The following is a 55,034-nucleotide window of genomic DNA, read 5'->3' on the forward strand; positions in this document are numbered from 1 at the left end:
CCGGTCTGGACCTTACGCACCCCCTCCACCAGATTAATCGCCGGCGCGGGTTTTAATACGTGCAGCCGCATCAGGTCGGGGGGGGGGGGGGGGGGGGGGCCCCGCGCCCCCCCCGGCAGCGAGGAGGTGGTGGTGGCCAGCACCGCGCCGGGCCTGCACACCTTGTCCAGGGCCGCGAACAGCTGCCGCTTGACGTCCAGGTCCTCGGCCACCGCCTCGACCGCCAGATCGACGTCGGCGAAGGCGTCGTAGGTGCCGGCCGGGGTGATCCGGTCCAGGGTCTGCGCGGCTGCCTCGGCGGTCAGCCGGCCCTTGTCGACGGAGCGGGACAGCGACTTGCCGATGCGGGCCTTCGCGGCCTGCGCCTTCTCCTCGCTGCGGGCGGCCAGGACGACGTCGTAGCCCGCCTTGGCGAACACCTCGGCGATGCCCGAGGCCATCGTGCCGGAGCCGGCGACCCCGACCGAGCCCACCGTACGGCCGGGGATCCCGGTGCCCCCGGCGGCGGGCGTCAGGGCGTCCGGCACGACCGTCGCGCTGCCCGGCGCCTCGTAGGTGTAGAAGCCGCGGCCGGACTTGCGGCCGGTCAGGCCCGCCTCGCTGAGCTGCCTGAGGATCGGCGCGGGGGCGTGCAGCCGGTCGTGGGACGCGGCGTACATGGCCTCCAGGACCGTGCGCGCGGTGTCGATGCCGATCAGGTCGAGCAGGGCCAGCGGGCCCATCGGCAGGCCGCAGCCCAGCCGCATCGCGGCGTCGATGTCCTCGCGGGAGGCGTACCGCGCCTCGTACATCGCGGCGGCCTGGTTGAGGTAGCCGAACAGCAGCCCGTCCGCGACGAATCCGGGCCGGTCGCCGACCGCGACGGGCTCCTTGCCCAGGTCGTGGGCGAGGTCGGTGACGGCGGCGACGGCGGCCGGCGCGGTCAGCACCGAGGAGACGACCTCCACCAGCTTCATCGCCGGCGCCGGGTTGAAGAAGTGCAGCCCGAGCACCCGCTCGGGGTGCGCCGAGTCGGCGGCGAGCCGGGTGACGGACAGCGCGTTGGTCCCGGTCGCCAGGATCGCCTCGGGCCGCACGATCCCGTCCAGCTCCCGGAAGATCTGCTGCTTGATCTCGTACGACTCCGGCGCCACCTCGATGACGAGGTCGGCGTCGGCCGCCGCGCGCAGGTCGGTGGAGGTGCGGACCCGGGCGAGGGCGTCCGCGCGCTCCTGCTCGGTCAGCCGGCCGCGCCCCACGGCACGGGCGGTGGAGGCCTCCAGCGCGGCGACGGACCGAGCCGCCTGGGCCTCGCTGATGTCGACGCCGATCACGTCGCGGCCGGCCTTGGCGAGGACCTCGGTGATGCCGGTGCCCATGGTGCCGAGGCCGACGACGGCGATCGTCCGCAGCGGGGACGGGGAGGCGGGGGACAGGGGAGTGGCCATCGCGGGACTCCAGAAATGAGGGTGACGACTGGGAATGCGCCCGGGTGCGCCGAGGGACCTCCGGGGGGAGGCCTGGACGCACCGGGTGCGGAAAGGAGTGCGGGTGTTGCCGGGCTACTGGCGCACACGCCCGGGACCGTCGCTGCGGGCGTGCACACGTCCGAGGAACGGTGAGACCGACCGGCCCTGTCCCGAGGCCGGGTCGTACAGGTACAGGGTGTACCGAACCGACTGCTCCTGGACGGCTGCGTCACCAGGCCGTCGCAAGCAGGGGCGCGAGTGGGTAACTCGCTCGTATGAGCTTAACCGGTGGGTAACGAGCGCGCCAGCCCCTGTGACTGTGACGTAGCTCCCCGGGACCGGGGGCGGTTCCGGTCTCACATCCCGTCGTCGGTGCCGTCCTTGCGGCGGATGTGCAGGTAGACGGTGACGCAGACACCGATGCCCGCCACGCCGACCGATGCCAGCCCTACGTACACGCCGGCCAGGACGGGCCGGTCGGAGACCTGCCCGATGGCGAGGCCGATGGCGCAGAGGCAGCCGGCGACCAGTGCGTAGATGGTGGCCTTGAGGGTGCGAAGGCGGCGGCGCAGCCGTCGGGCGGCGGCGTGGTCGCGTCCGGCGGCGGCCCCGCCCGGGGCCGGGGGCTGCGGTGGGGTCTTCTGTTCCGGAGGGATGCCGTGGGTCGCCATCGTCGTGCGCTTTCTGCTCGGGGGGTCGGGTGCTGCGCCGGATGCCGCCGCTCCGGAACGTGACGGCCGGAGGAGCGGCGGCTCGTGCGGGGCGTCAGCCGGCTAGCGCCTCGGCGCTGTCCAGCGGCGCGACGATGGTCCGGCCGCCACGGGCGGGCGGGCTGGTCGTGGCCTCCTTTCGGCGTGTTCGGGCGGGCGGCCGGGCGTGGTGGGCGGGCTGCTCACCCGCCGCCGCGACGTCCACGAGGGGGTGTGCCCCCGGGCCGCTTTTGGGGCGGCCGCACTTCCCGCGGAGCGCCTCGGACAGGAAGCACACGCGGGTGACCGCTTCGTGGGGCAGATGGCGCAGGGAGAGCAGGGCGCGTCGCGCGAGGGAGCCGTCGTGGGTGGCGGCGTCGAAGTACAGCGGTGACGCCCACGGGGCCTCCTCGGGCTCGCCCCCCTCGGCCCTGCGCTGGATCTCGGCCTCCACGTCCGCGAAGTACCGCGCGTCGTTCTCCAGCCACTCCCCGGGAGTGGGCGGTGCGGCATGGTCGACCAGACGCGCCGTGCGGCGATCCGACGTCGGACGGATCATTCCTTCTCCTTCCTTCTTTCGATCTCTACGTCGAAGAAGTCCGTCTGGAGCTCCTCCACGGAGACGCCGGCGGTCGTCAGGGTGCCGCGGGCCCGGCTCATGAGCTTGCTGGTCCATCCCTCGGAGAAGCCCAGTACCTCGGCGGTCCTGGCGTTGCTCCAGCCCAGGGAGGCGATGAGCCGGTAGACCGCTCGCTCCGTCCGCGGCAGGGCGTCGACCTCGACCAGCCACGGCCGGAACTCGTCGTCGACCTCGAGGAGTCGGAAGCCGTACAGGGACACGAGGGGCACGATGTGCACCTCGGACAGGCCCGTACGGCTCTCGAAGTCCTTCCGGTGCCCGGCCGCGAGGCGCATGGTCTCGTCCATCAGCCGCTCGTAGGCCTCCTCCTCGCGGACGTCGGCCGGCAGGACGGGCAGGATCCTGGTGAAGGACTCCAGGGTGAAGGCCGTGACGTTGCAGCGGGGGTCGTCGTAGGCCTCGAACGTGTCGAACCGCACCTTGTGGAACAGACCGCGCATCAGTTCCCCCCGGCGGGACGGATCGAGGGGTCGGGTAGGACTCATAGCTCAGGGCCCTTCGGACAAACGGTGGCGCGCGCCGGCGCCTCGGTGCAGGAGCGCATCCGCTCCGCATCGACGGGTCACATCATCGGGGGAGTGGTCGACGACCCTTTCCTGTCGGTTCCAGGGCCCGTCTGACGGCTCATTACTTATCAGTAGCAACGCTCTTTGATCGTTCTCGGGCAGGCCGCCGCCCACGGCCGCGGACATCCAGGGGTGCGTCAACGGCACCGCCCCGCAGGGCGTTGCGGCGCCGTCGCCGCTGTTGAGGGCGACATAGTACTGACGCGCGAGGCGGTACCTTTCCGCCTCGCGAATTCGCACCAGCGAATGATCTGAGTTCGAAAAGGCGCCGAACGTGTCCTGGTGTGACCAGAGTTGTTTCCCGCGGTGGCGTGTCGTGTTTGTGCCGCACGCCATTGCTGCACGTCACTGCTCCGGACGGGAGCGGATGGGAGGCCTCCCACGACGGCCGCGCGGGGTGGGGCGTGCGCAAACCGCCGGCGCTCGCCGGAGGAGGTCCGGTGCGCCGACCGTGCTTCCGTGCGCCTGCGCGCGCCCTGCGGCCCCACCACCTGCCTTACGCTCGGCATCATGGACGAAGAGTGGCGAGCGCTCACGGAGCGCTTACGGCGGGAGTCGGGCGGCACGCCGGAGTACGAGCGGCTGGCGGACACCACCGACCGCGACGAACTGGCGGGCGTGCTCACCGAGTCGGGACGCCCGCTGTGGGCCCGGGAACTGGCCGCGTTCCGGCTCGGGATCACCGGGGACCGGCGCGCCTTCGAGTCGCTCGTCCTGCTCCTCAACCACCGCGACCCGCCGCGCTGCGCGTCCGCCGCCTACGCCCTGGCCCGCCTCGGCGACCCGCGCACCGCCCGCGCCGCGGCCGCCCTCGCCACCAACGAACTGCGCGTCGCCTACGCCCTGCACCCGGTGCGGCTCCTGGTGGAGCTGCGCGCACCCGAGTCCGTGCCCGCGCTCATCACGACTCTGCAGCGACGGCTGCGCCCGCACGACCCCTACCGGCGGGTGGCCCTCGCCTGCGTCGACGGCCTCGGCACCCTCGGCGACGGCCGTGCCCGCCCCGTCCTGAACGAGGCCCTCGCCCACCCGGCCCTCGCGGAGGCGGCCGTCCGGGCGCTGGCGCGGATCCCCCGGCAGCGGTGATGTGGGCGGCGGTGACGTGGGCGGCGGTACGCGCGGGGGTGGATGCGGGCCGCGGCGGGCCGGTCGCGCCCGTGCGGTGGCACCGCGCCCCGACGCGGCGCCGCCCGCCCCTGGAGGATCCGCCCCGCCGGCGGACCGGGGCGCGCGGGCCCGCCTCCCCGCGCGGTGACCGTCAGGCCGTCAGGTGCCGTACGTACCGCACCTCCGGCACGGCGGTCCCCTCCACGTCGAAGGGCTCCTTCGCGCCGTCGGCGTGGAAGCCGGCCCGCTCGTAGAAGCGGCGGGCGCGGACGTTCTCCTCGAGGACCCACAGGTACACGCGCCGATGGCCGCGGAACGCCGTACGCCGCACCGCCTCCGTGAGGAGCGCCCGTCCGGCGCCGGTGCCGACGTGGGCGGGGTCGACGTAGAGCGCGTACAACTCGGCGTCCTCCGTGCGGTCTTCGCCCTCGCGGTAGGGGCCGTGGGCGGCCCAGCCCACCACCGCGCCGGCCCGCTCCGCGACGAGGTTCACCACGCTGCCGTCACCGCCGAGCAGGCCGGCGCGGCGCCGCTCCACGTCCTCGGTCACGCTGAGGGCGTCGAGGTGGGACTGCGGCATCAGGCCCCGGTAGGCGGTCTGCCAGCCGCGGACGCGGATCTCCGCGACGCGGTCGCAGTCGGCGAGCGTCATCTCCCGGACGAGCGCGGCCGCGGGGGAGGCCGGGGAGGCGGTCACTCGGCCACCACCGCGAACGCCTCGATCTCCATCAGGAACTCCGGCCGCACCAGCGCGGCGACCTGGACGGCCGAGGAGGCCGGAAGGCGGTCGTCGGGTATGTGCGCGGCGCGGGCCGCGCGGATGGCCGGCATGTGGGCCATGTCCGTGACGAAGTAGGTGAGTTTGACGACGTCGTCGAAGGTCGCCCCCGCGGCGGCGAGGCAGCGCCGCAGGTTCTCGAAGACCTGGCGGGCCTGGGCCCCGGGATCGCCCGCGCCGACCGGCCTGCCGTCCTCGTCGAGGGGGAGCTGGCCGGAGACGGCCACGAAACGGCCCGTGCCCAGGACGACATGGGTGTACTGGGTGGCCGCGGCGACACCGTCGGGGGCGGGGATCCTGGTCAGCTCGCTCATGCGTCCATGGTGGACCACGGGACTGACAGCGCCCCCGACGGGGTCGCCGGACGGCGCCGGGCTCAGCCGCGGAAGCCGAGCAGCCCGTGCAGGTTCGGGCCGTGGGTCGTCTCCGAGGCCGACTTCGCGTCCAGCGGCTGAGGGTCGGGCAGCGCGGGGCACACCGCGTCGACCCCGCCGGTGCCGCGCGGCACCGTGCCGTCGGTCAGGTACGCTGCCAGGTGCTTGTCCAGGCAGGTGTTCCCGCTCAGCGTGATGCCGTGGTTCCCGCCGCCCTCCTCGACGACGAGGCTCGAACCGCGCAGCAGGGCGTGGACCGTCGCGCCGCCCTCGTACGGGGTGGCCGCGTCGCCCGTCGCCTGGAACAACAGGACCGGCGGCAGTTTGCCGTTGGCGACGTTCACCGGACCCTGCGCGGGGGTCGGCCAGAACGCGCACGGCGCGTTGTACCAGGCGTTGTTCCAGGCCATGAACGGCGCCTTCGCGTACACCGCCCAGTTGTCCGAGCGCCACTGGTCCCAGTCGCGCGGCCAGGAGGCGTCACGGCACTGCACCGACGTGTAGACGCTGTAGCCGTTGTCCCCGGAGGCGTCGACGGCGGCGAAGTTCTCGTACGCCTTCACCAGCGGGCCGGTCTTGTTGTCGTTGACGTACGCGGCGAACGCCTCGGCGAGGTGGGGCCAGTAGCCGTTGTAGTAGGCGCCCGGCAGGAAGGTGTCCTCCAGCTCCGCCGCGCCCACCGTGCCGCCCGCGGGCTTCCGCGCCAGCGCCGCCCGCATCGCGTACCACTTCGCCTCGATCTTCTCGGGGTCGGTGCCGAGCCTGTACGTGGCGTCGTGCTGGGCGATCCACGCCATCAGGGCCCGGTGGCGGTCGTTGAAGGCGTAGTCCTGCGCGAGGTTGTCCTCGTACCACACGCCGGTGGGGTCGACGATCGAGTCGAGGACCAGGCGCCGCACCCGCTGCGGGTAGAGCTTGCCGTAGACCGCGCCCAGGTAGGTGCCGTAGGAGTAGCCGAGGTAGTTGAGTTTCCGCGCGCCGACGGCCCGCCGGATCGCGTCCATGTCGCGTACGGCGCTGAGGGTGTTGATGTGCGGCAGCACGCTCGCGTACTTCCTGCCGCAGGCGGCCGCGAAGGACCGGGCGCGCTGGAGGTTGGCCCGTTCGACGGCCGCGGTGGACGGCACCGGGTCGGGGCGCGCCGGGGCGAAGTGGCCCGGCCCGCAGTCCAGCGCCGGCGTGCTCCTGCCCACCCCGCGCGGGTCGAAGCCGATGACGTCGTACTGGGCCGCCACCGCCCTCGGCAGCGCCGAGGCGACGAACCCGGCGAGCGTCAGCCCGCTGCCGCCGGGCCCGCCGGGGTTGACCAGCAGCGGCCCCTGGTACGTCTTCGCGGTGTGCGGGACCCGGGACAGCGCGAGCGTGATCTGCTTCCCGCCGGGGTCGTCGTGGTCCAGCGGCACCTTCAGGGACGCGCACTCCAGCGTCGGGTGGTCCTTGGTGGCGCACTTCTTCCACGTGAGCTTCGCCGCTCGGGCGGCCTCCGCGGTGTGCGACGGGCTCGCGTCGGCGGGCACGGCGGTGAGCGTCCCGGCCACGACGACGGCGGCACCGCACAGCACGGCTGCGCGTTTGTTCATGGAGTCCTCCCAGGACGGAGGTCGACGGACCGCGTGGGTCACGGCCCTCGGCGCATCGTCCCGGAAAGACAGCCAGGAAGAACCCGTTATCGCCAGACTTGACCCGATTGGGTCGCGGGATGCCCTCGAACGCGCTCAGATCAGCGTGAGTTGGGTCGGCCCGGTCTCGGCGGGCTCCTCCGCCGGCTCGGGCGGCCGGATCCTGCGCGGCATCCCCGCGCGCGTGGGGCCGATCCCGTACTCCTCGGCCAGGTCGTGGACCTGACGGGTGATCCGGCGCTGGTACCACTTCGGCGCGTAGGCGCCGTCCGCGTACAGCCGCTCGTAGCGGCGCACCAGGTGCGGGTGGTGCTGTCCGAGCCACGCCATGAACCACTCGCGGGCGCCGGGCCGCAGATGGAGCACCAGCGGCGTGACGGAGGTGGCCCCGGCCGCCGCGACCGCCCGCACGGTGTCGCGCAGTTGGGCCGGCCGGTCGCCGAGGAAGGGGATCACCGGCGCCATGAGTACTCCGCAGCCCAGGCCGTGCTCGCCGAGGGTCCGTACGACGTCCAGGCGGCGCTCGGGGGCCGGCGTGCCCGGTTCCACGGTGCGCCACAGCTCGGTGTCGGTGAAGCCGACCGACACCGAGACGCCGACGTCCGTCACCTCGGCGGCCTGCCTCAACAGGTCGAGGTCGCGCAGGATCAGGGTGCCCTTCGTCAGGATCGAGAAGGGGTTCGCGTGGTCGCGCAGGGCGGCCAGGATGCCCGGCATCAGCCGGTAGCGGCCCTCCGCGCGCTGGTAGCAGTCGACGTTGGTGCCCATCGCGATGTGCTCGCCGTGCCAGCGGGGCGAGGCCAGCTGGCGGCGCAGCAGCTCCGGCGCGTTCACCTTGACGACGATCTGGGTGTCGAAGCCGATCCCGGTGTCCAGGTCCAGGTAGCCGTGCGTCCTGCGGGCGAAGCAGTACACGCACGCGTGCGTGCAGCCCCGGTAGGGGTTGACGGTCCACTCGAACGGCATGCGGGAGGCGCCCGGCACCCGGTTGAGGATCGAGCGGGCCCGCACCTCGTGGAAGGTGATCCCGCGGAACTCGGGCGTGTCGAAGGTGCGGGTGGTGACCGTGTCCGCGCCGAACAGGGCGGGGTCCGCCGCCCGGTCGTGACGGGACTCCACCGAGAGGTTCTCCCAGCGCATGACGCCTCCTGTGCCGTGCCGCCGCCGCCCGTCGGTAGCGCTGGGCCCACAATAGAACATGTGTTCCCATGATCGTGCGACGGTCGCGCGGCGGTTCTTTTCGATCGGGCGGCGACCGCTTGCGAACCCCGATTTGGGCGGCCGGGGACCGGGGTGGTTGGCTTGGCCCGAACCCGAGGAACCCCGAGCAACACGGACCTGGAGGAACCCCATGGCGCAGGTCGAAGCCACCACCGAGCGGGTCGTCGCGGCGGACCCGGAGAAGGTGTTCGACACGCTCGCCGACTACAGCGGCACGCGCGCGAGGCTGCTGCCCGAGCACTTCAGCGAGTACGAGGTGCGCGAGGGCGGCGACGGCGAGGGCACCCTCGTCCACTGGAAGCTCCAGGCCACCAGCAAGCGCGTCCGCGACTGCCTCCTGGAGGTCACCGAGCCCACCGACGGCGAGCTCGTCGAGAAGGACCGCAACTCCTCCATGGTCACCGTCTGGCGCGTCACCCCGGCCGGCGAGGGCAGGTCCCGGGTCGTCGTCACCACCACCTGGACCGGCGCCGGCGGCATCGGCGGCTTCTTCGAGAAGACCTTCGCCCCCAAGGGCCTCGGCCGCATCTACGACGAGATCCTCGCCAAGCTCGCCACCGAGGTCGAGAAGTGACCCACCCGGGTCGAAGGACCGGCGCCCCCTGATCCTTGCCGCTCCGCACCGGTTCGGGTGGTTCTCCCTCCGGGCCGGCCGGCGCCGTGACCCGTCGCGTCCGCGCCCTGGTCGCCGCTGCACGCGGGAATCGTGCGGCGGATGCGGCGAGGGGAGCGGCAGCCGGCCGGGACCACTCCGGGCCGGGACCACTCCGGTGCGGGGCGGACGGCCCGGCGGGCCGCGGAGCACCCCGGCGGGCCGCGGAGCACCCCGGCGGCACCGCCCCCGCTTCCCCCGGCCCGCCCGCCGCTGGACAAGCCGAGAACCCGCTGCCCCTCGGCGGCGACGCTTTCCCCGGCCCCCGAGCCGCCCCCGGCCGCCGGACCCGGCCCGCGCCGGGTGCGGCTGGTGTTCCGCGGCCTCCTGCTCGCGGCGCCGGAGCAGACGACCGTCGCCACCGCCCTGCCGACGATCGCCGGCGAGCCGCACGGCCTGGACCGGATGTCCTTCACGAGCACCCACCTCCTCACCGCGACGACCGCGCTCCCCGCCCACGGCAGGCCCGGCGACCTCCTCGGCCACAAGGGCGTCTTCCCGTGCGGGATCGGGCAGGCCCGATCGCCGTACCCGCCTTCCGTCGCCGTACCCGCCCCCGTAACCGTCCCCGTCCGTGGCACGGTGCGCCGCCCCGACGGGGCCGCCGTGCCCCGCGCCGCGCTCACCCTCGTCGACGTCGTCGGACGGCAGACCGGACGGGGCGCGAGCGGCGGGGACGGGCGGTACACGCCGGCCACACCGGGTACCGGTGCGTGCGTCCTGGTCGCCGCCGCCGCGGGCGCACCGGCCGCTGGCCCTCTCCGTCACCGTCGGGGAGCGCCCGGTCGGCCTGTCCGGGCCGCCACCGTGCCGCACCTCGCGGGCGGCGCCCGCACCGAGCGTGACCTGCGGCTCGGCCATGGAGAGGGGCCGGAACCGGGGCGGGTGCCACCCGCGCACGCGGAGCTGAAACCAATTCAGGTATTGCCGCCCATCACGACCGGCGTGCGCCGTACGGTGGTGGCTGCGGAACAGATCTTGTGTAGCTCCGGGGAGAAAGGGCCTGGGCCATGGACCGTGGCACCGACAGGGACGCATCCCCCAGCCGCTCGGTCGGCGGCGGCACGGCGACCGGGCCCGCCGACACCGGGCGTGTCCCGCTCGCCGTGGTCGTGGTCGATCGCGACGGCCTCGTCTCGCACTGGAGCACCGGCGCCCGCAGGATCTTCGGCGTCCCCAGGGACGCGGCGATCGGCCAGGCCGCGATCGACCTGCTCCCCGTCTCCGGCGCCCTCCCCGAGGTGGACGAGGACCTCCCGTACGAGGGGTACGCGCCCTACGGCCTCGGACCCGGTCCGGGCAACTCCCGCGACGGCGGGCTCGGTCACCCGGCCGCCGGACGGGCCCGGCTGACCGTGCCAGGCCGCAGCGAGGGGGCGGTCCCCCCGCCCGCGGGGTGGGAGAGGAACCGGGCCGACGTGCTGTGGTGGGCGTACCCGCTCGTCGGTCCGGGCCCTGAGCGGCTGCTGGTGCTGGCCGCCGACGCGGAGGGCCTGCACCGGCACGAGGAGCGGGACCGTGCGACGGTCGAGCGCATCGTGCCCGGTTTCGCGCTGCACACCGACTTCCCCGGCGCCGAGGAACTCGCCCGCAAGCTGCCCGAGATCCTGCCCAGCATGAGCGTCGGCGAGAGCGCCCGCATCGTCGCCCAGGTCCTCGAACTCGGCTACCCCGTACTGGAGTTCAGCCAGAACGACCGGGTTCCCGTCACCCCCGACTGGGGCGTCGCCCGGCGCACCGCGCGCCGAGCCCGCCGCGAACGGGCCGCCCGCGCCTCCGCCGAGGGCCCGCCCCCGGCGGAGGACCCCGACGACGAGGGCGAGGACCTCGAACACGTGGCCGTCCGTGAGCGCCTCGAGTTCCTCAACGAGGTCAGCGGAAAGATCGGCACCTCCCTCGACCTCTCCCGCACCATCGTCGAGGTCAGCCGGGCCGTCGTCCCCCGCTTCACCGACGTGGCCGGCACCTACCTGCGCGAACAGGTCGTCGCCGGCGAGGGATTCCCCGAGGGCGTGCCCGACACCACGACCATGTGGCACCGGGTCGCCGTCGAGCACACCGACGAACCCGGCCGCTGGGACGACGTGATCCCCGTCGGCGAGGCCATGCCCTTCCCGGCGCACACCCCGTTCTTCCAGTGCATGACCACGGGCGAACCGGTCCTCGTGCCGCGCATCAGCGAACGGGCGGGCCACGCCATCGCCTCGCAGTTCGAGAAGCGCGACATCCGGCCCCTGATCACGGGCCGCTCCATGCTCGTCGTCCCGCTCAAGGCCCGCAACGTCGTCCTCGGCTTCATGGTCCTGCTGCGCCACCCCGAGCGCGCCGAGTTCAACGACATGGACCGGGTCACCGGCGCCGAACTCGCCGCCCGCGCGGGCCTCGTACTCGACAACGCGCGCATGTACACCTACCAGGAGTCCGTCGCCGAGACGCTCCAGAGCAGCATGCTGCCGCGGATCCCGCCGCGCATGGCGGGCTGCGACATCGCCACCCGCTACCTGCCGGGCACTCTGCTGGGGCGCGTCGGCGGCGACTGGTTCGACTCCGTCAAGCTGCCCGGCGCCCGTACCGCCCTCGTCGTCGGTGACGTGATGGGTCACGGACTGAACTCGGCCGCGATGATGGGCCAGTTGCGCACCGCCGTGCAGACCATGGCCGCCCTCGACCTGCCGCCCGCGCAGCTCCTGCGCAACCTCGACGACCTCGCCCAGCGCCTCGGCGACACCTACCTCGCCACCTGCCTGTACGCCGTCTACGACCCGATCGCGGGTGACCTCCACCTCGCCAACGCGGGCCACATCCCACCCGTGCTGGTCCGCGCCGGCGACGGCCGCAGCGAACTGCTCGACCTGCCCACGGGCGCGCCGATCGGCGTCGGCGGGGTGCCCTTCGAGGCGGTACGGGTGCCCGTGGAGCCCGGCGACCGGCTGGTGATGTGCACCGACGGCCTCGTCGAGGTGCGCGGCGCGGACATCGGTGTGGGCCTCGCCACCCTGTGCGAGTCCGCCGCCCACCCGGCCGCCTCCATGGACGACGCCTGCGACAGCATCGTCCGCGCGCTCGCCGTGACCTTCTCCGCAGCCGGCCGCGGGAACCGCAAGGACGACGTGGCCCTGCTGATGGCCCGCCTCAACGGCATCGCCCCCGACGACGTCGCCGAGTGGACCTTCCCCCTCGACCCGCTCCAGGTCGGCCGGGCCCGCGCGGTGGTCCGCGAACAGCTCCACGCATGGGGGCTGCCCCGGCTCGTGCACCCGGCCGAGCTGATGGTCGGTGAACTGGTCACCAACGCCGTACGGCACTCACACAGCCGGCCCGTCACCGTGCGCCTGGTCCGCGGCGACACCCTGCTGTGCGAGGTGGACGACGACGACCACGAACTGCCGACCCTGCTGGACGCCGGTCCCGGTGACGAGTTCGGACGCGGACTGCGCGTGGTGAGCGCGCTGGCCCGCGAGTGGGGCACCAGCCGTACGGGCCGCGGCAAGTGCGTCTGGTGCGAACTGACGCCGCCGAGGCGCTGAGCAGGGCGCGCGCCGGCGGGCGTCTCTCGAACGCGGCGTGAAGGAACGCGTGCCGCGCTTGTCCGTACCATCGGGGAGCGATACACCGTACGGGCCCGTCACTTACGGCGGATCGGCGTCGCACCCTGGGGAGTTGGGCATGAGCGTGACGAGTCGGTACCGGGAGGCCTGGGAGGGTTTCTGGCGGGAGGCCCCCGAGGAGCCAGGCGCGGTGTTCTGGGACGCGGACCCCGCGGTGACCGCCGCCCGCCACCTCGCCTTCTTCGAGCCCCGCCTCGTCGACGCCGGACTGCCGTTGATCGACCTCGGCTGCGGCAACGGCACCCAGACCCGTTTCCTCGCCGACCGCTTCCCGCACGTCATCGGCACCGACCTGGCCGCCGCGGCCCTCGACCACGCCCGCCGTGCCGACCCCGCCGGGCAGGCGACGTACCGGCAGCTGGACGCGGCGGAGAAGGGTGAGGCCGAGGCGTTGCACGCCGAACTCGGTGACGCCAACGTCTACATGAGGGGCGTCCTGCACCAGTGCGAGCCCGGCGACCGGCAGCCGCTGGTGGACGGGATCGCCGCGCTGCTCGGCGACCGGGGCCGGGCCTTCCTCGTCGAGCTGTCGGAGGCCGCCCGCCCGGTCCTCGGCACTCTGGTGCAGGGCTCCGACGGTCCGCCCCCGAAGCTCGCGCCGGTCTTCCGGCACGGCATCGCCCCCGGTGAGGTCGCCGACGACGCGGTGCCGGTGTACCTGGGCGCCGCCGGACTCACCGTCCTCGCCTCCGGTGACCTCCCGCTCACCACGACCGAGTTCCTGCCCGAGGGCACCCGGATCGAGCTGCCGTCGAGGTGGTTCCTGGCCGGTCGGGAGATCTGAGCGCGGTCGCGTCGGCAAGCGGCTCCCTTCCCGTCACACGCGGGCGGCCCGCGGTGTCAGGGGGTGGAGGAAGCCCCTGGGCTCCGGGCCCCGGACCCTCATGAGGAGTTGCCGAGAGGTCCACCGCCCACGTCGTCGTCACCGTGCTGGGAGCCGTCATGGCCGGGTCCTCGGCCGCCTTTTGTCCTCCTCGGAGCCGGGTGGACCGTCAAGCCGACGGCCACGGGGCACCGGCGGCCGCCTCGCGGCGTTCGCGCGGAGGTTTCCGCGGGGACATCGGAGCAGGGAACGGTCTTCGGGAGAAGGGCGGGGTACGGGTGCCCCCGGGACCGGGTGCCGCTTCCGCCGTGGAACGGGCGGTTACCGACCGCAAGTGCGCCGACCTCCTCGTCTTCGTGGCCGGCCGCTCCGCCGGGGCGTAACGTGACGGCCCATGAAGATCCTGATCAGCGCTGACATGGAAGGTGCCACCGGTGTCACCTGGCCGGCCGACGTGCTGCCGGGGACGCCGGAGTGGGAGCGGTGCCGCACCCTGTTCACCTCCGACGTCAACGCGGCCGTCGTCGGCTTCTTCCGCGGCGGCGCCGACGAGGTTCTCGTCAACGAGGCCCACTGGACGATGCGCAACCTGCTCCTCGAACGACTCGACGAGCGGGCGCAGATGCTCACCGGGCGGCACAAGGCGCTGTCCATGGTGGAGGGCGTCCAGTACGGCGACGTCGACGGCGTCGCCTTCGTCGGCTACCACGCCGGCGCCGGCATGGAGGGCGTCCTCGCCCACACCTACCTCGCCAACTCCATCACCGGGGTGTGGCTGAACGACGTGCGGGCGAGCGAGGGACTGCTCAACGCGCGGGTCGCCGCCGAGTACGGGGTGCCGGTGGTCCTCGTCACCGGGGACGACGTGGCCTGCGAGGACGCGCTCGGGTACGCGCCCGAGGCGTTGAAGGTGGCGGTCAAGGACCATGTGTCGCGGTACGCGGCCGTCTGCCGGACACCGGCCCGCACCGCCGCCGACATCCGGGCCGCGGCGGCCGAGGCGGCGGCACTGGCGGTGCGGCAGGAACCCGTGTCGGACGGTCCGTTCACCGTCTCGGTGGAGTTCGACGCCGAGCACCTGGCGATGGCCGCGACGGTCGTGCCCGGTGTGGCGCGGATCGGGGAGCGCAGGATCGCCTGCACCAGCGGCACCATGTACGAGGGCATCCGCACGTTCAAGGCGGTCACGACGGTGGTGTCGGCCGCGGTGGAGGAGCAGTATGGCTGACGCGCAGGCGAGGGACGAGGTGGTGCGGTTCACCTCCGACCTCATCCGGATCGACACCACCAACCGGGGCGGCGGGGACTGCCGGGAGCGGCCCGCCGCCGAGTACGTGGCCGAACTGCTCGCGGAGGCGGGTGCCGAGCCGGCGCTCCTGGAGCGCACCCCGGGGCGTACCAACGTCGTCGCCCGCGTCGAGGGCACCGACCCGGCCGCGGACGCGCTGCTCGTCCACGGCCATCTCGACGTCGTGCCCGCCGAGGCCGCCGACTGGAGCGTCCACCCCTTCTCCGGGGAGGTGCGCGACGGCGTCGTGTGGGGGCGCGGCGCGGTCGACATGAAGAACATGGACGCGATGGTCCTCGCCGTCGTCCGGGCCTGGGCACGCCACGGCGTCCGGCCCCGGCGCGACCTCGTCCTCGCCTTCACCGCGGACGAGGAGAGCACCGCCGAGGACGGCTCCGGCTTCCTCGCCGACCGGCACGCCGCCCTGTTCGAGGGGTGCACCGAGGCCATCGGCGAGTCCGGGGCGTACACCTTCCACGACGGGGGCGGACGCCGGATCTATCCCGTCGCGGCGGGGGAACGGGGCACCGCCTGGGTCCGGCTCACCGCGCGGGGGCGGGCCGGGCACGGGTCCAAGGTCAACCGGGAGAACGCGGTGACCCGTCTCGCCGCCGCCATCACGCGGATCGGCGAGCACCGGTGGCCGCTGCGGCTGACGCCGACGGTGCGGGCCGCGCTCACCGAACTCGCCGCGCTCCACGGCCTCGACGGCGGCCTCGACGACGTCGACGGCCTGCTGGAGAAGCTCGGCCCGGCCGCGAAGCTGGTCGAGGCGACCGTCCGCAACAGCGCCAACCCGACCATGCTGGACGCCGGTTACAAGATCAACGTAATTCCGGGGGAGGCCGTCGCGTATGTCGACGGGCGGTATCTGCCGGGCACGGAGGACGAGTTCCGCGCCACCCTCGACGAACTCACCGGCCCCGAGGTGGACTGGGAGTACGAGCACCGCGAAGTCGCCCTCCAGGCGCCGGTGGACTCGCCCACGTTCGCCAGGATGCGGGCCGCCGTCGAGGAGTTCGCGCCCGAGGGGCACGTGGTGCCGTACTGCATGTCCGGCGGCACGGACGCCAAGCAGTTCTCCCGGCTCGGCATCACCGGCTACGGCTTCGCTCCGCTGAGGCTGCCCGAGGGCTTCGACTACCAGGCCCTCTTCCACGGCGTCGACGAACGTGTCCCCGTCGACGCCCTCCACTTCGGTGTCCGGGTCCTCGACCGCTTCCTGCGGACGGCCTAGGCGAACGGGGAAGAACATGCAGATCCTGCCGTACGGTTCCTGGCCGTCGCCCCTCGACGCGCGCCTCGCCGCCGCGCACGACGGGCGGCCCGAGTACGTCGGCTTCGTCGGCGACGAGGTGTGGTGGACGGCGCCCCGGCCCGCCGAGGACGGCCGGCGCACCCTCGTACGGCGGCGCGAGGACGGGCGGGAGGAGTCCGTCCTGCCCGCGCCGTGGAACGTACGCAGCCGGGTCCTCGAGTACGGCGGGCAGCCCTGGGCCGGCGTGCTGCGCGACGGCCGGCCCCTGGTGGTGTTCGCGCACCACGCCGACCAGCGGCTGTACGCGTACGAGCCCGGCGGCGAACCCCGGCCGCTGACCCCCGTCTCGGCGGTGGGCGGCGGACTGCGCTGGGCGGAACCGCAGGTGCTGCTCGGGCGGGGCGAGGTGTGGTGCGTGCTGGAGGAGTTCACCGGAGACGGGCCCACCGACGTGCGCCGCGTGCTCGCCGCCGTACCGCTGGACGGGACGGCCGCGGACGACCGGCAGGCCGTCCGCGAGCTCACCGACGACCGGCGGCGGTTCGTCACCGGGGCGCGCCTCTCGCCGGACGGGCGGCGGGCCGCCTGGCTGGCCTGGGACCGTCCGCGCATGCCCTGGGACGGCACGGAGGTCGTCGTCGCCGAGGTCGCGGCGGACGGGACACTCGGCACGGGCCGCGTCGTGGCCGGTGGGCCGCGGGAGTCGGTGGCCCAGGCCGACTGGTCGACGGACGGCTGTCTGCTGTACACGGGCGACCGTACGGGCTGGTGGAACCTGTACCGCGACCACGAGCCCGTCTGCCCGCGCGAGGAGGAGTTCGCCGGACCCCTGTGGAAGCCGGGCCTGCGCTGGTTCGCCCCGCTGGAGGACGGCCTCGTCGCCGTCGTGCACGGCCGGGGCGCCGCCGCCCTCGGCGTCCTCGACCCGGAGACCGGCGAGGTCGTCGACGTGGCCGGCCCGTGGACCGAGTTCGCGCCCACCCTCGCCGTGCACGGCGAACGCGTGGTCGCCGTCGGCGCGAGCCCGCGCAGCGCCCACGAGGTGGTGGAGCTGGACACGCGGACCGGCCGGGCCCGCGTGATCGGCGCCGCGCACGACGACACCGTGGACCCGGCGTACTACCCCGAACCGCAGACCCGCACCTTCACCGGCCCCGACGGCCGGGAGGTCCACGCGCACGTCTACCCGCCCCACAACCCCGGCTGCGTCGCCCCGGGCGCCGAGCTGCCGCCGTACGTCGTCCGGGCGCACGGCGGGCCCACCGACCGGGCGCCGCTCGTGCTGGACCTGGAGATCGCCTACCTCACCTCCCGCGGCATCGGGGTCGTCGAGGTCGACTACGGCGGGTCGACCGGATACGGACGCGCGTACCGCGACCGGCTGCGCGAGCAGTGGGGTGTGGTCGACGTCGAGGACTGCGCGGCCGTCGCCCTGGCCGTCGCGGACGAGGGCACCGCCGACCGCCGGCGGCTCGCCGTCCGCGGCGCCAGCGCGGGCGGCTGGACCGCCGCCGTCTCCCTCGCCACCACCGACGTCTACGCCTGCGGCACGATCGTCTACCCCGTCCTCGACCCGGCGGCCTGGGCGGCGGGCGGCACCCACGACTTCGAGTCGCGCTACCTCGACACCCTCGTCGGACCGCTCGCCGAGGTACCCGCCCGCTACGCCGACCGCTCACCCGTCGAGCACGCCGACCGGATCACCGTGCCGTTCCTGCTGCTCCAGGGGCTGGACGACGTGATCTGCCCGCCCGCCCAGGCCGAACGCCTGCTGTCCCGCGTCGTGGGACGCCGGGTGCCGCACGCCTACCTGGCCTTCGAGGGGGAGGGGCACGGCTTCCGGCGGGCGGAGACGATGGTGCGTGCCCTGGAGGCCGAGCTCTCCCTGTACGCTCAGGCGTTCGGGCTCCGCCCGCCCGGCATCCCGACCCTGGAGCTCGTGACGTGAACGACCTCGCGCGTCCCGCCCGGCTCGCCCCCGGCGCCCGCGTCGCGGTCGTCGCGCCCAGCGGACCCGTCGTGGAGGAACGGCTCCAGGCCGGCCTCGACGTCCTGCGCGGCTGGGACCTCGACCCGGTGGTCGCCCCCCATGTGCTGGACCGCCACGCCGGGCTGGGCCATCTCGCGGGCACCGACGCGGACCGGGCCGCCGACCTCCAGCGCGCCTGGTGCGACCCGGACGTCGACGCGGTGCTGTGCGCGCGGGGCGGCTACGGCGCCCAGCGCATGGTCGACCTGCTCGACTGGGAGGCGATGCGGGCGGCCGGCCCGAAGGTGTTCGTCGGCTTCAGCGACAGCACCACGCTCCACGAGGCGTTCGCCGTCCGCCTGGGCCTGGTCACGCTGTACGGGCCCGTCGCCGCCGGCGTCGACCTCATCAAGAACGCCCGTGCCCAGGAGCACCTGAAGGCCACCCTGTTCGCCCCGGAGACGGTCCGCACCCTCACCTCCTCCGGCACCGCCCTCGCCCCGGGCCGGGCGCGGGGCGTCACCCTCGGCGGCTGCCTCGCCCTGCTCGCCACCGGCCGCGGCACCCCGCACACCCACCCCGGCGTCCGCGGGGGGCTGCTCCTGCTGGAGGACGTGGGGGAGCAGCCCTACCGCGTCGACCGTGCGCTCACCCAGCTCCTGCGCACCGGCTGGCTCGACGGCGTCGCGGGGATCGCGCTCGGCTTCTGGGACCGGTGCGGTCCCTACGAGGAACTGCGCCCGGTCTTCGCCGACCGGCTCGGCGGGCTCGGTGTGCCCGTGGTCGAGGAACTCGGCTTCGGGCACTGCGACGGCGCGTTGACCGTGCCCTTCGGGGTGAGCGCGGAACTCGACGCCGACGCGGGCACCCTCACCCTCGATGTGCCCGCCCTCGCCTGAGACACGGCTCCGCAGGCGGGGCGGCCGTCGCCGGCGGTGCCTCGCCGAGGCGCCCGCGCCGCCCGCTCCCGGACACGGCGCCGCCGAGCGGGTCGTAGGCTGAAGCGGTGCCGCACAACGCATCACGCTACCTCGCCGAGGGCCCCCGGGTGGGCATACGCCACTTCACCTACGCGGACGGGGCCGAGTTCACCGCGCGGGTCCGCGAGAGCAAGGACCTGCACCACCCGTGGCTGTTCCCGCCGGCCACCGCCCAGGCGTACACCGCGTACGCGGGCCGGCTCATCGAGGACCCGACGAAAGCCGGCTTCCTCGTGTGCACCCTGGACGACGACGCCATCGCCGGGTTCATCAACATCAACAACATCGTCGAGGGCGGCTTCCAGTGCGGTGCGCTGGGCTACGGCGCCTTCGCGCACGCGGCCGGACGCGGGCTGATGCGGGAGGGGCTCGACCTGGTCGTGGGGCACGCCTTCGGGCCGATGCGGCTGCACCGGCTGGAGATCAACGTGCAGCCGCGCAACGCCGCCTCGATCGCGCTGGCCCGCGCCTGCGGGTTCCGCCTGGAGGGCTTCTCCCCGAAGATGATCTACATCGACGGGGACTGGCGGGACCACGAGCGCTGGGCGCTCACCGTCGAGATGCGGACGTCCCGCGCTGCCGGCTGACGCAACCCGTTGGACGGCCGGGCGTACGTCGGCGAGGATGCCCCGCATGCGGAATCTCGTCCTGCTCGACGCCCCCTCCAACCTGGGCCTGCGTCCGCCGGCCCCGGGGACCGTGCCCGGCTGCCACAAGCTCGCCGGCGCCCTGCGCGAGCAGCGGATCCTGCGGCGGCTGGACGCGCGGGAGGGCGGGGTCGTCGTTCCGCCGCGCTACGACCGGGGAGACTGGCGGGAGGGCGACGGCGTCTTCAACGCGGCCGCCCTCGCCTCGTACACCCGCAAGCTCGCCGACCGGATCGAGCGGCACGTCCGCGCCGGCGACTTCCCCGTCGTCCTCGGCGGGGACTGCTCGATCGGGCTCGGCGCCTCGCTCGCCCTGCGCCGCGTCGGCCGGTACGGTCTGGCCGCCGTCGACGCCTCGCCCGACTTCCGGCACCCCGGCAACTCCGACCGGGTCGGCGCGGCGGGCGGCGAGGAGATCGCGCTCGCCACCGGGCGCGGACAGGAGGACCTCACCGACCTCGAGGGGCTGCGGCCCTACCTGCGCGACGAGGACGTGCGGTTCTTCGGCATCCGCGACTACTTCGCGGACGACTGCGCCGAACTCCTCGCCCTGAGGATGCCCGTCGTCACCGTCGGCGAGCTGCGGGCGCGGGGACCTGAGGCGCTCGCCGACGCCACCGCCCAGGCCTTCGCGATCCCCGAACTCGACGGCTTCTGGGTGCACTTCGACGCCGACGTGCTCGACCCCACCGTCATGCCCGCCGTCGACAGCCCCGACCCCGACGGCCTGCTCCCCGACGAACTCGTGGCGCTGCTGAGCCCGTTGCTCGCCTCCCCGCGCTGCGCCGGCCTCAACGTCACCATCTACGACCCCGATCTGGACCCGGAGGGCACGGCGGGCGCCCTCCTCGCCGACATCGTCGTCGCCGCGCTCGGCCGGGCCTGACCGGCACCCGCATCACCCCTGACGGCGGTCGACGTACTCGTACACCGAACCGTCCGGGTGCCGGGCGATCAGGTTGCGGCCCACCGGCGTCGGCACCGGGCCCGCGATCACGTCCGCGCCCAGCTCGGTGAGCGTCTTGTGGGCCTCGTCGACGTCCGTGACGGCGATCGTCGCCGCGACCTTGCGCAGCACCTCCAGCTCGCTCTCCGGCCCGCTCATCAGCAGGAAGCAGCCGACCGCCGCCACCTGCACACCGCCGCGGCCGAACCGCAGCGCCGGGGCGTCGGCCAACCGCTCGTAGAAGGGGACGGCGGCTTCGAGATCGTCGACACAGACACGCAGTGTGGCTCCCAGAATGTCCATGGGAGGAGCCTAGTTGGGGCGGACGGAGAGGGAAGATCCCTTCACCCGATCCCCTCGCCCCCGGCCGCCCGCCCCATGACGGGCCGGGGTGCCTGGCGCCTCGGGCTGGGGTTCGCCCACGACGGGCCGGGTGCCTTGCGTCTCCGGCTCGGACTCGCGTACGGCGGGCCGTGCGCCGGCGCCTCCGGCTCGTGGGCGGCGCACGGTGCACGGTTGGGCGATGGGGCCGGGCCGGGCCCGGGTGGTGACCGGGGCCGGTGACGGCATCGGCGGGGGCGTCGGGCCGTGGCTCCTTGGCCGCGGTCGGTGACCGGGGCGCCTTCCCGGCCCCGGACGCTAACCCATGGCCTTGCGGACGGCCTCCCGGGTGCGGTCGATCACGGTCGGGACGGAGGCCGCCGCCACGTCCCGCGCGGCGGCGTCCGTGCCCGGGTGTGGCCGGGTGGGCGCGAGGGCCTCCGCCGCCCGCACGGCCCGGGCCAGCTCCTCCAGCCTGCCCCGGTCGGCGACCCGGTCGAAGTGCGCGAACTCGTACCGTTCCTCGTTGTCGGCGTGCGCCAGCACGTCCTGGCGCAGGGCCGCGACCAGGTCGAGGAACTCGGGCGCGTCCGGATCCATGCCGTCGAGACGGGCCAGCGCCCGCCCGGCCCGCTCCTCCTCCAGGACCCGGTCCGCGACGACGCGCTCACCGCCCTCGACGGCGCCGCGCGCGAAGGGGTGGACGACCTCCTCCTCGACGGTCTCGTGCACCGTGAGCAGACGGACCAGGTCGTGGAAGGCGCGCCCGCGCTCGTCGCCTCCGGTCCGCACCACCTCGTCGAACAGCTCCCGGATCCGCGTGTGCTGCGCCGTGAGCAGCTCCACGGCGTCGGTTCGCCGGTCCATCCTCTTCTCTTCCCTCGTGCGTCGGTGGACGGGCTCCACGAGTACCCCCGGCCCGCCCGCGTTACCCGACCGTCACGCCGGGTACCCGGCCGCCATGGAGCCCATGGATCACCTGGAGCATCTGGACAGGCATCTGGTCGACGAGCTGGCGCAGGTGGCCCGCGAGACGATCCGTGAGGAGCTGCGCGAGCAGACCCGCAAGCAGCGCCGTACGGCCATGCTGTACGCCGCCTCCGGCGCCCTCGCCCTCTACGCGGGCGCCGCCGTCGCGCTCGCCGTGGGGCTGGCGCTCGACATCGGGCTGCCCGACTGGGCCGCCGCGCTGATCATGGCGGCGATCCTCGGCGTCCTGGCGTACGTGCTGCGCGGTGCCGCCCGGCCGCACCGGCACCCGGCCCACCAAGGGGCCGGTCCGACCGCCGGGCACGGCCGGGTCGTCGGCGGCACGCCGCCCGCCGGCCCGCCCGGCGGCCTCGGCATGCCGTACCCGCCGATGCCCTCCACCGCGCCCGGCGCGGACATGAGGGGTGCGGGCGAGGCGCCGCGGCCCGACGACATCGACCCCGAGACCCCGCACCACCGGGCGTGATGCGGGGTGCGGACGCCTGGGAACCCGACCGCCCGAAAGGGCCGGGCCGTGGTGGTGACCGGGGCCAGCGGCGGCGTCGGCCGGGCCACGGCCTGTGCCTTCGCCGCGCGCGGCGACCGGGTCGCCCTCCTGGCCCGGGGACGCGAGGGCCTCGCCGCGGCGGCGGACGACGTACAGCGCGCCGGCGGTGAGGCGCTCGTCGTCAGCGTCGACATGGCCGACGCCCACGCGGTCGAGGACGCGGCGCAGAAGGTCGCCGACGCCTTCGGCCGGATCGACGTATGGGTCAACAACGCCTTCACCGGCGTGTTCGGGCCGTTCACGGAGATCACCCCCGACGAGTTCCGCCGGGTGACGGAAGTGACCTACCTGGGCTACGTGTCCGGCACCCGCGCCGCCCTGCGGCACATGCTGCCGCGCGACCGCGGCACGATCGTGCAGGTCGGCTCCGCGCTCGCCTACCGCGGGGTGCCGTTGCAGACGGCGTACTGCGGGGCCAAGCACGCCATCCAGGGGTTCAACGAGTCCCTGCGGTGCGAGCTGCTGCACTCCGGCAGCCGGGTGCGCACGACGATGGTGCAGCTGCCCGCCGTCAACACCCCCCAGTTCGACTGGGTGCTGAACCGGATGCCGGGGCGGCCCCGGCCGGTGGCGCCCGTGTACCAGCCGGAGGTGGCCGCGCGGGCGGTCGTCCACGCGGCCGGGCACCCGCGGCGGCGGGAGTACTGGGTGGGCGCGTCGACGGCGGCGACACTGATCGCCAACGCCGTGGCTCCCGGGCTCCTCGACCGCTACCTGGCGCGGACCGCGTTCGACTCGCAGCAGGAAGAGGGGGAAACGGCGGCCGGGAACGGTGGTCCGGGCAACCTGTGGAGCCCCGCCGACGGTCCCCACGGCCACGACCACGGGGCGCACGGACGCTTCGACGAGGAGTCCGTCGCCCGCGACCCGCAGGAGTGGGCCTCCCGCAACCGGGGCCGGGTGGGCGCCGGGCTGCTCGCCGCGGGCGTCGGCGCGGCGGTGACGGCCGGACTGCGCCGCCGGGCCCACGCCTGAGACACCGGCACCTGGCACGACACCGGCCGGACACGGCCGCACGCGTCACCACTCACCACCGGGACCGCCCCGCCCGTCGCACCTTCGGCGACCACGGCGGGGCGGTCCGGCGTCACGGCCGGTGTGGGACGGCCGGTGTCACGGCAGCTGCGGCAGCACCTTCGTCCGGTAGAAGTCGAAGAAGCCTCGCTGGTCCGGGCCGATCTGGTTGACGTAGACCCGGTCGAAGCCGGCGTCGGCGAACGCCTTCAGCGTCGCCACGTGCTCGTCGACGTCGTCGCCGCACACCGTGTTCTCGCTCACCATCTCCTCGGTGACCAGCGGCTGCAGCTGCTCGAAGTGGCTCGGCGTGGGCAGGATCTGGCCCATCTCACCGGGCAGCAGCTGGTTCGACCACAGCCGGTGGACCGTACGGACCGCCTCGTCGCGGTCGAGGCCGTAACAGACCTTCGTGCCGCCGCTGACCAGTTTCGTGCCGCCGCCGCCCTTGCGGAACTGCTCCACCATCGACTCCTCCGGCATCATCGTGATGTAGCCGTCGCCGACGCGGGAGGCGAGCGCCGTCGCCTTGGGGCCGAAGCCGGAGATGTCGATCGGCACCGGCTCCTCGGGGACCGTGTAGAGGCGGGCGTTCTCCACCGTGTAGTGGGTGCCGTGGTGGCTGACCTCCTCGCCGGTGAAGAGCCGGCGCATCACCTGGATGGCCTCCTCCAGCATCTCCAGCCGCACGTGCGCGGGGGGCCAGGCGTCGCCGAGGATGTGTTCGTTGAGGGCCTCGCCCGAGCCGACGCCGAGCCGGAAGCGGCCGTTCGTCATCACCGCGCTCGTCGCGGCGGCCTGCGCCACCACCGCCGGGTGCATCCGGACGGTCGGGCAGGTCACCGCCGTCTCGATGGGCAGCGACACGGCCTCGGACAGCGCGCCGATCACCGACCAGACGAACGGGCTCTGGCCCTGCTCGTCGTTCCACGGGTGGTAGTGGTCGGAGATCCACAGCGCCTGGAATCCCGCCTGTTCGGCCATTCGCGCCTGCTCGATAAGGTCCGCGGGGCCGAACTCCTCGCAGGACAGGAAGTAGCCGTACTCGGCCATGGGGTACCTCCGCTGGTGTGCCGCGGGTGGGGGTAGGTCGCGGTCCGGGTACCCGGCGCGAGGGCGGGAAACCGGCGGCCGCGTGCCCCCGCCCACACCCCGCCGCACGTTTGGCGGCCCTGGCCAGGGGGACGCGGAAACCCTCGTACGCGCAAACGCCCGTACGGCACAGACCGCCGGAGGCGAACCGTGAGTCGACCCCGCATCGTGATCGTCGGAGCCGGTTTCGCCGGGTACCGGACGGCCCGCACCCTGGCGCGGGCGGCCCGGGGCCGGGCCGACATCACCCTGCTGAACCCGACCGACTACTTCCTCTACCTCCCCCTGCTGCCCCAGGTGGCCGCCGGGATCCTCGAACCCCGACGGGTCACCGTCTCTCTCTCCGGCACCCTGCCGGGAGTGCGGCTGGTGCTCGGCGAGGCCGGCCGTATCGACCTCGACGCACGCACCGTCCACTACACCGACCCCGAGGACACACCGGGCACCCTGACCTACGACCGGCTGGTGCTCGCCGCCGGCAGCGTCAACAAGCTGCTGCCCATCCCCGGAGTCGCCGAGCACGCGCACGGCTTCCGAGGCCTGCCCGAGGCGCTCTACCTGCGCGACCACGTCACCCGCCAGGTGGAGCTCGCCGGCACCGCCGACGACGCCGAGGAGTGCGCCGCGCGCTGCACCTTCGTGGTGGTCGGCGCCGGCTACACCGGCACCGAAGTCGCCGCGCACGGGCAGCTGTTCACCGACGCGCTGGTGCGTTCCCACCCGCTGCGCACGGGCATGCGGCCGCGCTGGCTGCTCCTGGACGTCGCCGAGCGTGTCCTGCCCGAGCTGGACGAGCGGCTCTCCCGCACCGCCGACCAGGTGCTGCGCGAGCGGGGCGTCGACGTCCGCATGGGGACCTCCGTGAAGGAGGCCACCCGCGACGGAGTCCTGCTGACCGACGGCGAGTTCGTCGACACCCGCACCCTGGTGTGGTGCGTGGGCGTACGGCCCGATCCGCTCGCCGAGTCCCTCGGACTGCCCCTGGAACGCGGCCGGCTCCTCGTCGAGCCCACACTCCAGGTGCCGGGCCGGCCGGAGGTGTTCGCCTGCGGTGACGCGGCCGCCGTACCGGACCTGGACAAGCCCGGCCAGTACACGCCGATGACCGCGCAGCACGCCTGGCGGCAGGGCAAGGTCGCCGCGCAGAACATCGTGGCCTCGCTGACCGGGGGCACACCGCGGCCCTACCGGCACAAGGACCTGGGCTTCGTCGTGGACCTCGGCGGGGTCAAGGCCGCCGCCAACCCGCTCGGCGTGCCGCTCTCCGGGCTGCCGGCCGGCGCGGTCACCCGCGGCTACCACCTCGCCGCCATGCCCGGCAACCGCGTCCGGGTCGCCGCCGACTGGCTGCTGGACGCCGTACTGCCCCGCCAGGCCGTGCAGTTGGGCCTCGTCCGCTCCTGGTCGGTGCCGCTGGACACGGCGTCGCCGGAGCTGGCGCGGGTGCCGGGCGGACGGGAGCGGCAGCGGCAGACGGCGGGGTCCGCGCCCGAGCCCGACGGGACCGCCGTGGAGAGCGCCGTGGGCGGGGGCGGCGGTGAGGACACGTCCCGGACGATCACGTCGCCGACGCCCGCACCGGTGAAGAGGGAGCCCGCGAAACGCCGGCCGGGGCATGCGGCCGACGGGACCGCCGTGGAGAGCGCCGTGGGCGGGGGCGGCGGTGAGGACACGACCCGGACGATCACGTCGCCGACGCCCGACCCCGTGAAGAGCGAACCCGCGAAACGCCGGCCCGGCCCCGAACGGGGGGAGAACCCACCCGGGTCCGCGCCCGCCGACAACGACTCCACCCCCGAGGAAGGACACCACTGACCCGATGGACACCGCCGAACTCACCGAACTCGGGCGGCAGTTGCGCGTCGACAGCGTCCGCGCCGCCGCCGCCGCCGGCTCCGGGCACCCGACGTCCTCCATGTCCGCCGCGGACCTGATGGCCGTACTGCTGGCCAACCACCTCCGCTACGACTTCGACCGCCCCGCCCACCCCGGCAACGACCGTTTCGTGCTGTCCAAGGGCCACGCCTCCCCGCTGCTGTACGCGGCCTACAAGGCGGCCGGGGCCATCGACGACGAGGAACTGCTCACCTTCCGCAAGCTCGGCAGCCGGCTCGAGGGCCACCCCACCCCGCAGCGGCTGCCCTGGGTCGAGACGGCCACCGGATCGCTCGGGCAGGGGCTGCCGGTGGGCGTCGGCATCGCGCTGGCCGGGAAGCGGCTGGACCGCTCCGCGGCGCGCGTCTGGGTGCTGAGCGGGGACAGCGAGCTCGCCGAGGGCTCGGTGTGGGAGGCCGCCGAGCACGCGGGCCACGAGCACCTGGACAACCTCGTCCTGATCGTCGACGTCAACCGGCTCGGGCAGCGCGGCCCGACCCGGCACGGCCACGACCTCGACGCCTACGCCCGCCGCTTCCAGGCCTTCGGCTGGCACACCGTCGAGATCGACGGCCACGACGTCGACGCCGTCGACCGCGCCTACGGGGAGGCCCTGTCCACCAAGGGCCAGCCCACCGCGATCCTCGCCCGCACCCTCAAGGGCAAGGGCGTCGAGGCCGTCCAGGACCGCGAGGGCCTGCACGGCAAGCCGCTGCCGGACGCCGACGAGGCGATCGAGGAACTCGGCGGGCCCGGCGACCTGCGGGTGGAGGTGCACGAGCCGCCCGCCACCCGCATGCTGCACTCCGTGCCCACCGGCCACCTCGAGCTGCCCCGCTGGGACGAGGGCGACGAGATCGCCACCCGTGACGCGTTCGGCCAGGCGCTGGCCGCCCTCGGTACGGCCCGCGGCGACGTCGTCGCCCTGGACGGCGAGGTCGGCGACTCCACCCGCACCGAGTTCTTCGCCAAGGAGCACCCCGAGCGGTTCTTCGAGTGCTACATCGCCGAGCAGCAGCTCGTCGCCACCTCCGTGGGCCTCTCGACGCGCGGCTGGGTGCCGTACGCCTCCACGTTCGCGGCCTTCCTCACCCGCGCCCACGACTTCGTGCGCATGGCGTCGATCAGCGGGGCCGGCATCAACCTGGTCGGCTCGCACGCCGGGGTGGCCATCGGGCAGGACGGGCCCTCGCAGATGGGCCTGGAGGACCTGGCGATGTTCCGGGCCGTGCACGGTTCCACGGTGCTGTACCCGTGCGACGCGAACCAGACCGCGCGCCTGGTCGCCACCATGGCCGGCTTGGACGGCATCCGCTACCTGCGCACCTCGCGCGGTGACAGCCCGGTGATCTACGGGCCCGACGAGGAGTTCCCGGTGGGGGGCAGCAAGGTGCTGCGCTCCTCCGACGGGGACCGGCTGACGCTCGTCGCGGCCGGCGTCACCGTGCACGAGGCGCTGAAGGCCGCCGACGCCCTCGCCGGCGAGGGCATCCCGGTCCGGGTGATCGACCTGTACTCGGTCAAGCCCGTGGACCGGGCCACCCTGCGGCAGGCCGCCGAGGAGACCGGCTGCCTGGTGACCGTGGAGGACCACCACGAGGAGGGCGGCCTCGGCGACGCCGTCCTGGACGCCTTCATCGACGGGCGGCCCGTGCCCCGCCTGGCGCGTCTGGCCGTGCGCACGATGCCGGGCTCGGCCAGCCCGGCGGAGCAACTGCACGCGGCCGGCATCGACGCCGAGTCGATCGCCGCCTCCGCCCGGCTGCTGGTGGAGACGGCGGTGGTGCCGTGAGCGACGACGCTGTCCGCACGGTCCGCGTCGGACGGCGCAGCGTCGACCTCCACCGTCCGGACAAGGTGCTCTTCCCCGGCGGCGCGGGCCGCGGACCCGCCGCCGGGGACGGCAGGGAGTACGGGGAGTACACGAAGGACGACCTGGTCGCGTACTACCGGGCGGTGGCCCCGTTCATGCTGCCGCACCTGCGCGGCCGGCCGCTGATGCTGGAGCGGCACCCCGACGGCGTCGACGGCCCCCGCTTCATGCAGAAGAACACCCCGGAGCACTACCCGGAGTGGATCACCCGGGTCGAGGTGCCGAAGGAGGACGGGACCGTCCGCCACACCGTGTGCGACGACTCCGCCACCCTCGTGTTCCTCGCCGACCAGGCCTGCCTCACCCTGCACCGCTGGTTGTCGCGGGCCGGCCGGGTGGACCACCCGGATCTGATGATCTTCGACCTCGACCCGGCGGTCGACGACTTCGACACCGTCCGTGAGGCCGCGCGCCGGGTGGGCGAACTGCTCGACGAGGTCGGGCTGCCGTCGGCGCCGATGACGACCGGCTCGCGCGGCCTGCACCTCGTCGTCCCCCTCAACGGGCACCACGACTTCGACGAGGTCCGCGCGTTCGCCCGGGACGCCGCCGAGCTGCTCGCCGCCGAGCACCCCGACCGGCTCACCACGGCCGCCCGCAAGAAGGACCGCGGCGACCGCCTCTACCTCGACGTGCAGCGCAACGCCTACGCCCAGACCGCCGTCGCCCCCTTCACGGTGCGCGCCCTCCCCGGCGCGCCCGTCGCCACGCCCCTCACCTGGGAGCAGCTCGACGACCCCGGCCTCGGCCCCCGCCGCTGGACGATCGCCGACGCCGTCGAGCAGGCCCGCACCCACCCGTGGTCCGGGGTGACCGGCCGCGGCCGCGCCCTCGGCCCCGCGCGACGCCGCCTCGACGCCTTGCGTGGCTGATGCACGTACCGCCGGTACGCAGCCCGTCCGTCCCCGCGGCACAGAACCAGGCGCTCGTGAAGGTTTGGCCAAGGACCTACCGGCCACCCGGAAGAAGAGGTGGCCATGGCGAACACAAACAACACATCACATTCGCAGACTTCACAGAACTCGGACGACAGGGACGACGACGTGGCGGACGACCGGCCGACCCCCATGGAGGTGCTGCGCCAGGCGCGCAGTCAGCTCGCGGAACTGACCGGCATGGCCGCCGAGAGCGTCTCTTCCTTCGAGCAGACGGAGGACGGCTGGTCGCTGGAGATCGAGGTCATGGAGCTCGCCCGGGTGCCCGACACCATGAGTCTCATGGCGAGCTACCAGGTGGAGCTCGACCCGGCAGGGCAGCTCACCGGTTACCGGCGCGTTCGCCGTTACGAACGCGGGAGGGCCGACTCGCACAGGCCCGGCGGCCGTTAGGCCCCGCTCCCGCACCGACATCCGAACACCACACCAGAGATAAGGAGGCGCGGTCGGCATGACCGTTGTCCCGGCACAACAGAGCGGCGGCGGAGGCGGCAGCAGTGGCCTCTACGACGTCCTGGAGCTCGTCCTGGACAGGGGGCTCGTCATCGACGCGTTCGTACGGGTCTCCCTGGTCGGCATCGAGATCCTGAAGATCGACGTCCGGGTCGTCGTCGCCAGCGTCGACACCTATCTCCGCTTCGCCGAGGCGTGCAACCGTCTCGACCTGGAGGCCGGCCCGCGCAAGAGCCCGGGGCTGCCCGACGTGGTCGGTCAGGTCACCGAGTCCGGCGCGCGCGGCAAGTCCAAGGGGGCCCTCTCCGGTGCCGCTGAGACCATCTCCGGCGCCTTCAAGCAGGCCCGCGAGGAGAGCGAGGCCGAGCGGCCGCGCGCCCGCAAGTCGACGTCCGCCCGCAGGAAGGAGGAGCAGGAGTGAGCACGTACGTCTACGGCATCACCGCGCGCTCGCACGCGGCTCTGCCCGAGGGCCTGGCCGGGGTCGGCGAGCCGCCCATGCCGGTGCGCGTGCTGACCGAGGGCGACCTGGCGGTGATCGTCAGTGACGCGCCCGAGAACCTGCGCCCCAAGCGCCGGGACCTGCTCGCCCACCAGACCGTGCTGGCCGAGGCGGGTGCCGAGGGCTGCGTGCTGCCCATGCGGTTCGGCAGCGTCGCCCCCGACGACAAGGCCGTCACGGGGGTGCTCGCCGAGCGTGCCGAGCACTACCAGGAACGCCTGCGGGCCCTCGACGGCAAGGTCGAGTACAACGTCAAGGCCACCCACATCGAAGAGGCCGTGCTGCACCAGGTGATGGCCGAGAGTCCCGAACTGCGGGCCCTCGCCGAGGCCAACCGGCAGGCCGGCGGCGGCACCTACGAGCAGCGGCTGCAGCTCGGCGAGATGGTGGCCTCCGCGGTCAAGGCCCGCGAGGCCCAGGACGCGGCCGAGATCCAGCAGACCCTGGAGCCGCTGGCGGCCGCCGTCAGCGTGGGCCCGGAGTCCACCGGCTGGCTGGCCAACGTGTCGTTCCTGGTGGCGCGGGACTCGGCCGCGGAGTTCGCGAACGTGGTGGAGGAGCTGCGCAAGGACCGGCCGCACCTCGACCTGCGTCTCAACGGTCCGCTGCCGCCGTACAGCTTCGTGGAGCCCGGCCCGGCGCAGCCGGCGGGCACAGCGGGGGAGTAGCACAGGAACACAAGCGACAGGAGCGGGGAGATGGGCCTGATCTCGGAGGTGCTGCTGCTGCCCTTCGCACCGGTGCGCGGCAGCGGGTGGGTGATCGGACAGGTGGTGCGGGAGGCGGAACGTATCTACTACGACCCCGCCACGGTCCGGGCCGAACTCTCCCGGCTCGAAGAGAAGTTGGAAGCCGAAGAGATCACGGAGGAGGAGTTCGACCGGATGGAGGACGAACTCCTCGAGCGGCTGGAGATCGCCACGCGCCGCAGCGCGGGGACGGACGACGGGACGGCACGATGAACCGAGTGGGACTGGGCCTCGCGATCGGGGCCGGGTACGTCCTCGGGCGTACGAAGAAGATGAAGCTGGCGGTCGCCGTCGGCTCGATGGTGGCCGGCAAGCGGTTGAACCTGACTCCGAAGGGCGTGGCCGACCTGGTCTCCCAGCAGCTGCGTGACAACCCGCAGTTCAAGGAGATCGGTGACCAGCTCCGCCAGGACCTGCGGGGCGTCGGCAAGGCAGCTTCCGGCGCCATGGTCGAGCGGCAGATGAGCACGCTCGCCGACCGGCTGCACGGCCGCACCTCGCAGGTCCGCGACCAGCTCCAGGGCGTCGTCCCCGACGTGACGGGCAAGAAGCCGCGGAAGGACGACGAGGCGGACGAGGCGGACGAGGAATACGAGGAGCCGGAGTCCGCGCAGGACGAGGGCGAGGGCGACGAGGGCGCCGACACCGATGAGGGTGCCGGGGCCGGCGAGCGCACCGAGGGCGACGAGGCCGACGAGGGCGACGAGACCGACGAGGGCGAAGAGCGCGCCGAGGCCGACCAGAGCGGCAAGGCCGACCAGAGCGACGAGGAGCCGGCGCCGAAGAGGCCGATGGCCAAGAAGGCGTCCGCGAAGAAGGCCGCCAAGAAGGCCCACAACCGCGGGACGGCCGCCAAGAGGGCCACCGCGGTCAGGAAGACGATGACGAAGACGGCTTCCCGGGCTCGGGGACCGAAGGGAGGCGGTGAGTGATGACCGAGACACTCGGATCGGCGACGTCCGCCGCCGGCAAGGCAACCGGTAAGGCGACCGACAAGGCGACCGGCGGCAACCCGCTCGCCGGACTGGCGCAGAGCGAGGCCGCCGACCGGCTGAAGGCCGAGGTGCAGGAGTACCTCGCCGCCCAGACCCAGCGCATGCTGGTCGGCGTCGGCCGCAAGCTCGGCGAGACCACCGGCAGACTGAACGACATCGCCGAGGGCAAGAGCCCCGGCTTCGCCAAGCTGGCTCTGGACGGCGGCCGCAAGCTGGCCGAGGGCAAGGGCCCGATGCGCACGGCGCTGGAGCTCGGTGCCTCGCGCGCCAAGGACAAGGTCACCGGCGCGTTCAAGAACCTGGGCGGCGGCAAGGGCAAGCGCAAGGGCGGGGCGGGCTCCAAGCCCACCGTCATCATGGAGCAGATCGACGTCGGCGTGTCGCTGCGCACCGCCTACGACCAGTGGACCAAGTACCAGGACTTCAGCACCTTCGCCAAGGGCGTCAAGAGCGCGAGCCGCGCCGACGACACGACCAGCGACTGGCAGATGAAGGTCTTCTGGTCCAACCGCAGCTGGAAGGCGAAGACCACCGAGCAGATACCGGACGACCGGATCTGCTGGTCCTCGGAGGGCGCCAAGGGCACCACGAAGGGCGTCGTCTCCTTCCACCGCCTCGCCGACAACCTCACCCGCGTCCTGCTGGTCATCGAGTACTACCCCACGGGGCTGTTCGAGAAGACCGGCAACATCTGGCGTGCCCAGGGCCGCCGTGCCCGCCTCGACCTGAAGAACTTCGCCCGCTTCATCACCCTCAAGGGAGAGGTGGAGGACGGCTGGCGCGGCGAGATCCGCGACGGCGAGCTCGTCCGCTCCCACGAGGACGCGCTCGCCGAGGAGGAGCGCGAGGAAAAGGAGCGCGCGGAACAGGAGGAGACCCCCTCCGACGAGGAGAGCGAGGACCAGGAGGGCGAGGAGGAAGAGGCCCGCGGTGACGTGACCGCGGAGGACGAGGACGAAGAGGACGAGGAGGACGAGGAGGACGAGGAGGACGAGGACGAGGAGTACGACGAGGAAGCGCCGGAGGCGGAGTACGAGGAGGACGAGGACGAAGAGGACGACGAGGACGAGGGCGAGGTAGAGGGCGAGGAGGCGTACGAGGACGAGGGCGCGTCCGACGACGGGAGCCGGCGATGAGCATGCCGAGCCGGATGCCGGAGCCGTACGGCCAGGGGAGCGGCGCCAATCTCGCCGACATCCTGGAGCGTGTCCTCGACAAGGGCATCGTCATCGCCGGCGACATCCGGATCAATCTGCTCGACATCGAACTGCTCACCATCAAGCTCCGCCTCATCGTCGCGTCGGTCGACAAGGCCAAGGAGATGGGCATCGACTGGTGGGAGGACGACCCGGAGCTGTCCACCCGCGCCCGCCGCGACGAACTCGCGCGTGAGAACGCCGAGTTGCGTGAGCGGCTGGCGCGGCTGGAACAGCTGGAACCCAGTCGTGCCCCCCGCACCCGGGAGGAGTCGCCATGACGGGACTGCGGTACGTGTACGCCGTCTGCCGGCCCTTCAGCACGCCGCTGCAGGCCGAGCTGACCGGCGTGGGCGGCGCGCCCGCGAAGCTGCTGCACCACCACGGCCTGGTCGCCGTCGTCAGTGACGTACCGGCGCGCGACTTCGCCGAGGAGCCGTTGCGGGCGCACCTGGAAGACCTGGACTGGCTCAGCGCGACCGCGCGCGGTCACCAGCAGGTGATCGACGCGCTCACGGTGGTCACGACGCCGCTCCCGCTCCGGCTCGCGACCGTGTTCCGGGACGACAGCGGCGTCCGCGTCATGATCGAGGAGCGCGAGGAGGACTTCCGGCGCACCCTGGACCGGCTGCAGGGGCGCGTGGAGTGGGGTGTGAAGGTGTATGTCGAGGCGGAGGCGGCGGAAGCCGCCCCGTCCGGGGCGGCGGCGAAACCCGCCTCCGGCCGGGACTATCTGCGCCAGCGCCGTATGCGGGCCCGGGCGCACGAGGACACCTGGCAGCGGGCCGAGCGGTTCGCGGGCCGGCTTCACACCCTCCTGGCCGAGCACGCCGACGCCGCCCGGCTCCACCCGCCGCAGAACTCCGCGCTTTCCCGGGCCTCCGGACAGAACGTGCTGAACGCGGCCTATCTGGTGCCCCGCGCGGAATCCGAGGAATTCGTGGAAATAGTCGACCGCACGAAGGGCGAGGAGCCCGGAATGCGTGTGGAACTCACCGGGCCGTGGGCTGCCTATTCCTTCGTGGATCTCGAGTTCTCCGAGACGCCGGAAAGCGCGGAGGAGATCACCGGGGAGAGCGAGAAAGAGATCCGGGAACGGGCCGACGCGCAGGCCGCGGAGGAGGGCGCATGACCGTCGTGGAACGCCGTGAGGTCGCCCTCGTCGACCTGCTCGACCGGCTGCTGGCCGGCGGGGTCGTCATCACGGGCGACCTCACGCTGCGGATCGCGGACGTCGATCTCGTCCGCATCGACCTGAACGCCCTGATCAGTTCCGTGAACGAGAACGTTCCTGCGCCTTGGGGGGAGCGGGCGTGACCACACCGAGCTCACCACGCAACCGTCTCGAACTCGAGCCCGACACCGTCGAGCGCGACCTGGTCAAACTCGTCCTCACCGTCGTGGAGCTGCTGCGCCAGCTCATGGAACGGCAGGCGCTGCGCCGGTTCGACCAGGGCGACCTCAGCGAGGAGCAGGAGGAGCGCATCGGGCTCACCCTGATGCTGCTCGACGACCGCATGACCGAGCTGCGCGAGCGCTACGGACTGCGGCCCGAGGACCTGAACCTGGACCTCGGGCCGCTCGGACCGCTGCTCCCCCGGGAATGACGGCATGACGGAATGGCAATGACAACGGAATGGAAAAGGGGATGGCCGTGTCGGACACCCATGTGGTTCCGATGCCCATCCCCTTTTCGGTGAACATTGCCGGGGGTTAATTCACCACCTGTACCAACGGCCCCTGCCTCCGGCTGCGGTCGTTCCGCGCATCAGGAACCCCAGCAGCCAGATAACGAGGACCGCCAACGCGATCCACCAAAGTACCTCCACCGCGAATCCGGCGCCGAAGAGAAGCAACACCAGAAGCAGTACCAGCAGGATGGGAACCATAGTGTGAACCTCCTGCTTTTCAGGTTTCCGCAATTGTGCGAATCAGGCGTCCTTTCGGCACAGAATCTCTCCGTGCAGGACACTGAACCACCCGTCCTCCCGCTGCCCCCATTCCCGCCAGGCCTCCGCGACGGCCCGCAGTTCGCCCTCGGTGGCGTGCCCGCCCAGGGTGGCGCGCTCGGCGTACGAGGAGGCCACCGTCCGGTCGGCCCACAGGCCGCTCCACCACGCCCGCTCCTCGGGGGTGCTGAAGGTCCAGGTGCTCGAGGTGGCCGCGACCTCGGCGAAGCCCGCCGTCAGCGCCCAGGACTTCAGCCGGCGTCCGGCGTCCGGCTCCCCGCCGTTGGCGCGGGCCACCCGCCGGTACAGGTCCAGCCAGGCGTCCATGCCGGCCGACTCGGGGTACCAGGTCATGGCCGCGTAGTCGGAGTCCCGCACGGCGACGAATCCGCCGGGCCGGGTGACCCGCCGCATCTCGCGCAGCGCCTGCACCGGGTCGCCGACGTGCTGGAGGACCTGGTGGGCGTGGACCACGCAGAAGGTGTCGTCGGGGAAGTCGAGTGCGTGGACGTCGGCGACCGCGAAGTCGACGTTGGTCAGACCGCGCTCGGAGGCGGTGGCCCGCGCCCGGTCCAGGATGCCCGGCGCGTGGTCGACGGCGGTGACGTGCCCGTCGGGGACCAGGGCCGCCAGGTCGGCGGTGATGGTGCCCGGCCCGCAGCCGACGTCCAGGATCTTCATGTGGGGCTTCAGCGAACCGAGCAGGTAGGCGGCTGAGTTGGCGGCGGTCCGCCAGGTGTGCGAGCGCAGCACCGACTCGTGGTGCCCGTGCGTGTAGACGGCGGTCTCCCGTGCTTCCGGCATGGCTCTGCCCCTTCTCGACGGACCGGCCCCCGGGCTCCGGGAGAGCCCGGGGCGATGCGCGTCACCGTACGCGCTCCGCCGAATGGTGAGACAGTTTGTTCTGGCATGTGGACTGACGGTTCGTCATCGACGGGCGGGGCGTCCCTCGGAGCCGAGTCGCAGCGGCCGTCGGAGCCGCTCTGGAGGAACGGTCGGAGAAGAGCCGGCGTGGCCGTCGGCCTCAGCTCAGCGGCCGGTACACCGTCAGCGCCTCGGGGAGCTTCTCCAACGTCACCTCACCCTCGACCTCGGTGACTTCGCCGTCGTGGGCGAGGAGCGTGCCGGGGGCGACGCCCTTCAGGTGGAGTCGGCCGACCTGCACGGCCGCGTGGGCGGGGGAGCGGGTGAGGGGGCCCGCGAAGGCCGCGGCGAGCAGCCGCAGGGCGGGCCTGCGACCCCCGTGCACCACCCGCACGTCCAGGCGGCCGTCGGCCAGGTCGACACGGCGGCCCGGGGCCAGGCCCATGCGGTGGTAGGTGCCGTTGCCGGCGAACAGCAGCCACAAGGGATGGGGCTTCCCCCCGAGTTCGGCCTGGAGCGGGTGCCGGTCGGCGCGCAGCACGCGCAGGGCCGCCACGACCCCGGCGGGCCAGCCGCCGATCCGGCGCGACCAGCGGTCCCGCTCGCGCACCAGCTCCGGATACACCCCCAGGCTGCACGTGTTGAGGAAGACGCCGCGCCGCTCCCCGCAGACGAACCGGCCCACGTCCACCCGCACCGCCTCGCCGTCCCGCACGGCCCGGCCCAGCGCCCGGACGTCCTCCACGCCCAGGTCGTACGCGAAGTGGTTGAGGGTGCCGCCGGGCACGACGGCCAGCGGCAGACCGTGCCGCAGGGCGACCTCGGCGGCCGTGTTCACCGTGCCGTCGCCGCCGCACACCCCGAGGACCCGGGCCCGGCCCGCCGCCTTCTCCAGCTCGGCCGCCACATCGGCGGGTTCGCACTCGACGACCTCGGCGAGGGGCAGCGCGTCGTGCAGCGCCCGGACCCGGTCGGCGGTCCCGGCGGCGGTGTTCACCACGACCACCAGGCCCTCCCCGTCGGGCAGCGCGGGCGCCTCCGCGCGCGGCCGGGCCGGCGGGACGGCCGGGGCACGGGTCGGCACCAGACGCCGTACGGCGAACGCGGCGCCCGCGCCCAGGGCCGCGCCCGCGAGGACGTCGCTCGGGAAGTGGGCCCCCGTGTAGACGCGGGACATCGCCACCGAGAACGCGACCGGCGCCACCACCGCCCCCCACGCCGGCGACTCCAGGGCCACCCCGGTCGCGAAGGCCGCCGCCGACGCGGAGTGGCCCGACGGGAAGGACGTGGTGATGGGCTGCCGCTTGAGCTGCCGGACCAGCGGCACCGGATCGAGCCCCGGCCGCGGGCGGCGCACCGAGCGCTTGCCGAGGGTGTTGATCGTCAGGGAGGCCAGGCTCAGCGAGGCGAGCCCGCGCGCGGCGGCCCGGCGGGCGCGCGGGGTGCGGCTCGCCGCCATCGCGGCCGCCGTGGCGAACCACAGCACGCCGTGGTTCGCGCCACGGCTCAGCCGCGGCAGGACCGGTTCGGCGCCCGGCCAGTGCTGTTCGGCCGCGAACTCGAACAGCCGGCAGTCCAGGGCGAGCAGCCGGTCGCGCAGGGCGTGCCGGCCGGGTTTCGGGACGGTCAGATCGACGTCTGGGCTCATGACCTGCGGGTACCCTGGGGTGGCCGTTTCCTGCGCGGGGACGGCGTGTCGACACCGGAGGGTGACCGTATGCGTCTGATCCTCGTCCGCCACGGCGAGACCCCCACCAACGTGGACTACCTGCTCGACACCGCCGCTCCCGGTCCGGGACTGACCGAGCTCGGCGAGCGGCAGGCGGCCGCGCTGCCCCAGGCCCTCGCCGACGAGGACATCGAGGCCGTCTACGCCTCCACCCTCGTGCGCACCCAGCTGACGGCCGCCCCGCTGGCCGCCGCCCGCGGCCTCGACGTGCACGTCCGCGACGGCATCCGGGAGATCTCCGCGGGCGACCTGGAGATGCTGCCCGGCGACTCCGAGCACGGCGCGCTCTACATGCGCACCGTCTTCGCCTGGGCGGCCGGGGACACGGGGCTGCGCATGCCGGGCGGCGAGAGCGGCAGCGAGTTCCTCGCCCGCTACGACGCCGTGGTCGCCGAGGCCGCCGGCAGCGGCGCCTCCACCGTCGCCCTGGTCAGCCACGGCGCCGCCATCCGCACCTGGTCCGCGGCCCGCGCCCACAACGTCGACATCCCCTTCGCCGCCGCCCACCGCCTCGCCAACACCGGCGCCGTCGTCCTGGAGGGCTCCCCGGCCGACGGCTGGAAGGCGCTGTCCTGGGCGGGCGCCACCGTGACCCCCTCGGGCGAGCCCGGCCCCACCGGAGAACCACTGGGGTGACCCCGTCGCGGAGGGGAACCTCCGCGCCCGTCGATCCGGGCGGAGGGTCGCCGCGGTCTGCGGGCCCGGGTGGCGTGCGGGCCGTGGGCCCGGGTCACCTCCGGTCCGCGGGGGCGGGGCGTCCGGGGCGTGGCCCTGGTCCTTCCGGTCCGCGGGGTGCGTCCGGGCCGTGGCCCCGGGTGGTCTTTTTGACTTTCGGCCAGCGGTTCGGGTGACCGCCGGCCCGCCGCTCCGGATGATCCCCGGCCTGCGGGGATAACGGTTTGCCGCGCTCCGGGGGCGGCCCGCAGAATGCGTCCCCATGGGACATCTGGAAGCCGCGCACCTCGAGTACCACCTCCCCGACGGGAGGGCGTTGCTCGGCGACGTGTCCTTCCGGGTGGGTGAAGGGGCCGCCGTGGCCCTCGTCGGGCCCAACGGCGCCGGCAAGACCACCCTGCTGCGGCTGATCTCCGGCGAGCTGAAGCCGCACGGCGGCACCGTCACGGTCAGCGGCGGGCTCGGCGTGATGCGGCAGTTCGTGGGGTCCGTCCGGGACGAGACGACCGTGCGGGACCTGCTCGTGTCCGTCTCCTCGCCCCGGATCCAGGAGGTCGCGAAGGCCGTCGACGTGGCGGAGCACGCGATCATGACCGTCGACGACGAGGCCGCGCAGCTCGCGTACGCGCAGGCCCTCTCCGACTGGGCCGAGGCGCGCGGGTACGAGGCCGAGACGCTGTGGGACATGTGCACGACGGCCGCGCTCGGCGTGCCGTACGACAAGGCGCAGTTCCGGCTCGTGCGCACCCTCTCCGGCGGTGAGCAGAAGCGGCTCGTGCTGGAGGCGCTGCTGCGCGGCACCGACGAGGTGCTGCTGCTCGACGAGCCCGACAACTACCTCGACGTGCCCGGCAAGCGCTGGCTGGAGGAGCGGCTGAAGGAGACCCGCAAGACGGTCCTCTTCGTCTCCCACGACCGCGAACTCCTCTCCCGCGCGGCGGAGAAGATCGTCTCCGTCGAGCCCGGCCCGGCCGGCGCCGACGCCTGGGTGCACGGCGGCGGCTTCGCCACCTACCACGAGGCGCGCCGCGAACGCTTCGCCCGCTTCGAGGAGCTGCGCCGCCGCTGGGACGAAAAGCACGCCCAGTTGAAGAAACTGGTGCTGAATTTGCGTCAGGCCGCCTCCGTCAGCCACGAGCTGGCGTCCCGCTATCAGGCCGCGCAGACCCGCCTGCGCAAGTTCGAGGAGGCCGGCCCGCCGCCGGAGCCGCCGCGCGAGCAGGACATCACCATGCGCCTGAAGGGCGGCCGCACCGGCGTGAGGGCCGTCACCTGCAAGGCACTCGAGCTGACCGGCCTGATGAAACCCTTCGACCTGGAGGTCTTCTACGGCGAACGCGTCGCCGTCCTCGGCTCCAACGGCTCCGGCAAGTCGCACTTCCTGCGCCTGCTCGCCGGCGACGACGTGGCGCACACGGGGGAGTGGAAGCTCGGCGCGCGGGTGGTCCCCGGGCACTTCGCCCAGACCCACGCCCACCCCGAGCTGCAGGGCCGCACGCTCCTGGACATCCTGTGGCAGGAGCACTCCCAGGACCGGGGCGCGGCCATGTCCCGGCTGCGCCGCTACGAGCTGACCCAGCAGGCCGAGCAGACCTTCGACCGGCTCTCCGGCGGCCAGCAGGCCCGCTTCCAGATCCTGCTGCTGGAGCTGGAGGGTGCCACGGCCCTGCTGCTCGACGAGCCGACCGACAACCTCGACCTGGAGTCCGCCGAAGCGCTCCAGGAGGGCCTGGAGGCCTTCGAGGGCACGGTCCTCGCGGTCACCCACGACCGCTGGTTCGCCCGCTCCTTCGACCGCTACCTGGTCTTCGGCAGCGACGGCCGCGTCCGGGAGACCCCGGAGCCCGTGTGGGACGAGCGCCGCGTGGAGCGGGCCCGGTGACCGCCGGGGCCGGGCCCGGTGACCGCGCGGGCCGGGGCTGATCGCGCCGGCCGGAGGCCGACAGCACGGGCCGGGGGCTGACCGTACGGGGGGCCGGGACGTCCCCAGCCACCGGCCCCGGCCGGGGGAAACGTCACTTCCAGCGCAACAGCGCGCCCAGACCGCCCACCGGGGTCTCCTCGTCGACCGCGGGGACCACGAGGACGGGTGCGTCCGTGGCGACCGCCGAGCGGATCAGCGCGTCGTCCGCGCGGGCCGCCCACGAATGCTGCTCGCCGAGTGCCTTCAGCTCCGTACGGCGCACGGCCAGCTGGTCGGGGTCCTCGCCGATCCACACCTCGCGGTGTGTGTCCGGCCCGTCGGCGCGGATCAGCAGCTCGTCGATCCGGTGCTCCCGGGCCGCCTCGACCAGCGCGGGCACGCCCTCCACGGCCCCGGCGCGCCCCTCGGCGTCCGGCGTGCGGGCGGCCAGGAACCGCTCCAGCTCCGCCTCCGCCCGTCGGCGGGCGTGCTCGGCGCGGGCCGCCTCCACGTCCTCGTCCAGCAGCCGGCTGCCGGCTCCGTGCGAGGCCTCCACCACGCGGTCCCGCAGCCGCTGGGGCAACCGCTCGTGCACGGCCCGCCGCTCCCGGTCGTCACCGACCAGGATCAGCAGGTCGGCCCGGGTCTCCTCCTGGCAGGCGGCGAGCGCGTCGGCGACCTCCGCCGCGTTGTGCTCCCAGGTGTTCTCCACCTTCAGCTGGAAGTGCCGCTCCGACCAGTCGACGCTCGACGTGCGGTGGACGGGATACTGCCGACCGGTGACGGAGCCCGCGTCCTCCCGGCCCAGCCGCCCGCTGCGCAGCTCGAAGTCCGCGCCCCTGCGGTCGACGTACGCCACCACGCACACCGGGTCCTGGCCTGCCAGCTCCAGCAGCGGCGTGACCCGCGGCAGCGGCGCCCACTCGGCCGTGTCGCCCTGCGGGGGCCGGGCCAGCGGCGGGTCGAGCACGACCTCGCCGGCGCGGGCGAACAAGGCCCGCCCGTGGGGTTCGGAGGAGTGCCGCAACTCCTCGATCGCGTTCTCCACGGCCCGGCAGGTGGCCTCGTCCGCACCCTGGTCGGCCAACCGGCGCGCCATCGCCGACGCCGTCAGGTGCCGTTCGTGGGGGTGTTCTCCGTGTGCCGCGAGGTGTCGACGTACACGGAGGCCCAAGGGCCGGATTGTTCGTACAGTGGATGCAGGAAAGCGAGATCCATGGCTCCCTCCGGATGCCGCTCGAGGGTCGGTGCTTCTCAGGCGGGTACCCGACCCCCATGGACGAACACGACAAGTGGGGTACGACGATGACCGGAGTCGACCCGGACCGGCTGGACGACCAGCAGCTCATGAAGGAGCTGGAGACGATCCACCGGACGCGCCACGACACCCTGCTGTACGGCTCGAACGACGCGCTGCGCGCCCACAACGACCGCATGGCCCAACTGGAGGGCGAGTACCTGCGGCGCAACCCGCGCCGCTCCGTCGCGCCGGGCCGAACCCGTGAGGGCGCCCGGGACCGCGATGCCGCCGAGGACGGCGGCAGGACCCCCGGCGGCACCCCGGTCGGCAAGTGGGGCCCGGGCAGGACGGGCGGCCCCGGCGGGGCCTGAGCCCACCGGGGCCGTGCGGGGGAGCGGACGGGACGGTCCTCGGACCGTCCCGGGTCAACGGTCCTCGAAGGACGGTCCCGAAGAAGGACGTTCCTCGAAGGACCGTCCCGGGTCGGTGACGTGCCGGCGAAGCCTCTGGCGGGAAGACCGGCCCCGGTGACCCGGTGGCGGTGACACCGGCCCCGGTGACCCGGTGGCGGTGACACCGGTGACGCCGGGTGAACACGGCGCGGGACGCGCACGGTTCGAAGCGGCCGTACGTGTCCCGCGTCCGCGCGTGCGCCACACGCTTCCCGTGGCCCGCCCACCCGTCAGGCCCGTGGGCCACCCGTCAGGCGGCTTCCGCGGCGAACACCTCGAGGAACGTCTCGCAGAAGGCTTTCAGATCGTCCGGCTTGCGGCTGGTCACCAGCTTGTTGGGCCCGTGGTCACAGACCTTGACCTGCTCGTCGACCCAGGTGCCGCCCGCGTTGCGGACGTCGGTCCGCAGGCTCGGCCACGAGGTCAGCTCCCGGCCGCGGACGACGTCCGCCTCGACCAGCGTCCAGGGGGCGTGGCAGATCGCGGCGACCGGGCGGCCCTGTTCGAAGAAGTCCTTGACGAAGGCCACCGCCTTCTCGTCGGTGCGCAGGAAGTCAGGGTTGGCGACGCCGCCCGGCAGGACCAGCCCGCCGAAGGACTCCGCGGGCACCTCGCCGACGACCTCGTCCACCATGAACGTGTCGCCCTTGTCGAGGTGGTTGAAGGCCTGGACCTCACCCGGCTTCGTCGACACCAGGACGGGCTCGTGGCCGGCGTCCACCGCCGCCTGCCAGGGATCGGTCAGCTCCACCTGCTCGACGCCCTCGGGTGCCGTCAGAAACGCGATGCGCATGATCGTTCAACGTCCTTTCGTGGCACGCCAGTGGGCCTCGTCGCCCCCGGCACGCTGCTTCTTCCTTGCCTTGGCCGCACGCCGGCGGCGCAGCAGCTCCTCGCCGTCGGGGCAGGAGCACGCACGTGCCGGCCCGCGGTGTCCTCGATCCGGGTGCGCCGGTGCACGGCCCGGTCGGCGACCCCGGGCACGAACCAGCCGGGCAGCGGTCCGCACGGCAGGCGGCGGGGTCGTCGCCTCGCCCACGTCGACGGTGACGCCGGCCGCGACGATCCCGCCGACCTGCTCGCGGCCCGTCATCCGCCGCCCCTGACCAGCGTCTCCGCCAGCTCCTGCACATTGGTGTAGCGCGTCTTGTGCGGCAGCCGCCGCACCGCCTCCACGAGGGCGTCCGGCGCGTTCTTGCGGCGCAGGATCCGGGCGAGCTCCTCCGCGCCCGCGGGGAAGGAACTGCGGCCCAGGATCCGGGCCAGCTCCAGCCGCACGGTCGCCAGCGACGCCCGGGAGGTGCCCGGCACCACGGGCCCGCCCCAGATCTCCGGGTCGTCCTCGGCGGACGGCTCGGGGTCGTGCCACTCCTCGGACCGCGTGGGGTGCCCGGACCTCAGCAGCCCCTGCAGTTCGTGCTTCATCTCGTCGTCCCGGTGGACACTCAGCCGGTCACTGCCTCGCTGCATGTCTCCCTCCAGATCTTCGGGGTCGGCCCACCGCGTACCCGTGGGGCGGGAGCCGACACGGGATACCTCTCGTCGATGTCCGCGTCGGACGGGGGCTCCTTCCGCCGGGTCCCGGCCATCGGACGGGGGGCTCCTCGCGCCGGAACCCGGCCATCGGACGGGCCTTCCAGCCGGTTCCCGCCTCGGGCGGGGGCTCCCTTCCGCCGATGGCCGGTGGCGCGGACCGGTGGCGCGGACCGGGCTACTTCCTCTCCCGGCCCGGCAGGAACTCCTGCACCTTCGCCATGAACCCCTGCTTGATCACGGAGCCCCGGTCGGCGTCGCCCCTGAGGATCGACGCCGCCGTCGCCTCCATCTGCTCCCAGGTCGCGTGCGGCGGGATCGGCGGGACGGCCGGGTCGGTGAGGAACTCCACGACCGCGGGCCCGTCCGCCTCCAGCGCCGTACGCCAGCCCGCCTCGACGTCCTCCGGCTTCTCCACGCGCACCCCGGTCAGGCCCAGGGAGCGGGCGAACGCCGCGTACTGCACGTCCGGCAGCTGCTGCGAGGGCAGGAACGACGGGGCGCCCCCCATGGCCCGCATCTCCCAGGTGACCTGGTTGAGATCGTGGTTGTTCCACACGGCGACCACCAGCCGCGGATCCAGCCAGCGGTCCTTGTACTTCGCCGCGGTGATCAGCTCCGCCAGCCCGTTCATCTGCATCGCCCCGTCCCCGACCAGCGCGATCACCGGCCGGTTCGGGTGGGCGAACTTCGCGCCGATCGCGTACGGCACCCCGCAGCCCATCGTCGCCAGTGTCCCCGACAGGGAACCGCGCATACCCGGCCGCATGGTCAGATGCCGCGCGTACCAGTTCGCCACCGACCCCGAGTCGGAGGTGACGATCGCGTTCTCGGGCAGCAGCGGGTCCAGGGTCCGGGCGACGTACTCCGGGTTGATCGGGTCGGCGGACACCTCCGCCCGCCGCTCCATCACCTCGCGCCAGTGCCGTACGTTGTCGCACACCGTCTCGAACCACTCGCGGCCGCGTTCCTCGCCCGACGTCAGCATCGGGATCAGCCGCCGCAGCGTCTCGCGCGCGTCACCGACCAGGTTCACCTCGTACGGGTAGCGCATCCCGACCATGTGCGGATCGAGGTCGATCTGCACGCCCCGCGCCTGGTCGAACTCCGGCAGGAACTGCGTGTACGGGAACGAGGAACCGATCGTCAGCAGGGTGTCGCAGTCGCGCATCAGCTCGTAGGACGGGCGGGTGCCCAGCAGCCCGATCGAGCCGGTGACGTACGGGAGTTCGTCACTGAGGACGTCCTTGCCGAGGAGCGCCTTGGCCACGCCCGCGCCGAGCAGTTCGGCGATCCGCTCCACCTCGGCGCGCGCCCCCGCCGCGCCCTGGCCGACCAGGATCGCCACCTTGTCGCCGGAGTCGAGGATCTCCGCGGCCCGCCGCAGCGACTCCTCGGACGGCACGGTCGTCCACGTGCTCCGGTCGAGGCTGGAGGGCACCATCTTGAACTCGTGCGTGGGCGGCGAGTAGTCCAGCTCCTGCACGTCTCCCGGGATGATGATCGCGGTGGGGCAGCGGCGCGCGTAGGCGGTGCGGATCGCCCGGTCCAGCACGTTCGGCAGCTGCTCGGGCACGGTCACCGTCTCCACGAACTCCGAGGCGACGTCCTTGAACAGGGTGTGCAGGTCCACCTCCTGCTGGTAGGAGCCGCCCATGGCGCTGCGGTGCGTCTGGCCGACGATCGCCAGCACCGGCACATGGTCCAGCTTCGCGTCGTACAGGCCGTTGAGGAGGTGGATCGCCCCCGGTCCGGACGTCGCCGCGCACACCCCGAGACGGCCGCTGAACTTGGCGTAGCCGACCGCCTGGAACGCCGACATCTCCTCGTGCCGGGACTGCACGAACCGTGGCTGGTTCTCCGCCCGCCCCCAGGCGGCGAGCAGCCCGTTGATGCCGTCGCCGGGATAGCCGAAGACCTGCTCCACACCCCACTCGCGCAGCCGCTGCAGAACGTGGTCGGAGACCGTGGTGCTCATGAAGGGGACCTCCCCGGGCGTCGGGAAACGAGGGCATGGAGGTGTTTGTCGTGACCCCTCCCGAGTCACCCCCCACACCGCCCGAAAACCTGGGCGGAAACCCGGGCGGTGTTTGCGGACAGGGGCGGGGGCAGGCGCGGTCACAGTGCTTCGGACCGGAGGCACGTCCGTGGGACCCCGCGTGCAGCGGCCCCGGCAGGACCGTCCGGCTGCTGCCGCGCGCTTCCCCGCTGACCGGCCAACACAGAGCACTTCCAAGGGAGTTGCTACGCACCATGCGAAACCGAGCGAGCGCGAGGCACCACCCGCACGACGACGCCCCCGACACCGCGCAGGCGTTCCGCAGGCTCGCCACCCTGCCGCCGGGCCCCCGGCGCGACGCGCTCCGCGGCCAGATCGTCGAAGCCTGGCTGCCCATGGCCGACCGCCTCGCCGGACGCTTCCGCAGCCGCGGCGAGAGCTACGAGGACCTGCGCCAGGTCGCCGCCCTCGGCCTGGTCAAGGCCGTCGACCGCTATGACCCCGACCCCGGCAACGCCTTCGAGAGCTACGCCGTGCCCACCGTCACCGGCGAGATCAAGCGCCACTTCCGCGACCACATGTGGACACTGCACGTGCCGCGCCGCGTCCAGGACCTGCGCAACCGGGTGCGGTTCGCCGGCCAGGACCTGTCCCAGACCGTCTCCGGACGCCGCCCCAGCGTCGCCGAGATCGCCGAGCGCGCGCAGCTGAGCGAGGACGAGGTGCGGGAAGGGCTGGAGGCGCTGGAGAGTTTCACCGCGCTGTCGCTGGACGCGGAGATGCCGGGCGGCGAGAACGGTTACTCGCTGAGCGACGCGCTCGGCGCGCCCGACCCCGCCCTCGACACGGTGGTGGACCGGGAGGCCGTGAAGCCGCGGCTCGCCGCCCTGCCGGAGCGGGAGCGGACGATCCTGTACATGCGTTTCTTCGGCGACATGACGCAGAGTCGGATCGCCGAGCAGCTGGGGATCTCGCAGATGCACGTGTCCCGGCTGATCAACCGGTGCTGCCACCGGCTGCGGGAGCAGGTGCTGAACGACGCCGCGTAGCGGCGCGTGGGCGCGCCGCGAGGGTGCCGCGCACGGTGTGGCGCGAGGGGGTGGCGGCGCCGTGGTGCGGCGCCATGGTGGGGCGTGAGGGGGTGGCGCCGTGGTGCGGCGCCATGGTGTGGCGCGAGGGTGCCGCGCCGTGGTGGGGCGCGAGGGTGTGGCGCCGTGGGTGCGCCGAGACTGCCGCGCCGCGGGCGCGGCGCGTGGGTCTGACCCGCCCCTCGTGACGAAGTCACCCGGTTGGCGGGCCTTTCTCCCGCCAATGGCGGGCGGCCACGCGCGGTCCGGGCCGGCGCGGGCTGTCATGGCTGTGGGACACGGACGTCGTGCCCCGCAGTCGTCGGCCGAAGGAGCCGTCCCATGCGCCGCACCGCCCGTGTCCTGTCCGCCGCCGCCCTGGCCGGTGCCGTGCTGGCCGGTGCCGCCCCGGCCGCGTTCGCGGACCCGGCGGCGGAGATCGGCCCGGCCACGAACGCCCCGGACACCCGCGTCACCGTCTCCGTCACCTGCGACCCCCTGGGCGCTCCCGCCCCCATGACCATCGACGCCACCTCGCGGGCCTTCGCCGACGGGACCGTCCGGCTGAGTCGGGTGCCCGGCAACGACGAACTGACCGCCCCCGCCTACCGGGGCACCGCCCGGATCGCCCCCGCCGGCGCCCTCGGCATACCTCAGCAGCCGGCGGGAGCGGCATCCGCCATGACCGTCGACGGCACCTGCCCGGCGCCGCCGGGCGGACAGGGCGCACCATGGAGCGCGGACCTCGACGTCTCCGGTGGCGACTCCGGCGGCGACGACGAGGGTTCCGGTGAGGCTCCCGGCGGTGTGCCCGGTGTCGAGGAAGGCGAGGACGGCGGCGAGGGTTCCGGCGAGGTGCCTGGAGGTATTCCCGGCGGTGTCCCCGGTGTCGACGAAGGCGAGGACAGCGGCGGCCTCGGTGACGGTGGTGACCTGGGTGGCGGCGGTGACGTCGGCGGCGGTGACGGTGGTGACCTAGATGGCGGCGGTGACGATGGTGACCTAGGTGGCGTTGGTGACGTAGGCGGCCTGGGTGACATCGGTGACATCAGTGACACCGGTGACATCGGTGACATCGGCGGCGAGACGGTGTGCACCCCCTCCCACGGCGTCGGCTGCGACGGCGGCAAGACCTGCGCGCCGGGCCGTGAGGAGTCCTGCCCTCCGGCCAAGCCCTGTCCCCGGAGCCACGGCGCGTCCTGCGACACGACGAAGCCGTGCCCGCGGGGCCACGGCGACCCCTCCTGCGCCACCGCGCCCGTCCAGCACGGCGTCCGTGCCGGCGCGGGCGGCGCGTTCAGCGACTCCCTCCCCGCCCTCGTCGCCGGCGGACTGCTCATCGCGGGCGCGCTCGGCGCCGCCGTGCACCGGCTGTGCCGTCGCGGCCCCGCGGACGACGCCTGACGCCGCCCGCGGGCCCGCCCTGCTCGCGCTGTGACCGGCGCAACCCGGCCGGACGGCCATGGGAGGGCGGCACGCGGGGTACTCAGAGCCCGAGAGCACACCCGGCACCGTACGACTCCGCACGAGTCGTCACGCACCACCCGGCACACGGGGAGCGGACAGCCCCGGCGCAGCGGAGCGGCGCACCACCGGCCGGCGACAGAGGGCACCAGGGACGGACTGCGCGGAGGACCCCATGCGGCGGACGGAACCGGAAGGGCACGGGCCCGTCCGCTACGGGCCGCCGCTCCCTCCGGACGGGCTGCCCGTGCTGCCCGGCCTCGCCGCGGTGCTCGCCGATGCCGCCATCCGCGCCGAGAGCGAACCGGTCGGCGGCGGCCCCGTCCTGCGGGAGGCCGCCTGCGGCTACTGGGAGCGGCGCGGCACGCCCACCGGGCCCGAGCGGGTCGTGGCCGGCCCCGGCGCCCCCGCCCTGCTGCTCGCGCTGACCGCCGCCGTCGGCGGTGACGTCCTGGTGCCGAGGCCGTGCGCGGCCTGGTGGGCGCCGTACGCACGCCTGTTGGGAAGACCCGTCTTCCATGTCGCGACGCCGGCCGAGTGCGGTGGCGTCCCGGACCCGTTCGCCCTGCTGGAGACCGTGCGCCGGGTTCGCGCCGAGGGCGGGGATCCGCGCCTTCTGGTGCTGTCCGTCGCCGACGACCCCACCGCCACCGTCGCCCCGCCCGAGGTACTGCACGAGGCGGTGGAGGCGGCCGCCGACGAGGGTCTGCACCTGGTCAGCGACGAGACCTGGCGCGACACCCTGCACGACCCGAACGACACCGTGCTGGTCAGCCCCGCCGAGATGCTGCCCGAGCGGGTCACGGTCGTCAGCGACCTCGCGGGCGCCCTGCTGCCCGGCGGCTGGCCGGCCGCCGTCGCCCGCTTCCCCGCCACGGCGGCCGGGGACGACCTGCACGCGCGCGTGCTCGACGTCCTCACCGCCCTCGACGCCCGTGTCGCGGCACCGGTCGCCGCGGCCGCCGCGCACGCCCTCACCGAGCCCGAGCACGTCACCGCACGCGTGCGTGCCTCCGTACGCCTGCACGCGCGCGTGGCCTCCGCCGCGCACGCCGCCGTGGAGGCAGCGGGCGCCCTCTCCCGGCCGCCGCGGGCCGGCCGGCACCTGTACGTCGACCTCGCGCCCCTGCGCACCGCCCTGTCCGCGCAGGAGGTCGGCGACGCGCAGGACCTGGAGGACCTCCTCACCGCCCGGCTCGGCATGCCCGCGCCGGGCGGCCACCGCTTCGGCGACGACCTCGGGGCGCTGCGCGTCCGGCTGTCCACCGCCGTGCTGCTGGGCGGCACGGACGCGGAGCGCGCGGAATGCCTCACCTCACCCACTCCGTTGGAACTGCCACACGTGCAACGCGCGTTGAGTCTTCTGAGGTCGGTCCTCGACGATCTCCGTGACGACGCTCAGCGATGGGAGCCTCCTCGATGACGCAGCAGTCCGAGTCGACCACCACCAGTGCGCCCGTACGGGAGAGCGACGCCCCGGCGATCGGGTCCCCGCTGGCGTCCCCCGTACCGCCGCCGCTCACCGCGCCCCGTCCGCTGGGGGAGCGGCGGGTGTGGCCGCGCACCTTCCACGACCGGTTGACCGCTCCGCTGCCCGGCCTCAAGGCCATGGCCCGCTTCGCCCGCGAGGGCGCCATACGCCCCGGCCCGGAGGGCCTCGCCGACATCGCACGGCTGCCCGTCGAACCCGGCCCGCTGCCCGCGGTGGACGCCCGCACCGTCGCCGTCACCTGGGCGGGACACGCCAGTTGGGTGGTGCGCGTCGGCGGGCTGACCGTCCTGACCGACCCGGTCTGGTCCCGCCGCATCCTCGGCACCCCGGCCCGCATCACCCCCGTCGGCGTCCCCTGGGAGGCGCTGCCGCCCGTCGACGCGGTCGTCATCAGCCACAACCACTACGACCACCTGGACGCCCCCACGCTGCGCCGACTCCCGCGCGACACGCCCGTGTTCGTGCCGGCCGGGCTCGGCCGCTGGTTCCACCGCCGCCGTTTCACCCGCGTCACCGAACTCGACTGGTGGGAGGCGGCCGAACTGTCCGGCGTCCGCTTCGACTTCGTGCCCGCCCACCACTGGTCCAAGCGCAGCCTCACCGACACCTGCCGCTCCCTGTGGGGCGGCTGGGTGCTCACCGACCCCGACGGACAGCGCGTGTACTTCGCGGGCGACACGGGCTACGGCCACTGGTTCGCCCGCATCGGGCAGCGCTACCCCGGCATCGACCTGGCCCTGCTGCCCATCGGCGCCTACGACCCGCGCTGGTGGCTCAGCGACGTCCACTGCGACCCGGAGGAGGCGGTGCGGGCGGCGCAGGACCTGGGGGCGCGCCGGATGGCCCCCATGCACTGGGGCACGTTCATCCTGTCCGCGGAGCCCGTCCTCGAACCGCTCACCCGGGTGCGGGCCGCCTGGGAGAAGGCGGGAGGCAGCCGCGAGGACCTGTGGGACCTGCCGGTGGGCGGCTCACGGATCCTGGACTAGACGGGCCGCCCGAGGGGGCCTGGCGTTCGGCGGGCTCCACCCCTCACCACTGCCTCCCCACCCGGGAGGCAACCCCTGTGCCCCACCCTGCTGAACACGACGGACGGCGTGGTGTGGTAGGTCTCGTTCTCGTCATCGGCGCTGTGGTGAGTTGCGTGGGGGAGCCGTGAAAACTGATCCGAGCTCGTGACACTGGGCCGGTGGTGGGTCAAGACATGGCGGAGGGCTGATCCTCGTCGTGTGCACGACGGTGTACTGGACCGCGGATCTCTGCACACCGCGATTCAGGTGGCACTGATGATGGCCATTGGAGGCGCGGCGGCGACCATCCCGCGATCCAGCAGGCCGGCCCGGCGAACCACCCCTGACGCTTAGCCGGGTGAGCGGGACGCGCAGCGTCCCGCTCCGCTCCCGCCGGCGGGCGGCTCTGCCCGCACTCCATCAGGCGGCCTTGGCCCTCCGTACACGCCGCCACACGCTCGGGGCCGCGCTGATCACCAGGGTCAGCGCGACCACGGCGACCACGCCCTCCCACGGCTCGGGGAACAGCGAGCCGCCCAGTATCCCGATCAGCTGGTAGGTCACGGCCCAGGCCAGGCAGGCCGGCAGGTTGCCCCGCGCGAAGCGGCGCATCGGCCACTTCGCCAGCAGACACGCCAGCATCACGGGTATCCGGCCAGCCGGCACCAGCCGGGACACCACCAGCACCGCCGTGCCGTGGTCGGCGAGCTTCGCCTGCGCCTGCCCCAGCCGCTCCTCCGGCGCCCGCGACCGTATCGCCTCCAGCCAGCGGGAGCCGTTCTTCGACTTCATCCCCCGCCGCCCCAGCCAGTACAGCGCCACGTCCCCGAGGAACGCCGCCAGCGACGCCGTCAGGAACACCAGCGCCAGCGAGAAGGGCGCCGCCCGGTGGACGGCGACCACCGCCGCCGAACTCACCAGCGCCCCGGTCGGCACCACCGGCACCAACGCCCCGATCAGCACCAGCAGGAACAGCGACGGATAGCCGATCGCCTGCTGCGTGGACTCCGTCGGCAGCACCGTCGTGAAGGTGGCGGACAGCGGCGTCACCGCGCGTCCCCCAGGCGCACGCTCTCCCCGTGCTCGAGCCGGTGCACCACCACCTCCGGCGCCCGTTCGGCCGCCAGACGCACGAACTCGGTACCCGGCGCGTGGAATTCGTGGGGGCGCACGGAGTCCATCCCGATCGGCCAGTACGTGCCGTAGTGCACCGGCACAGCACTGCGCGGCGCCAGCCGGGCCAGCGCCTCCGCGGCGCGCCCCGCGTCCAGGTGCCCCTCACCGAGGAACGGCCCCCAGCCGCCCACCGGCAGCAGCGCCACGTCGACCGGCCCGACCTCCTTGGCCATGTCCTCGAACAGGCCCGTGTCCCCGGCGAAGTACGTGCGTGCCCCGCCCTCGACGACGTATCCCAGCGCGGGGGAGCGGTGCGGGCCGAACGGCAGCCGCCGCCCGTCGTGCCGCGCGGGCACCGCCCGGATCCGCACCCCGCCGACGCCCCTCTCGTCGCCGGGCTCCATCTCGGTCAGCCGCAGATGGGCGAGGCGGCGCAGCCCCGGCACGGCGCGCGGCGCGCCCCGGGGCACCAACAGGCGCGTGCCCGGCGCGAGGCGCGCCAGCGACGGCACGTGCAGGTGGTCGGCGTGCAGGTGCGACACGAGCGCCACGTCCGCGCGCCAGGCGCCGGGCGGGGGCGGCGCGCCCCGGCGGCGGCGCAGATGCGCGAGCCTGCGGGCGAACAGGGGGTCGGTGAGCACACGGACGTCCGAATCCTCGACCGTGCAGGTGGCGTGACCCCACCAGGTGATCTCCACCGGCACCTCTTTGCCTCCTTCGCGCGACTCCCCGAAGCCTACGGGCAGGAGTAGGGTCGGCGGCGAAACCCGGAGGTGAGGGGGACGCCATGGGACCGGTGCGGGTCACGGCGATCGCGAGTCTGACGCCGCTGGAGGAACTGGACGCCGATCCCTTCCTGGTGGACTCCCGCAGCCAGCACGCGATGTGCGCGCGCTGGGCCGCGGAACGCGGGTACGTCGTCCGCCGCGAACTGCTCGTCCGCGGACTGCGCGCCGACCACGGTGTGCTGTGGGACGGAGTCAGACCCGGCGTCGACCTGTTCGTCGCGCCCAGCCGGCGGGTACTGGAGAGCGCGCTGTCCTGCGTCGAGGAGTTCGCGGCGGAGTGCGCCCGGCGCGGGGTCCGCGTGGAGACGGTCGGCTTCGCCGAACCCGCCTACGACGCCCAGATGAAGGCCCGCGTACACCGCCGCCTGTCGATGCCGACGGCCGGGTACGACGGCCGGTGAACACCGGGCCCCGGGCGGCGGGTGTACACCGGGTCCATGGACGACGACGGAGCGTGACCACCGGGCCCGTGGACCACTGCGGATGAACACCGGGCCCGTGGACCACGGCGGGTGAACACCGGGTGCGGGTACGACGGCGGATGAACACCGGGTGCCGGTACGGACGCGGGTGGACGCCAAGTCCCGGGAGGACGGCGGATGAACGCGGGGTCCGGGCACTCGCGGCGGACGGCGGCACGGGCACCACCGCCCCGACCCCGCACGCCCGTCAGCGCGGTATGACAGGGTGGAGGCGGCCTCCACGGGCGACGGGGCCGGATCGTGAGGTGTGCGGGGCGTGCGTGCGGGGCGTTGGCGGCGGGCCGTCAGTCAGGCCGGGCGGAGCGTCGCGGTGTGGGGCGTGTCCACGGTCACGATGCTCGTGCTCGCGGGCATCCTGCCCGACTTCCGGCTCCAGTCGCCCGACGGCGACAGCGCCACCACCATCGCCGTCACCGCGGCCGTCGGCGCCGGCGTGTTCGGTCTGCTGTCCGCCCTGGCCTGGCCCCTCCTGGTCCGTCTGCTGCTGCTCGTACCGGCGCTCGTCCTCGGCCTGCTGGTGTTCTTCCTCAACGGCTCGCTGCTCCTGCTGACCCTGCGTCTGAACCCCTCCGGGCAGAGCGAGGCGGCCCCCGAGACCGCCGTCATCGTGGCCGCCGTGATGTCGGCCGTCGCCTCCGCGACGGGCGCCGCCCTCGCCGTCCGCGACGACGACGCCTACCGGCGCCGCCTGTACCGCCTCGCCGACCGCCGCCGCCGCCGGACCGGACCCGCCTGCCCCGCCACCCACGGCACCGTCTTCCTCCAGCTCGACGGCGTCGGCCACGACGTCCTCGTCGCCGCCGTCGACAAGGGGCTCATGCCGACGATCGGCCGCTGGCTGGGCCACGGCCCCGGACCGGACCGGCGACACCCCCGCCCCACCCACCGCCTCACCCCGTGGCGCACCGACTGGTCCAGTCAGACCGGCGCCAGCCAGCTCGGCATCCTGCACGGCAGCAACCACGACGTCCCCGCCTTCCGCTGGTACGAGAAGGACAGCCGGGAGGTGATGGTCTGCAACCGTCCCACCAGCGCCGCCGAACTCCAGCGCCGCGCCGTCGAACGCACCGGCGACGGCGGACTGCTCTCCGCCGACGGTGCCAGCCGCGGCAACCTCTTCGGCGGCGGCGCCGACGAACAGGCCCTCGTCCTGTCCATCGCCACCCGGCGGCGCAGCCCCGAAACCCGCTCCCGGGCCGGCTACTTCGCGTACTTCTCCGACCCGGCCAACGCGGTCCGCACCGCCCTGTCGTTCGTCGCGGAGGTCGCCCGCGAGATCGGCCAGTCCACCCGCGCCCGCCTGCGCAAGCAGCGCCCGCGCGTCGCCCGGGGCGGCCTCTACCCGTTCATCCGCGCCTTCGCCACCGTCGTCGAACGCGACGTCGTCGTCGCCGCGGTGATGGGCGACATGCTCGCCGGCCGCAGCGCCGTCTACGCCGACCTCGTGGCCTACGACGAGGTCGCCCACCACTCCGGCCCGCTCAGCCGCGACGCCGAGCAGGTCCTCGCCCGCCTCGACCGGGCGCTCGCGCTCATCGAGACCGTCGCCGAGCACGCCCCCCGGCCGTACCGGATCGTCGTCCTGTCCGACCACGGGCAGAGCCCCGGCGAAACCTTCCGCGCCCGCTACGGGCTCACCCTCGGCGACCTGGTGCGGGCCGGCTGCGGGCTGCCCGTGCCGCGCCGGGCCGAGCGCACCCACAGCGGCGCCGAGGCCCGTGCGGCCGTCCGGGCGGCACTGCGCCGCCCGGTCGAGGAGGGCGGTGAGCAGCACCGCCCCTCCCGCCGCTCGGAGCCGGTCGTGCTCGCCTCCGGCAACCTCGGGCTGGTCTCCTTCCCCGACGTGCCGCACCGGATGAGCAAGGAGGAGATCGACGCCCGGTACCCGGCGCTGCTGACCACCCTCGCCAACCATCCCGGCATCGGCTTCCTCCTCGTCCGCAGCGAGGAGCACGGCGGGGTGGTGCTCGGCGCGCACGGCGCCCAGATCCCCGTGGACCGGCTCGACGAGGAGCCCGGCCCGCTCGCCGGACTCGGCCCGGGAGCCGCCGAGGCGGTCCGCCGCACCCACTCCTTCCCGCACACCGCCGACATCATGGTCAACTCCTTCCACGAC

General features: G+C 73.8%; 53 protein-coding genes and 2 pseudogenes (1 of these 55 running past the window's edge). 35 read left to right on the forward strand and 20 right to left on the reverse strand.

Annotation, left to right across the window (positions count from 1 at the left end; genetic code table 11):
* The 4 genes from ACIBBD_RS09180 to ACIBBD_RS09195 all read right to left on the reverse strand — a co-directional run.
* Positions 1-1,427: 3-hydroxyacyl-CoA dehydrogenase family protein (locus ACIBBD_RS09180; RefSeq protein ID WP_399418686.1), on the reverse strand; the 1,427-nt coding region annotated here is incomplete at its 3' end.
* Between the two features lie 377 nt (positions 1,428-1,804).
* Positions 1,805-2,119 carry a hypothetical protein gene (locus tag ACIBBD_RS09185; protein ID WP_399418687.1) on the reverse strand — a complete coding sequence of 105 codons (315 nt, stop codon included), beginning with the start codon at positions 2,117-2,119 and terminating at the stop codon, positions 1,805-1,807.
* A gap of 94 nt (positions 2,120-2,213) precedes the next feature.
* Positions 2,214-2,696 (reverse strand): hypothetical protein, encoded by a 483-nt coding sequence (locus ACIBBD_RS09190; RefSeq protein ID WP_399418688.1) that lies wholly within the window; start codon positions 2,694-2,696, stop codon positions 2,214-2,216.
* Positions 2,693-3,262: a hypothetical protein gene (locus tag ACIBBD_RS09195; protein ID WP_399418689.1), complete on the reverse strand. Its 570-nt coding sequence runs from the start codon at positions 3,260-3,262 to the stop codon at positions 2,693-2,695. Before ACIBBD_RS09195 ends, ACIBBD_RS09190 begins: the two co-directional genes overlap by 4 nt.
* Positions 3,263-3,853: 591 nt before the next feature.
* On the opposite strand from ACIBBD_RS09195, the gene ACIBBD_RS09200 reads away from it, so the two are divergent.
* Positions 3,854-4,429 (forward strand): adenylosuccinate lyase, encoded by a 576-nt coding sequence (locus tag ACIBBD_RS09200; RefSeq protein ID WP_399418690.1) that lies wholly within the window; start codon positions 3,854-3,856, stop codon positions 4,427-4,429.
* 172 nt (positions 4,430-4,601) lie between these two features.
* Here the strand turns inward: ACIBBD_RS09200 and ACIBBD_RS09205 are convergent, their stop codons facing one another.
* The 4 genes from ACIBBD_RS09205 to ACIBBD_RS09220 form a co-directional block, all read right to left on the reverse strand.
* Positions 4,602-5,102 carry a GNAT family N-acetyltransferase gene (locus ACIBBD_RS09205; protein WP_399419088.1) on the reverse strand — a complete coding sequence of 167 codons (501 nt, stop codon included), beginning with the start codon at positions 5,100-5,102 and terminating at the stop codon, positions 4,602-4,604.
* A 41-nt stretch (positions 5,103-5,143) separates the two neighbouring features.
* Positions 5,144-5,542 carry a RidA family protein gene (locus tag ACIBBD_RS09210; protein WP_399418691.1) on the reverse strand — a complete coding sequence of 133 codons (399 nt, stop codon included), beginning with the start codon at positions 5,540-5,542 and terminating at the stop codon, positions 5,144-5,146.
* A 62-nt stretch (positions 5,543-5,604) separates the two neighbouring features.
* The gene (locus ACIBBD_RS09215; protein WP_399418692.1) at positions 5,605-7,182 is read right to left on the reverse strand and encodes an alpha/beta hydrolase; all 1,578 of its coding nucleotides are present in this window, start codon (positions 7,180-7,182) and stop codon (positions 5,605-5,607) included.
* 135 nt (positions 7,183-7,317) lie between these two features.
* Positions 7,318-8,361, reverse strand: coding sequence for an Rv2578c family radical SAM protein (locus tag ACIBBD_RS09220; protein WP_399418693.1), 1,044 nt, complete (start codon positions 8,359-8,361; stop codon positions 7,318-7,320).
* Between the two features lie 211 nt (positions 8,362-8,572).
* On the opposite strand from ACIBBD_RS09220, the gene ACIBBD_RS09225 reads away from it, so the two are divergent.
* From ACIBBD_RS09225 to ACIBBD_RS09270, 10 genes and pseudogenes are all read left to right on the forward strand, one after another.
* Positions 8,573-9,016 carry an SRPBCC family protein gene (locus tag ACIBBD_RS09225; RefSeq protein WP_399418694.1) on the forward strand — a complete coding sequence of 148 codons (444 nt, stop codon included), beginning with the start codon at positions 8,573-8,575 and terminating at the stop codon, positions 9,014-9,016.
* A gap of 594 nt (positions 9,017-9,610) precedes the next feature.
* A pseudogene (locus ACIBBD_RS09230) lies at positions 9,611-9,887 on the forward strand (carboxypeptidase-like regulatory domain-containing protein); the annotation flags it as partial.
* 217 nt (positions 9,888-10,104) lie between these two features.
* Positions 10,105-12,621, forward strand: a complete 2,517-nt coding sequence (locus ACIBBD_RS09235) for a SpoIIE family protein phosphatase (RefSeq protein ID WP_399418695.1) — start codon at positions 10,105-10,107, stop codon at positions 12,619-12,621.
* 139 nt (positions 12,622-12,760) lie between these two features.
* The gene (locus ACIBBD_RS09240; protein ID WP_399418696.1) at positions 12,761-13,486 is read left to right on the forward strand and encodes a class I SAM-dependent methyltransferase; all 726 of its coding nucleotides are present in this window, start codon (positions 12,761-12,763) and stop codon (positions 13,484-13,486) included.
* A 433-nt stretch (positions 13,487-13,919) separates the two neighbouring features.
* Complete coding sequence (locus tag ACIBBD_RS09245) at positions 13,920-14,753, forward strand: M55 family metallopeptidase (RefSeq protein ID WP_399418697.1); 834 nt, start codon at positions 13,920-13,922, stop codon at positions 14,751-14,753.
* Positions 14,746-16,050 carry a M20/M25/M40 family metallo-hydrolase gene (locus ACIBBD_RS09250; protein ID WP_399418698.1) on the forward strand — a complete coding sequence of 435 codons (1,305 nt, stop codon included), beginning with the start codon at positions 14,746-14,748 and terminating at the stop codon, positions 16,048-16,050. The genes ACIBBD_RS09245 and ACIBBD_RS09250 overlap by 8 nt, the downstream gene beginning before the upstream one ends.
* Before the next feature lie 16 nt (positions 16,051-16,066).
* Entirely contained in the window at positions 16,067-18,019 is a 1,953-nt protein-coding gene (locus ACIBBD_RS09255; RefSeq protein ID WP_399418699.1) for a prolyl oligopeptidase family serine peptidase, read from the forward strand.
* Positions 18,016-18,939 (forward strand): LD-carboxypeptidase, encoded by a 924-nt coding sequence (locus ACIBBD_RS09260; protein WP_399418700.1) that lies wholly within the window; start codon positions 18,016-18,018, stop codon positions 18,937-18,939. The genes ACIBBD_RS09255 and ACIBBD_RS09260 overlap by 4 nt, the downstream gene beginning before the upstream one ends.
* A gap of 107 nt (positions 18,940-19,046) precedes the next feature.
* Positions 19,047-19,607, forward strand: coding sequence for a GNAT family N-acetyltransferase (locus tag ACIBBD_RS09265; protein ID WP_399418701.1), 561 nt, complete (start codon positions 19,047-19,049; stop codon positions 19,605-19,607).
* 46 nt (positions 19,608-19,653) lie between these two features.
* Positions 19,654-20,553 (forward strand): arginase family protein, encoded by a 900-nt coding sequence (locus tag ACIBBD_RS09270; protein WP_399418702.1) that lies wholly within the window; start codon positions 19,654-19,656, stop codon positions 20,551-20,553.
* A 12-nt stretch (positions 20,554-20,565) separates the two neighbouring features.
* Here the strand turns inward: ACIBBD_RS09270 and ACIBBD_RS09275 are convergent, their stop codons facing one another.
* A complete protein-coding gene (locus tag ACIBBD_RS09275; RefSeq protein ID WP_399418703.1) occupies positions 20,566-20,916 on the reverse strand; it encodes a VOC family protein in 351 nt (116 codons plus the stop codon).
* A gap of 336 nt (positions 20,917-21,252) precedes the next feature.
* Entirely contained in the window at positions 21,253-21,801 is a 549-nt protein-coding gene (locus ACIBBD_RS09280) for a hemerythrin domain-containing protein (protein ID WP_399418704.1), read from the reverse strand.
* Positions 21,802-21,895: 94 nt separating this feature from the next.
* Here ACIBBD_RS09280 and ACIBBD_RS09285 point away from each other — a divergent pair, with 94 nt between their 5' ends.
* Both ACIBBD_RS09285 and ACIBBD_RS09290 read left to right on the forward strand, forming a co-directional pair.
* Entirely contained in the window at positions 21,896-22,390 is a 495-nt protein-coding gene (locus tag ACIBBD_RS09285) for a phage holin family protein (RefSeq protein ID WP_399418705.1), read from the forward strand.
* Positions 22,391-22,396: 6 nt separating this feature from the next.
* Positions 22,397-23,446: an SDR family oxidoreductase gene (locus tag ACIBBD_RS09290; RefSeq protein WP_399418706.1), complete on the forward strand. Its 1,050-nt coding sequence runs from the start codon at positions 22,397-22,399 to the stop codon at positions 23,444-23,446.
* Positions 23,447-23,584: 138 nt separating this feature from the next.
* Here ACIBBD_RS09290 and ACIBBD_RS09295 read toward each other — a convergent pair whose 3' ends face one another.
* The gene (locus tag ACIBBD_RS09295) at positions 23,585-24,538 is read right to left on the reverse strand and encodes an LLM class F420-dependent oxidoreductase (RefSeq protein WP_399418707.1); all 954 of its coding nucleotides are present in this window, start codon (positions 24,536-24,538) and stop codon (positions 23,585-23,587) included.
* A 207-nt stretch (positions 24,539-24,745) separates the two neighbouring features.
* Between ACIBBD_RS09295 and ACIBBD_RS09300 the strand changes: the two genes are divergently transcribed.
* The 13 genes from ACIBBD_RS09300 to ACIBBD_RS09360 all read left to right on the forward strand — a co-directional run bounded on the left by ACIBBD_RS09300 (position 24,746) and on the right by ACIBBD_RS09360 (position 34,762).
* Complete coding sequence (locus ACIBBD_RS09300; RefSeq protein WP_399419089.1) at positions 24,746-26,392, forward strand: FAD-dependent oxidoreductase; 1,647 nt, start codon at positions 24,746-24,748, stop codon at positions 26,390-26,392.
* Positions 26,393-26,396: 4 nt separating this feature from the next.
* Entirely contained in the window at positions 26,397-28,244 is a 1,848-nt protein-coding gene (locus tag ACIBBD_RS09305) for a transketolase (protein ID WP_399418709.1), read from the forward strand.
* Positions 28,241-29,197, forward strand: coding sequence for a non-homologous end-joining DNA ligase (gene ligD / locus ACIBBD_RS09310; protein WP_399418710.1), 957 nt, complete (start codon positions 28,241-28,243; stop codon positions 29,195-29,197). Before ACIBBD_RS09305 ends, ligD begins: the two co-directional genes overlap by 4 nt.
* A gap of 105 nt (positions 29,198-29,302) precedes the next feature.
* Positions 29,303-29,653 (forward strand): gas vesicle protein, encoded by a 351-nt coding sequence (locus tag ACIBBD_RS09315; RefSeq protein ID WP_399418711.1) that lies wholly within the window; start codon positions 29,303-29,305, stop codon positions 29,651-29,653.
* 58 nt (positions 29,654-29,711) lie between these two features.
* Positions 29,712-30,134, forward strand: a complete 423-nt coding sequence (locus tag ACIBBD_RS09320; protein ID WP_388748056.1) for a gas vesicle structural protein GvpA — start codon at positions 29,712-29,714, stop codon at positions 30,132-30,134.
* Positions 30,131-30,883 (forward strand): GvpL/GvpF family gas vesicle protein, encoded by a 753-nt coding sequence (locus ACIBBD_RS09325; protein WP_399418712.1) that lies wholly within the window; start codon positions 30,131-30,133, stop codon positions 30,881-30,883. The genes ACIBBD_RS09320 and ACIBBD_RS09325 overlap by 4 nt, the downstream gene beginning before the upstream one ends.
* A 30-nt stretch (positions 30,884-30,913) precedes the next feature.
* Positions 30,914-31,177: a gas vesicle protein GvpG gene (locus tag ACIBBD_RS09330; protein WP_399418713.1), complete on the forward strand. Its 264-nt coding sequence runs from the start codon at positions 30,914-30,916 to the stop codon at positions 31,175-31,177.
* Complete coding sequence (locus ACIBBD_RS09335; protein WP_399418714.1) at positions 31,174-31,896, forward strand: DNA primase; 723 nt, start codon at positions 31,174-31,176, stop codon at positions 31,894-31,896. The genes ACIBBD_RS09330 and ACIBBD_RS09335 overlap by 4 nt, the downstream gene beginning before the upstream one ends.
* Positions 31,896-33,095, forward strand: coding sequence for an SRPBCC family protein (locus ACIBBD_RS09340; protein ID WP_399418715.1), 1,200 nt, complete (start codon positions 31,896-31,898; stop codon positions 33,093-33,095). The genes ACIBBD_RS09335 and ACIBBD_RS09340 overlap by 1 nt, the downstream gene beginning before the upstream one ends.
* A complete protein-coding gene (locus tag ACIBBD_RS09345; protein WP_399418716.1) occupies positions 33,092-33,436 on the forward strand; it encodes a gas vesicle protein in 345 nt (114 codons plus the stop codon). Before ACIBBD_RS09340 ends, ACIBBD_RS09345 begins: the two co-directional genes overlap by 4 nt.
* Positions 33,433-34,287 carry a GvpL/GvpF family gas vesicle protein gene (locus ACIBBD_RS09350; protein WP_399418717.1) on the forward strand — a complete coding sequence of 285 codons (855 nt, stop codon included), beginning with the start codon at positions 33,433-33,435 and terminating at the stop codon, positions 34,285-34,287. Before ACIBBD_RS09345 ends, ACIBBD_RS09350 begins: the two co-directional genes overlap by 4 nt.
* Positions 34,284-34,472, forward strand: a complete 189-nt coding sequence (locus tag ACIBBD_RS09355; protein WP_365459446.1) for a gas vesicle protein — start codon at positions 34,284-34,286, stop codon at positions 34,470-34,472. The genes ACIBBD_RS09350 and ACIBBD_RS09355 overlap by 4 nt, the downstream gene beginning before the upstream one ends.
* Positions 34,469-34,762 carry a gas vesicle protein K gene (locus ACIBBD_RS09360; protein ID WP_399418718.1) on the forward strand — a complete coding sequence of 98 codons (294 nt, stop codon included), beginning with the start codon at positions 34,469-34,471 and terminating at the stop codon, positions 34,760-34,762. Before ACIBBD_RS09355 ends, ACIBBD_RS09360 begins: the two co-directional genes overlap by 4 nt.
* Before the next feature lie 111 nt (positions 34,763-34,873).
* On the opposite strand, the gene ACIBBD_RS09365 is transcribed toward ACIBBD_RS09360, so the two are convergent.
* The 3 genes from ACIBBD_RS09365 to ACIBBD_RS09375 form a co-directional block, all read right to left on the reverse strand.
* Positions 34,874-35,044 (reverse strand): hydrophobic protein, encoded by a 171-nt coding sequence (locus ACIBBD_RS09365; RefSeq protein ID WP_399418719.1) that lies wholly within the window; start codon positions 35,042-35,044, stop codon positions 34,874-34,876.
* A gap of 42 nt (positions 35,045-35,086) precedes the next feature.
* Positions 35,087-35,908 carry a class I SAM-dependent methyltransferase gene (locus ACIBBD_RS09370; RefSeq protein WP_399418720.1) on the reverse strand — a complete coding sequence of 274 codons (822 nt, stop codon included), beginning with the start codon at positions 35,906-35,908 and terminating at the stop codon, positions 35,087-35,089.
* 220 nt (positions 35,909-36,128) lie between these two features.
* Positions 36,129-37,616 carry a bifunctional phosphatase PAP2/diacylglycerol kinase family protein gene (locus ACIBBD_RS09375; protein ID WP_399418721.1) on the reverse strand — a complete coding sequence of 496 codons (1,488 nt, stop codon included), beginning with the start codon at positions 37,614-37,616 and terminating at the stop codon, positions 36,129-36,131.
* Positions 37,617-37,685: 69 nt separating this feature from the next.
* Between ACIBBD_RS09375 and ACIBBD_RS09380 the strand changes: the two genes are divergently transcribed.
* Together ACIBBD_RS09380 and ACIBBD_RS09385 are read left to right on the forward strand one after the other, a co-directional pair.
* Positions 37,686-38,333, forward strand: a complete 648-nt coding sequence (locus ACIBBD_RS09380) for a histidine phosphatase family protein (RefSeq protein WP_399418722.1) — start codon at positions 37,686-37,688, stop codon at positions 38,331-38,333.
* A 301-nt stretch (positions 38,334-38,634) separates the two neighbouring features.
* Positions 38,635-40,254: an ABC-F family ATP-binding cassette domain-containing protein gene (locus tag ACIBBD_RS09385; RefSeq protein WP_399418723.1), complete on the forward strand. Its 1,620-nt coding sequence runs from the start codon at positions 38,635-38,637 to the stop codon at positions 40,252-40,254.
* 133 nt (positions 40,255-40,387) lie between these two features.
* Here ACIBBD_RS09385 and ACIBBD_RS09390 read toward each other — a convergent pair.
* Positions 40,388-41,493 (reverse strand): annotated as a pseudogene (locus ACIBBD_RS09390) (Vms1/Ankzf1 family peptidyl-tRNA hydrolase).
* Positions 41,494-41,550: 57 nt separating this feature from the next.
* On the opposite strand from ACIBBD_RS09390, the gene ACIBBD_RS09395 reads away from it, so the two are divergent.
* Positions 41,551-41,886: a DUF6158 family protein gene (locus ACIBBD_RS09395; RefSeq protein ID WP_399418724.1), complete on the forward strand. Its 336-nt coding sequence runs from the start codon at positions 41,551-41,553 to the stop codon at positions 41,884-41,886.
* A 331-nt stretch (positions 41,887-42,217) separates the two neighbouring features.
* Here the strand turns inward: ACIBBD_RS09395 and ACIBBD_RS09400 are convergent, their stop codons facing one another.
* The 3 genes from ACIBBD_RS09400 to ACIBBD_RS09410 form a co-directional block, all read right to left on the reverse strand.
* Positions 42,218-42,760: a type 1 glutamine amidotransferase domain-containing protein gene (locus tag ACIBBD_RS09400; RefSeq protein WP_399418725.1), complete on the reverse strand. Its 543-nt coding sequence runs from the start codon at positions 42,758-42,760 to the stop codon at positions 42,218-42,220.
* Between the two features lie 296 nt (positions 42,761-43,056).
* Complete coding sequence (locus ACIBBD_RS09405) at positions 43,057-43,437, reverse strand: DUF2795 domain-containing protein (RefSeq protein WP_399418726.1); 381 nt, start codon at positions 43,435-43,437, stop codon at positions 43,057-43,059.
* A 241-nt stretch (positions 43,438-43,678) separates the two neighbouring features.
* The gene (locus ACIBBD_RS09410) at positions 43,679-45,478 is read right to left on the reverse strand and encodes a thiamine pyrophosphate-requiring protein (RefSeq protein ID WP_399418727.1); all 1,800 of its coding nucleotides are present in this window, start codon (positions 45,476-45,478) and stop codon (positions 43,679-43,681) included.
* A 275-nt stretch (positions 45,479-45,753) separates the two neighbouring features.
* Here ACIBBD_RS09410 and ACIBBD_RS09415 point away from each other — a divergent pair, with 275 nt between their 5' ends.
* The 4 genes from ACIBBD_RS09415 (at position 45,754) to ACIBBD_RS09430 (ending at position 50,511) form a co-directional block, all read left to right on the forward strand.
* A complete protein-coding gene (locus ACIBBD_RS09415; protein WP_399418728.1) occupies positions 45,754-46,548 on the forward strand; it encodes an RNA polymerase sigma factor SigF in 795 nt (264 codons plus the stop codon).
* A 360-nt stretch (positions 46,549-46,908) separates the two neighbouring features.
* Entirely contained in the window at positions 46,909-47,970 is a 1,062-nt protein-coding gene (locus ACIBBD_RS09420) for a hypothetical protein (protein ID WP_399418729.1), read from the forward strand.
* A 235-nt stretch (positions 47,971-48,205) separates the two neighbouring features.
* Positions 48,206-49,453: an aminotransferase class I/II-fold pyridoxal phosphate-dependent enzyme gene (locus ACIBBD_RS09425; RefSeq protein WP_399418730.1), complete on the forward strand. Its 1,248-nt coding sequence runs from the start codon at positions 48,206-48,208 to the stop codon at positions 49,451-49,453.
* On the forward strand, positions 49,450-50,511 hold the full coding sequence (locus tag ACIBBD_RS09430; protein ID WP_399418732.1) for an MBL fold metallo-hydrolase: 1,062 nt from the start codon (positions 49,450-49,452) through the stop codon (positions 50,509-50,511). Before ACIBBD_RS09425 ends, ACIBBD_RS09430 begins: the two co-directional genes overlap by 4 nt.
* A 441-nt stretch (positions 50,512-50,952) precedes the next feature.
* Here the strand turns inward: ACIBBD_RS09430 and ACIBBD_RS09435 are convergent, their stop codons facing one another.
* Both ACIBBD_RS09435 and ACIBBD_RS09440 read right to left on the reverse strand, forming a co-directional pair.
* Positions 50,953-51,582, reverse strand: coding sequence for a DedA family protein (locus tag ACIBBD_RS09435; protein WP_399418733.1), 630 nt, complete (start codon positions 51,580-51,582; stop codon positions 50,953-50,955).
* A complete protein-coding gene (locus ACIBBD_RS09440) occupies positions 51,579-52,352 on the reverse strand; it encodes an MBL fold metallo-hydrolase (protein ID WP_399418734.1) in 774 nt (257 codons plus the stop codon). The genes ACIBBD_RS09435 and ACIBBD_RS09440 overlap by 4 nt, the downstream gene beginning before the upstream one ends.
* Before the next feature lie 83 nt (positions 52,353-52,435).
* Here ACIBBD_RS09440 and ACIBBD_RS09445 point away from each other — a divergent pair, with 83 nt between their 5' ends.
* Both ACIBBD_RS09445 and ACIBBD_RS09450 read left to right on the forward strand, forming a co-directional pair.
* Complete coding sequence (locus tag ACIBBD_RS09445) at positions 52,436-52,837, forward strand: hypothetical protein (protein WP_399418735.1); 402 nt, start codon at positions 52,436-52,438, stop codon at positions 52,835-52,837.
* A 328-nt stretch (positions 52,838-53,165) separates the two neighbouring features.
* A protein-coding gene (locus ACIBBD_RS09450; protein ID WP_399418736.1) for a phage holin family protein crosses the window boundary here: on the forward strand, positions 53,166-55,034 show its 5' portion. It continues 234 nt past the right edge of the window; the window shows 1,869 of its 2,103 coding nt (coding positions 1-1,869); it begins with the start codon at positions 53,166-53,168; the stop codon falls past the right edge of the window.

The sequence above is a fragment of the Streptomyces sp. NPDC051315 genome, from assembly GCF_044455165.1.
Lineage (GTDB): Bacteria > Actinomycetota > Actinomycetes > Streptomycetales > Streptomycetaceae > Streptomyces.

Bases quoted from the DNA above. Each gene is read 5' to 3' on its own strand.
- ACIBBD_RS09185 (WP_399418687.1), bottom strand. From the start codon at position 2,119: ATGGCGACCCACGGCATCCCTCCGGAACAGAAGACCCCACCGCAGCCC.
- ACIBBD_RS09190 (WP_399418688.1), bottom strand. From the start codon at position 2,696: ATGATCCGTCCGACGTCGGATCGCCGCACGGCGCGTCTGGTCGACCAT.
- ACIBBD_RS09195 (WP_399418689.1), bottom strand. From the start codon at position 3,262: ATGAGTCCTACCCGACCCCTCGATCCGTCCCGCCGGGGGGAACTGATG.
- ACIBBD_RS09200 (WP_399418690.1), top strand. From the start codon at position 3,854: ATGGACGAAGAGTGGCGAGCGCTCACGGAGCGCTTACGGCGGGAGTCG.
- ACIBBD_RS09205 (WP_399419088.1), bottom strand. From the start codon at position 5,102: ATGACGCTCGCCGACTGCGACCGCGTCGCGGAGATCCGCGTCCGCGGC.
- ACIBBD_RS09210 (WP_399418691.1), bottom strand. From the start codon at position 5,542: ATGAGCGAGCTGACCAGGATCCCCGCCCCCGACGGTGTCGCCGCGGCC.
- ACIBBD_RS09215 (WP_399418692.1), bottom strand. From the start codon at position 7,182: ATGAACAAACGCGCAGCCGTGCTGTGCGGTGCCGCCGTCGTCGTGGCC.
- ACIBBD_RS09220 (WP_399418693.1), bottom strand. From the start codon at position 8,361: ATGCGCTGGGAGAACCTCTCGGTGGAGTCCCGTCACGACCGGGCGGCG.
- ACIBBD_RS09225 (WP_399418694.1), top strand. From the start codon at position 8,573: ATGGCGCAGGTCGAAGCCACCACCGAGCGGGTCGTCGCGGCGGACCCG.
- ACIBBD_RS09235 (WP_399418695.1), top strand. From the start codon at position 10,105: ATGGACCGTGGCACCGACAGGGACGCATCCCCCAGCCGCTCGGTCGGC.
- ACIBBD_RS09240 (WP_399418696.1), top strand. From the start codon at position 12,761: ATGAGCGTGACGAGTCGGTACCGGGAGGCCTGGGAGGGTTTCTGGCGG.
- ACIBBD_RS09245 (WP_399418697.1), top strand. From the start codon at position 13,920: ATGAAGATCCTGATCAGCGCTGACATGGAAGGTGCCACCGGTGTCACC.
- ACIBBD_RS09250 (WP_399418698.1), top strand. From the start codon at position 14,746: ATGGCTGACGCGCAGGCGAGGGACGAGGTGGTGCGGTTCACCTCCGAC.
- ACIBBD_RS09255 (WP_399418699.1), top strand. From the start codon at position 16,067: ATGCAGATCCTGCCGTACGGTTCCTGGCCGTCGCCCCTCGACGCGCGC.
- ACIBBD_RS09270 (WP_399418702.1), top strand. From the start codon at position 19,654: ATGCGGAATCTCGTCCTGCTCGACGCCCCCTCCAACCTGGGCCTGCGT.
- ACIBBD_RS09275 (WP_399418703.1), bottom strand. From the start codon at position 20,916: ATGGACATTCTGGGAGCCACACTGCGTGTCTGTGTCGACGATCTCGAA.
- ACIBBD_RS09280 (WP_399418704.1), bottom strand. From the start codon at position 21,801: ATGGACCGGCGAACCGACGCCGTGGAGCTGCTCACGGCGCAGCACACG.
- ACIBBD_RS09285 (WP_399418705.1), top strand. From the start codon at position 21,896: ATGGAGCCCATGGATCACCTGGAGCATCTGGACAGGCATCTGGTCGAC.
- ACIBBD_RS09295 (WP_399418707.1), bottom strand. From the start codon at position 24,538: ATGGCCGAGTACGGCTACTTCCTGTCCTGCGAGGAGTTCGGCCCCGCG.
- ACIBBD_RS09305 (WP_399418709.1), top strand. From the start codon at position 26,397: ATGGACACCGCCGAACTCACCGAACTCGGGCGGCAGTTGCGCGTCGAC.
- ACIBBD_RS09315 (WP_399418711.1), top strand. From the start codon at position 29,303: ATGGCGAACACAAACAACACATCACATTCGCAGACTTCACAGAACTCG.
- ACIBBD_RS09320 (WP_388748056.1), top strand. From the start codon at position 29,712: ATGACCGTTGTCCCGGCACAACAGAGCGGCGGCGGAGGCGGCAGCAGT.
- ACIBBD_RS09330 (WP_399418713.1), top strand. From the start codon at position 30,914: ATGGGCCTGATCTCGGAGGTGCTGCTGCTGCCCTTCGCACCGGTGCGC.
- ACIBBD_RS09335 (WP_399418714.1), top strand. From the start codon at position 31,174: ATGAACCGAGTGGGACTGGGCCTCGCGATCGGGGCCGGGTACGTCCTC.
- ACIBBD_RS09340 (WP_399418715.1), top strand. From the start codon at position 31,896: ATGACCGAGACACTCGGATCGGCGACGTCCGCCGCCGGCAAGGCAACC.
- ACIBBD_RS09345 (WP_399418716.1), top strand. From the start codon at position 33,092: ATGAGCATGCCGAGCCGGATGCCGGAGCCGTACGGCCAGGGGAGCGGC.
- ACIBBD_RS09350 (WP_399418717.1), top strand. From the start codon at position 33,433: ATGACGGGACTGCGGTACGTGTACGCCGTCTGCCGGCCCTTCAGCACG.
- ACIBBD_RS09355 (WP_365459446.1), top strand. From the start codon at position 34,284: ATGACCGTCGTGGAACGCCGTGAGGTCGCCCTCGTCGACCTGCTCGAC.
- ACIBBD_RS09365 (WP_399418719.1), bottom strand. From the start codon at position 35,044: ATGGTTCCCATCCTGCTGGTACTGCTTCTGGTGTTGCTTCTCTTCGGC.
- ACIBBD_RS09370 (WP_399418720.1), bottom strand. From the start codon at position 35,908: ATGCCGGAAGCACGGGAGACCGCCGTCTACACGCACGGGCACCACGAG.
- ACIBBD_RS09375 (WP_399418721.1), bottom strand. From the start codon at position 37,616: ATGAGCCCAGACGTCGATCTGACCGTCCCGAAACCCGGCCGGCACGCC.
- ACIBBD_RS09380 (WP_399418722.1), top strand. From the start codon at position 37,686: ATGCGTCTGATCCTCGTCCGCCACGGCGAGACCCCCACCAACGTGGAC.
- ACIBBD_RS09385 (WP_399418723.1), top strand. From the start codon at position 38,635: ATGGGACATCTGGAAGCCGCGCACCTCGAGTACCACCTCCCCGACGGG.
- ACIBBD_RS09395 (WP_399418724.1), top strand. From the start codon at position 41,551: ATGGACGAACACGACAAGTGGGGTACGACGATGACCGGAGTCGACCCG.
- ACIBBD_RS09400 (WP_399418725.1), bottom strand. From the start codon at position 42,760: ATGCGCATCGCGTTTCTGACGGCACCCGAGGGCGTCGAGCAGGTGGAG.
- ACIBBD_RS09405 (WP_399418726.1), bottom strand. From the start codon at position 43,437: ATGCAGCGAGGCAGTGACCGGCTGAGTGTCCACCGGGACGACGAGATG.
- ACIBBD_RS09410 (WP_399418727.1), bottom strand. From the start codon at position 45,478: ATGAGCACCACGGTCTCCGACCACGTTCTGCAGCGGCTGCGCGAGTGG.
- ACIBBD_RS09415 (WP_399418728.1), top strand. From the start codon at position 45,754: ATGCGAAACCGAGCGAGCGCGAGGCACCACCCGCACGACGACGCCCCC.
- ACIBBD_RS09420 (WP_399418729.1), top strand. From the start codon at position 46,909: ATGCGCCGCACCGCCCGTGTCCTGTCCGCCGCCGCCCTGGCCGGTGCC.
- ACIBBD_RS09425 (WP_399418730.1), top strand. From the start codon at position 48,206: ATGCGGCGGACGGAACCGGAAGGGCACGGGCCCGTCCGCTACGGGCCG.
- ACIBBD_RS09430 (WP_399418732.1), top strand. From the start codon at position 49,450: ATGACGCAGCAGTCCGAGTCGACCACCACCAGTGCGCCCGTACGGGAG.
- ACIBBD_RS09445 (WP_399418735.1), top strand. From the start codon at position 52,436: ATGGGACCGGTGCGGGTCACGGCGATCGCGAGTCTGACGCCGCTGGAG.